A 57,671-nucleotide genomic window follows, 5' to 3' on the forward strand; every position below is an offset into this window, starting at 1 on the left:
CATTATTTGCAATATTTATTCGCTCATAAAGTGGAATAAATACATCAGTTTCTCGGGTGTAAATAACTTTTATATCTTTAATACTATCTTGTAAAGCCTTACCTAAGTTCAAAGCGGTTTTTAAAGCAACGTCTTTTTCCTTTGAATAAACACCATGCGTTGCCCCATCTTTGCCTCCATGTCCGGCATCAATTACAATTGTTTTAATTTTATATTCTTGTGCAAATGCTTGATTATCAATTAAATTGAGTGCTACTAAGCAAATAATAAATGTTAAAAGGTTTTTAAGATACATCAATGGTATATTTTTCACTAATTTTGAACGTTTTTGATTAAACATTTGTGCAAAAATAACATTCAAATACGAATTTGAAACTCCTTAGCAACTCTATTTTACTAATTTCTGTCATTTTATTAACACTAACCGTTAATAAAGCTAACGCATATTCCGCTTTTTCATTGCAGCAGGTGGTTCAACAAGATACTTCAAAGCGTGATACATCTAAAGTAAAAACAAAGAATAATAGCGACCTCGACCAAAAAGTTGAGTATAAAGCGACCGATTCTGTTAGGTTTAGCAAAGACAAGAACATTATTTACATGTATGGAAACGCCAGGGTTATTTATGGTGATTTCGAATTAGATGCAGATTATATTCGCTATGACCAAAAAAATAATTTGATTTTTGCAAGTGGAAGAACAAATCCAAGAACTAAAAGGTATGTAGGTAGGCCGATTTTTAAATCGGGCGCTGAAGGTTCTGCAATCGCCGATTCGCTATATTATAATTCTGCAACAACGAAAGCAAAAGTATTTGGCGTTTTCTCTCAGCAAGATGATGGATTTTTCTCAGGTGGGCAAAGTAAAAAGCAACCTGATAACGAACTGCACATCAAAAATATGATGTATAGCACTTGTAATCTTCCCCATCCACATTTTGGACTAATGATTAGTAAAGGTATTGCTACTGAGAAACAAATTATTACCGGTCCAACCTACATGATAATAGAGGATGTACCTACACCTTTTGCATTACCATTTGCCTTTTTTCCAAAGCAAAATAAACGTACTTCGGGGCTTATGCTGCCAACACCAGGCGAAGATGCTACTCGAGGATTTTTCCTTCAAAATGCAGGTTATTATTTAGGTTTAAGTGATTATTGGGATGCTAAATTGATGGGGTCTATTTACACAAATGGTTCTTACGAAGCCTCTTTAAATACAAATTACATTAAACGTTATAAATATAATGGTAGCATAACTACACATTATGCCAGCACTCGAAATGGTATTCAAGGACAGGAAAATATAGGTAAAGATTTTCGTATTGGTTGGTCTCACAGCCAAAATCCAAATGCTAGTCCGGGTAGTACTTTTAGTGCCAATGTAAATTTAAGTTCAAGTAGCTACTATACATCTACAGCAGCGAATCAAACTTATGATTTAGGCGCAATCGCTACAAATAGTTCGAACAGTAGTATCGCTTATTCGAAAGTTTTGGCTGGTGGTTTATTTAATTTTAGTACGGCTTTAAGTGCTCAGCAAACATTTAGTACTCGTGAAATTGCCTTACAATTGCCATCGTTCAACTTAAATATGTCAACCATTAGTCCTTTCGATTCTAAAAACAGAAGTGGAGAGCAAAAATGGTATCAAAAAATTACGGTTGGTTATAGCTTACAGGGAAATAATAATATCACCACAAAAGATAGTTTATTATTTCAGCCAACCGGATTAAGAGCGTTAAAGAGTGGTTTAAACCATAACATTCCAATCAGCATGAATTTTACAGCCTTAAAGTATTTAAACTTTACGATGGGTGGTACTTATAATGAGGTTTGGAACTTTCAAACAATCAATAGAAGATATACAACTTTTACAGATGGTTCTTATACTTTTAGACAAGATACAATTTCGGGTTTCAAACGTGGTGGAAGTTATAATTTATCGACAAGTATGAGTACCAAAATTTATGGTAAAACTAAAGAGTTTAAAAATCTTGGAAATATAAAGCAATTGCGCCACGTAATGACGCCCACTGTTGGTTTTTCTTATTCTCCTGATTTTACCGATCCATCGAGAGGGATTTACAAGGAAGCTTCTAATCAGAATAATCAAATAATTATAGATCCAAGTACGGGCAGGCCGCTAACTTATTCCATATTCACAAATAGTGCATTTGCTGGTTCTTTCTCTGGAAGGCAAGCGGCAATAAATTTTATTTTGGATAATACAACCGAACTAAAAGTTCGATCTAAAAAAGATACAACTGGTACTGGCGAAAAGAAAATACCTATTATTCAAGGTTTAACCTTTAATGGTTCATATAATTTTCTCAGTCCGAGAAGAAAATTATCTGATATTAGTTTTAGTGGCCGTTCTCAGTTCACAGATAAATTGGGCATAACTTATAATGGTACATTTAATCCATATTTATTACGCGATTCGATTAATACCAGCGGAAATAGAGTGTTTTATGAAGAAGACAGATACTTTTTTAAAGGCGGTAAATATTTTCCAAGATTGGAACGGATAGGATTTTCGTTTGATTATAGTTTAAATCCTGATGCATTTAAGCGTAAAAATGATGCTTACGATGCAACTAAAAATCAAATGGAAAAGCAAGGGATTACGCCTTTACAAACAGAGCAACTAAATGCGCTTAATCGCGACCCGAATGCATTTGTTGATTTTAATATTCCGTGGAATTTTGCATTTCAATATCGATTTGATTATTCCAATGTTCTTGGGCAATCTACAATAACAAATACTTTAAATTTTAATGGTGATTTTAATTTAACGCCTAAATGGAAGTTCACCTTTAATTCTGGTTACGATTTTAAAAACAAGGGATTAGCACCTATGCAACTCGCAATTTACAGAGATTTGCATTGCTGGGATATGAATATTTCTTGGGTTCCTTATGGAGCTTACAAAAGTTATTCGGTAAATATCCGGGTTAAGGCTTCTATTCTTCAAGATTTAAAATTGAGTAAACGATCAGGTTTTTATAATACCTACCAATAAATTATGTTAGCAGAAATTATTACCATTGGCGATGAAATTCTAATCGGTCAGATTGTTGATACCAACTCTGCCTGGATGGCAAAGCAGCTGAATTTAATTGGCGTTTCTGTAAAACAAATTACTTCAGTTTCTGATGATGAACAACATATTTTATCTGCTTTAGCTGATGCTGAAAAACGAGCCGATATTATTTTAATAACAGGTGGTTTGGGGCCAACCAAAGATGATATTACAAAGAAAACTTTGGCCAAATATTTTGGAATGGGTTTTCGTAGAGATGATGGAGCTTTGGAAATGGTTGCTTCAATCTTTAAAAAATATAATCGTCCATTGTTAGATGTTAATATTCAGCAAGCGGATGTTCCAGATGGTTGCGAAGTTATTGTGAACCGAAACGGAACCGCACCTTGCATGTGGTTTGAGCAGAATAATAAAATTTTTGTTTCGATGCCGGGTGTTCCTTACGAGATGATGTATTTAATGGATGATGAGATTTTACCGAGGATTAAATCGAGATTTAGTCTGCCATTCATAGTTCATAAAACTATATTAACCGCAAATATTGGCGAATCGTTTTTGGCTCAGGAAATAGAAACTATTGAAGACAGCTTACCAGCTCACATCAAGTTGGCTTATTTGCCAAAACTTGGCCAAGTTCGCTTGCGCCTATCCGCCAAAGGCGAAAATGAAATTACTTTAAAAAACGAAGTAGAAACATACGCTCAACAGATTATTGCAAAGGTTAAAAAGTTTGTTGTTATTGATGAAGATATTCCTCTTGAGAAAGCTATTCTGAATATAATGAAAAAGCGTGGCTTGACTTTATCTACAGCAGAAAGTTGTACTGGTGGTTACATAGCGCATTTAATTACGCAACATCCGGGTTGTTCTTCTGTTTATTGGGGCGGGGCAGTAGCTTACGCTTACGAACTCAAAGAATCTATTTTGGGTGTAAAAGAAAATACACTAACAAGTTTTGGTGCAGTTAGCGAAGAAACCGTTACTGAAATGTCTGAAGGTGCAATCAAGCATTTTAAAACAGATTATTCCATTGCTGTAAGTGGAATTGCTGGTCCGGATGGCGGTACAGAAGATAAACCAGTTGGAACGGTTTGGATTTCTATTTCATCGAAACACAAAACAGTAGCTAAAGTGTTTAATTTCAGTAATAAACGCGTTCAAAACATAGAACGTTCTGGAGCTTCGGCGTTAGCAATGTTATTAAATCTATTAAGAGAAGACGAGTAGAACAAATAAAAACTGTATTTTTGTCGCAATACCAATATAATATACTGTAATTTAATATGGCTCAATACGAATTATTGTTACCAAAAATGGGTGAGAGTGTTGCGGAAGCAACCGTGATTAAATGGGTAAAACAACCAGGTGATGCTATTGATTTAGATGATACCATTCTTGAAATAGCTACCGATAAGGTAGATTCTGAAGTGCCGTCGCCAGTTGCTGGTAAGTTGGTAAAACAATTATTTAAAGAGGATGAAGTTGCGCAGGTTGGTGATGTGATTGCAATTATCGAAACTGAGGGCGAAAATGAAGCTAAAAAAGACGAAACTCCAATTTCTGCTCCTTTTGTAGAGGAAAAACCGGAAACTATTCCTGGTTTAGAACAGCTACCAGAGGAAAAGGTGGCGGTCCAAGTTAATTCATCTTCATCAGATCGTTTTTATTCTCCATTAGTAAAAAGTATTGCATCGCAAGAAAATATATCGACAACTGAATTAGATTCTATCAAAGGTTCTGGCGCAGATGGCCGCTTAAATAAAGACGATTTATTAAATTATATAGCTAATAAAAAAGGTGATGTGCCAGTTTCTGTAACTAAACCTCAGGCTGAAGCTATAGTAAACAAGCCAGCTGCAACTCATGAAGTTTCATCTGTAACAAATAAACCATCTACAACATCAGTTTCTGGTAGCGATGAAATTATTGAGATGGATAGAATGCGTAAACTTATTGCCGACCATATGGTAATGAGTAAAAGTACCTCTCCACATGTTACCTCATTTGTTGAAGCCGATGTTACTAATTTGGTTTTATGGCGCAACAAAGTGAAAAATAGCTTCGAAAAGCGTGAGAGTGAAAAAATAACATTCACGCCAATTTTTGTTGAAGCTGTTGCAAAAGCAATTAAAGATTTTCCGATGATTAATGTTTCAGTTAATGGAACGCAAATCATCAAGAAAAATAATATTAATATTGGTATGGCGGCTGCTTTACCAAGTGGTAATTTAATTGTTCCGGTAATTAGAAATGCGGACCAATTAAACTTAGTTGGTTTAACCAAAGCTGTTAACGATTTAGCTTTAAGAGCAAGAAACTCAAAATTAAAACCAGATGAAACACAAGGCGGAACTTTTACACTTACAAATGTTGGTTCTTTTGGTAATGTGATGGGTACGCCAATTATTAATCAGCCACAGGTAGCTATCTTGGCAGTTGGTGCAATTAAAAAGAAACCAGCGGTTTTAGAAACCGAACATGGTGATGTAATCGCTATTCGCCACATGATGTTCCTTTCACTTTCCTATGATCATAGAGTTGTTGATGGATCGTTGGGTGGAATGTTTGTTCGAAGAGTTGCCGATTATTTAGAAAACTGGGATTTTAACAGGGAGATTTAAGCCGAAGAGTACTTTATCAAACTCAAAATAAATTATCTTATAAAATTTATTTCTAATTGGTTTTATATTGATACCGAATTATCCCTTGTTCAAACTGAAGGTTATTAATAGGTTAAAGCCAAAAACAATTGGTAGAAGCATAAAATAAAAAAAGGGATAATTTCTATCCCTTTTTAAGTCAAATTGTTGTTGAGAAATTTAAGCTTCATCGAAATTTGTTGCTGTTGCTAACGCTTTCCAATCACTCATATCTTTCTGCACATCTGCAATTTTTGCACCGGCAACTGCATAAGCATCCGGACCTAAGAAAAGGTGTAAAGGCGCATTTTCGCTTTCAGCAGCAGCAATAATCACATCACATCCTTTAGCGGGGTCGCCGGGTTGTTGATTGTTAATATCATTTTGATGTGCTGCCTGCGAATCTCTAACTTCTTTGTAAGCATCAATCGGATTTGATGGTACAGCCAAAGAATTGGCAGTTAAAAATTCAGTCCTAAAATAACCAGGTTCTACAACTGTTGCTTTTATACCTAAAGATTTTACTTCTGCAGCTAAAGATTCTGTAAAACCAGAAACTGCAAATTTAGTAGCACAGTAAATTCCGAAGCCTGGAAAATTACCAGAAAAACCTCCGATTGAAGATATATTAAAAATATGTCCAGATCCTTGTTTTCTCATTTGTGGCAATGCTTTTCTAATTACATTTAACGAACCGAAAACATTTACATCAAAATTTGCTCTGGCCTCTCTATCGCTTAATTCTTCCAAAGCTCCAAGCATTCCATAACCTGCATTATTCACCAAAACATCTAACTGTCCAAATTTTGTAATTGTTTGGCTTATCGCATCTTCAACATTGGTTTCGTTTAGCAAATCCATCGAAATAGGGAGGAAGCTCTCATGATTTCCAACCGCTTTTTCTAGGTCTGAAATAGTTCTGGAAGTTGCGGCAACACGATTTCCATTGTTTAATAATTTTTTAACTAATGTTAGTCCCAGACCTTTTGAAGCGCCTGTTACAAACCATACTTTTTTGTTTTCCATGATTTTTATTTTTTAAATAGAATATTGAGCTCTTTTCGTCATTGCGAGGTACGACGCAATCTCTTTTTTTTATGTTTATCAAAACATCGTACAAATTCTGTCTCGCATTAATACTTTAGTAATCTGTAGATATCGTTATTGCTTTCCAATCTCGAAATTCTTTTTCTAACGATTCTATTTTAGTATTCGCCCTTGTAAAAGCATCGTTTCCTAGCAGTAAATGGATTGGAGGGTTTGGCATAGCCACTAAAGAAATCATAGCAGCTGCAGCTTTTTCCGGGTCGCCAATTTGCTGGCCATCCATTTTTAAATATCTCTGGTGTACAGCTCGAACATCTTCATATTCTGCAATTGGATTTTCTGCTAATATTAAAGATTCTGGCGTAAGAAAACTTGTTCTGAAAGCACCTGGAGAAATAACAGTAACCTTAATACCGAAAGCTTTAACATCTTCAGCTAATACTTCTGACAATGCAATTACTGCTGCTTTTGTTGCGGAATAGACCGCCCAGCCAATTGCACCAGATATACCAGCAATGGATGCGATATTTATGATATGACCAGATTGTTGTTTCCTTAAATGTGGCATTACTTTCCTAATCACATTTAAAGTACCGAAAACATTTACGTCAAAACTGTTTCTTGTTTCTAAATCGGTTAATTCTTCTATGCTGCCACCAATTCCGTAGCCTGCATTATTTATAATCACATCAATTTTTCCAAATTGAGAAATTGTGGCATTGATGGCTTGCTCCACATTAAGTTCATCACTTAAGTTTACCGCTAATGGAAGAAATTTTTCAGAATTTGAATTTACGGCGGCGGCTAATTCATTAACATTTCTGGACGTAGCCGCAACGTACTGTCCAGATTTTAATAGTTGCTTTACTAAACTTAGTCCTAATCCTTTCGAAGCACCAGTTACAAACCAAACTTTTTTAAGTCCCATAATTTTATCCTTTTTGTTAAGACAAAATTACTCTGGAAATTAAAGTTAAGTATTACGCAAATCAAACTGATGATTACGAAATTCAAACAATTCTGTAAGATGTTGGTGTATGGTTGGTTAATTTTTTAAAAAAGTTATTAAAGTGCGTTGGCTCTTCAAAACCCAAGCAATAGCCAATTTCAGCTATATTCCAATCTGTATGTTTTAATAAAGCTTTTGCTTCGCTTAATAAACGTTCAGTAATATAATGCGTGGTGGTTTTTCCTGTAGTTTCTTTAATTGCTCTGTTTAAATGATTTACATGAACCGAAAGTTGCGAAGCATAATCTTTAGCCGAACGCATAGTAAACCTTTGAGATGTAGTTTCTATTGGAAATTGGCGTTCTAGTAATTCAGTGAAAACTGATGTAATTCTGCTGTTCGCGTCGGTATGTTTAAATAAAGTTTCTGATGGTTGAGTTTTTAAAGCAAAGTGCGTTATCTCCGTTATGTAGTTTCTAAGCAAATCGTATTTATAAATATAGTCAGTATTTATTTCTTCAAACATTTTTGTAAATATCGATGAGACGATAGCATCCTGCTTATCATCAAGTATATAAGCAGGCTTTCCTCCAGCAATAAACATTGGCAAATCACCAATGTTACCACGAATTTTTTCTTTGAAAAATGCTTCAGTAAAAATACAGAAGAAACCAGTTACATCGCTTTTATTCCCGCTAGCCAATTCCCATGTATATGGAACCAAAGGATTAAAGAACATCAATGCGGTGCCATTAATTTCTATGCTTTTATCGGCGTAATGATAAATATTATGGCCACGATTTAATGCAATTTTATAGAAATCCCTACGATTATAACTCATCTGCTTGTTATCATCGCGTAAGCAATCTTCTAATTTAAAAACATTAAAATGACCCACGCCATTTTGTAAGTTTTCTGGTAAAAAACTAAACTTGTTTTGATAAAATTCTTCCAATGTTTCCGTTGTACTCATAAATCAAAGTTACAAAATTCAAACTTAATTGAAAGTACATTATTTTTTTCTGGTGATGACTATCTAGCTAAGATTTGCCATTCGTATGGCAATTCTTACAATCAGAATTATCACCTTTGCCCCGATAAGTGGCAATGGTGTTAATTAAACATCCTGCTGCAAAAGAAATTAAACTAATTAAAATGAAACGAGTAGTTATAACGGGTTTAGGTGCAATAACACCATTGGGAAACACAGTAGGAACCTTTTGGAAAAATATTTTAGCTGGTAAAAGTGGCGTTGGGCCAATTACAAAATTCGATACCAGTAAGTTTAAAACACAATTCGCTGCCGAGGTTAAAGATTTTAATGCGGAAGCTTTTATCGAAAAGAAAGAAATTAAAAAATACGATTTATTTACACAATACGCAATCGTTTCAACCGACCAAGCAATTATTGATGCCGGCTTAGATTTTACAAAATTTACAGATGATGAACTTGCTGAAGTTGGAGTAATTTGGGCAACAGGAAATGGCGGTATTTCAACCTTTGAACAACAATTAGCGGAGTTTCACCAAGGCGATAAAACACCAAGGTTTAATCCTTATTTTATTCCGAAAATGATTGTAGACATAGCAGCTGGAGTTGTTTCAATTCGCCATAAATTACGTGGACCAAACTACTGCACGGTTTCGGCTTGTGCATCTTCAAATACTGCAATTATTAGTGCTTTTGATACGATTCGTTTAGGTAAGGCAAATATTATGGTTGCTGGTGGCTCCGAAGCTGCCATTACAGAAGCATCGGTTGGCGGTTTTAATGCGGCTCAGGCATTATCTAAACGAAATGATAGTCCTGAAACAGCTTCGAGACCTTTTGACGAAACACGCGATGGTTTTGTAATGGGCGAGGGCGCAGGTGCTTTGATTTTAGAAGAATTAGAACATGCCTTAAATCGTGGTGCAAATATTTATGCTGAAATTGTTGGCGGTGGCATGGCCGGAGATGCTTATCACTTAACTGGAACACCTCCAGATGGAATTGGCGCTACTTTAGGCATGAAAAAAGCATTAAATGATGCGAATATTTCTGCTGAGAAAATAGATTATATTAATGCACACGCCACTTCTACGGGTTTAGGTGATATTAGCGAACTGGTTGCCGTTAAGAATGTTTTTGGTGATTTACCAGTCGTTGTTGGTGCTTCAAAATCTATGACAGGACATTTGCTTGGTGCCGCTGGTGCTGTAGAAAGTTTAATCAGTATTTTGGCTATTCGCGACGGTATTATTCCACCAACTATCAATACAGAAAAATTGGATGAAAAGATTCCACAAGGTTTAAATATTATTTTAGGAACGCCGATTAAAAAAGAAATCAACTATGTTTTAAATAACACCTTTGGTTTTGGTGGACACGTAGCCAGTACTATTTTCAAGAAATACGAAGTGTAGTTTATTTATCCATTAAAAGATTTACAAGCTCTTTTAAATCTTCCACTTCTTGTTCGAGCTTTAATATGCGATTTTCCAACTCTTCATTGGGTTGGAAAATTGTTGTTTGTGGCATATGTTGTTCAATCTCCTGAACCTCCGCTTGTTCGCCCAATAAATGAATAAATCGAGCTTCTTTTTGCCCAGGTTTTTTAGGTTGTAATTTTACAAATGGCGGTTGTTCCTCGGAGAGTTTTTGTAATTGTTCCAGAATTTCTTCAATGCTATCAAATTCATAAAGTCTGCCAGAGTTGCTATTGATTTCGCCAGGGGTTAATGCGCCACGCAAAAGCAATAAACATAATATCGAAAGTTCTGATGGAACTAAAGGATAAACAATTCCGAGGTTATGTTTATATTTAATTACCCTACTTGAGCCACCTGTAGCAGTTGAGATTAAGCCTTTTACTTTTAGTGAATTAAGCGTCAGCGTAACTATTTCTTCATCATAATTTACCACCGGATTTCTAGAGCTTTTTTGGTTGCAGGCAGCTGTCAAACTATTCAAAGTCATTGGGTAATAATCTGGCGTGGTTCTGCTTTTTTCAATTAAAGAACCTAAAACACGTTGTTCTTCTGCTGATAAATCGGGTAGTGGTTTAATATCTTCCATTTGCTAAAAATAGAAATTGACTTCACATTTTCGAAATTATTTTATTTAATCCTCAAGCCGTCATTTCGATTGGAGCACAGCGGAATACAGACCACGAGAAAGTAAAATCTTTATATCTGCTTTAAAAGATTTCTCCACTACGGTCGAAATGACGGTTAGCGCATTTCTCTTATTCTTTATGCTAAACCAAATCGTCATCCCCCACGCAGGTGGGAATCTTAAAGCAAAAAAATTTAGGATGATTAAGTAAACTCAAACAGGACGGCCTAAATCTTTCTTATTAGAATTATTCTAAATTTCTGAATCAACCTATTTTACGGTTTAGATTTACGAACTTTAAAGAACAACATCACAAAACATATTTTATGCATTCATCTGATAAGGAATCAAATCAGGGCGACACCAGACGAGATTTTCTCAAGAAATCGTCCCTATTTACAGCAATCGCTCTAACACCATCTATCGCTGTAAAAGCAGCAGAAAACCAGGCGGATGAACGTTTCGCAGCGTTATTTGAAAAAATTCCCCTCAACCTAACCGTAAATAATAAGGTCTATAAAGCATCTGTTGAGCCAAGAGTTACGCTCTTAGATTATTTAAGGGAAGAACTTCATTTAACTGGCACAAAAAAAGGTTGCGACCATGGTCAATGTGGAGCTTGCACCGTTCATGTTAATGGCGAACGAGTAAATTCTTGTTTGAGTTTGGCAGTAATGAATGAGGGTAAAAAAATAACTACAATAGAAGGTTTGGCAAATGGTGAAGAATTGCATCCAATGCAAGCTGCATTTATAAAACACGATGGTTTTCAATGTGGCTATTGTACGCCTGGTCAAATTATGTCGGCTGTGGCTTGTGTTAAAGAAGGGCACACAAAATCTAGGGCAGAAATTAGCGAATATATGAGCGGAAATATTTGTAGATGTGGTGCTTATCCTAACATAGTTGATGCCATTGTTGAAGTATCGAAAGGAGGAAGCAAAGCATGATCAACTTCCAATACTTAAGAACTACATCAACAAAATCTGCTTTGGCTTTACTGCTAAAGGATAAGAATTCAAAGTTCCTTGCCGGAGGTACAAACCTTATCGATTTAATGAAAAGAGGCGTTACTGCTCCAGAAAAATTAATCGACATTAACCATGTTCCGCTAAAACAGATTGAGCTTGTTGGCAATAAAATTATAATTGGTGCATTAGCTTCAAATACGGCGGTTGCCGAAAATCAACTCCTTAAGGAAAAACTACCTTTGTTAGCAATGGCACTAAATGCCGGAGCATCGGCACAATTAAGAAATGTAGCTACAGTTGGCGGTAACATGATGCAAAGAACGCGTTGTGGCTATTTTTATGATACCGAAATGCCTTGCAACAAACGTCAACCAGGTTCTGGTTGTGGTGCAGTTGGAGGTTTCAATAGGATGCATGCAATTTTCGGAACCTCAGATAAATGCATTGCTGTTCATCCGAGTGATATGTGTGTAGCATTAGTGGCTTTGGACGCTACTGTAGTAATTGCCAGTGCAAAAAGTGAGCGCAAAATTTTATTTAAAGATTTTCATCGCCTTGCGGGAGATACACCGCAGTTTGACAATAACTTAAAAGCTGATGAAATGATTATCCGTTTGGAAATACCGACTAATAATCTTTCGAAAAATTCAAATTATTTAAAGGTAAGAGATAGAGCATCTTATGCATTTGCATTGGTTTCTGTTGCCGCTGCTATGGAAATTGCCGATGGCAAAATCGTTGATATTAGATTAGCGATGGGTGGAGTTGCACATAAACCTTGGCGTTTAACGGAAGCAGAAGCTTTCTTGAAAGGTAAAAGTGCTACTTTGGAAAACTTTGAACAGGCTGCTAAGTTAGCTATGAAAGGTGCTAAAGGCTTTGGAGAGAATGATTTCAAGCTTCAAATGGCACCAAACACAATTATTGAAGCTTTAACTGTTGCAAAATCTAAAGCATAATGATGGAAAATATATTAATTAACGATGAGAATGACCGCGTAGATGGGGTTTTTAAAGTTACCGGAAAAGCTAAATATTTTGCAGAATATGAACTACCTGGATTAACTTATGGCGTTTTAGTAACTAGTACGATAACAAAAGGAAAGATTACATCATTAGATACAAAAGCTGCTGAAAAAGCACCAGGCGTAATTTCAATTGTTTCACATTTGAATAAACCGTCTGCACCAGCTTACGAGCAAGAAGGTGGTTCGCCGATGAAGATTTTTTACACTGATAAAGTTTTCTTCAATGGACAGCCAATTGCCATCGTTGTTGCAAATACTTTTGAAAGGGCTACATATGCGGCATCATTGGTGAAGGTTACATATACAAAGGAAGAATTTAACACAGACTTTGAAAAAGCGATAAAGGATGCAAAAGCTAAGAAACTACAAGGACAGCCAGATTATAAACGTGGGGTAGAAAATGCTTACAAAACTGCCGAAGTTCAAATCGAGGCTAAATACCATATTCCAATAGAAACCCATAATCCTATGGAACTACATGGAATTATTGCAGATTGGCGACCTAATAATCAAGTTACTGTTTATGCGAAAACTCAAGGCGTTAAAGCAACACAAGGTACTATTTCCAATGTTTTTAAAATTCCAATAGAAAATATTCAGGTTAATTCTGAGTTTGTTGGAGGTGGTTTTGGAATGGCACTTAGAACATGGCCGCTGGAAATTGCTACGGTGATGGCTTCTAAACATATTGCCAAGCCCGTAAAACTGATGATTACCAGGATGCAAATGTTTACCATGGTTGGTAATCGCCCTGCGGCTGTACAAACGATAGGTTTAGGTGCAAATAAAGATGGAAAATTAACTGGCATTACACACAAAGCTTTTGGAGAAACTTCTGCTTATGAAAATTTTACAGAGGGTGTGGTAAATATGTCAAAGTTCATGTATCAATGCGATAATGTAAACACACAATACACAGTTGTTCCGGTTGATTTGGGCGTTCCAATTTGGATGCGTGGACCTGGTGAAGCAACTGGTGCTTTCGCATTAGAAAGTGCAATTGACGAAATGGCGCATGCTTTAAATATGGATCCGTTAGAATTCAGAATAAAAAACGACCCTGAAAGAGACCAGCAAAAAGATAAACCTTTTTCTGATAAAAACATTAAAGAAGCTTATCGAGTTGGCGCACAAAAAATAGGATGGAGCGAACGCAAAAATAAGCCGGGTAGTTTAGTTGATGGTCAATGGAAATCGGGCTTTGGTGTTAGTATTGGTGTTTTTAATGCAAATAGAGGTAGGGCAAGTGTTAAGGGGATTTTAAAGGCTGATGGAACCTTGGTTTTACAAAGTGCAACAAGCGATATCGGACCTGGAACCGGAACCGGAATGACCTTAATTGCCAGTAAATTAATGGGTATTCCTGCTGATAAAATTAAATTTGAATTGGGGGATTCTTCGCTTCCTCCAGCGCCAAGTCAAGGTGGTTCGGCAACGCTTTCTACTGTGGGTTCTGCCGTAAACGATGTTTGTGTTTCACTAAAATCTACTATTGCAGAGTTGGCTGCAAATTCAAATATGGATGCTACATCAAATTTTATTGATGTCCTAAAGAAAAATAATCTTCCATCTATTGAAGTAACCAAGCAAAGTCAGGCCGGAAAGGAGCGTGATGAGTATTCTATGTATTCGTTTTCCATCCACTTTGTAAAAGTTAAAGTGCATAGCTTAACTGGAGTAGTTAAAGTCGATAAAATTGTTTCTGTTGGCGATTCAGGAACTATTGTAAGTCCGAAAACGGCTCGTAGTCAAATGGTTGGTGGTGCAGTTGGTGGCGTTGGAATGGCACTAACCGAAGAGTCAATTATCGATCATCGTTACGGAAGATACATCAACAACAATTTTGCTGATTATCATGTTCCGGTTAATGCCGACATTCCTGAAATTGAGGTTCATTTTATTAATAAACCAGACCCACACATCAACCCAATGGGTGCAAAAGGAATGGGTGAAATTGCTTTAATTGGATTTTCTGCTGCTGTGGCTAATGCGGTTTTTAACGCAACAGGAAAGCGAATTAGAACATTGCCAATAACACCTGATAAGATTTTGGCAACTGCTTAAAAGCTGAAATGAATTCAGCATGACGAACGTTAATGACTAATACTATAGCTTTGAATTCAAATTAATAATATATGATAGCTGCAAAAGGATATGCTGTTCACAGCCAAACCGATAAACTGGCTCCATGGAGTTTCGAAAGAAGAAATGTTGGACCAAAAGATGTTTTAATTGAAATTTTATTCAGTGGAATTTGCCACTCTGATATTCACCAGGTACGTAGTGAATGGGGACCAGCTCGCTATCCTATGGTTCCTGGGCATGAAATCGTTGGTCGCATTACCGAGGTTGGCTCAGAAGTAACCAAGTTCAAAGTTGGTCAACTTGCTGGTATTGGCTGTATGGTTGATAGCTGCAAAGAATGCCCGACTTGTAAAGGCGGGCAAGAGCAGTTTTGTGAAAAAGGTGAAACCGTTTGGACTTATAACAGCCTGGAACGCGATAAAAAAACGCCAACTTACGGTGGCTATTCAAATAAAATTGTTTGTACCGAAGAGTTTGTTGTTAGCGTTTCAGAAAAATTGCCGCTTGAGGGTGTTGCGCCTTTGCTTTGTGCAGGTATAACTACATATTCGCCAATTAAAAGATGGGGCATTACCAAAGGACATAAAGTTGCCGTTTTAGGTTTAGGCGGTTTAGGCCACATGGCAGTTAAATTCGCCGTTGCTTTTGGCGCTGATGTTACGGTTTTGAGTACATCTCCCTCAAAAGAGCAAGACGCTAAGAAACTTGGTGCTCATCACTTTGTGATAACTAAAGACCCTGAAGAATTAAAGAAATATGCCAAACATTTCGATTTTATTATCGATTCAGTTTCTGCTCCGCATGAATATGAAATGTACTTTAAGTTATTAAACGTTAATGGTGTGCATATCTGTGTTGGCTTGCCTCCAGAACCGTTAAAATTCCCAGGTTCTGCATTAATGCATGGCAATAGGGTTTTAACTGCTTCTAGCATTGGTGGTATTGAAGAAACACAAGAAATGTTAGATTTCTGTGCCGAACACGATATCGTTTCAGAAGTTGAAGTAATTAATATTAATTACGTTAACGAAGCATACGAACGCGTTTTAGGCAGCGATGTAAAATATCGTTTTGTAATTGATATGGCAACGGTTTAAATTACATTATTTATGCTTAAGTCATTGCGAGGTACGAAGCAATCTAGCAAAAAAGATTGCTTCGTACCTCGTAATGACGTGCTATTTGTTGAAGGTCTTTTGGTTGTAATCTTGCTATAATTTGAAGCGCAAAGCATGTGCTACTTTGGGAACTTCAGTCCCGCCAATGCTGCAATCTTTTGGCAAAACTTACAAAGTCTGTGCTTGAAAATACTTGATAGAACTTCTAATCATGGTAAGCCAAAAGTATTTCCGCTTATGTCGTGGCTATTTAACAAAAGTCTTCTGCCTTGATTACGGTGCGAATATTAACGCATTAGCCTTTGATATAAATTCATTATAATTTACAACAAAAATGGCTTCCCGATAATCGGGAAGCCATTTCTAGTTAAGCATTTTGAGGTGTTACTTAGTAGCAGTTTTGCCTCCATAAGTAGCAGCCAGTTTTAGTGCATTGTATGTATTTACAATTCCACCGCTAACGCACAACTCAGAAAATGGAACTGAAACCATTTCTCCATCTTCATTCTCTCCTTTTTTGTAAGATACATTATGGTTAACCTTACTTACTGATTTCACAATAATTTCTTTAACCTGCGCAGCTGTTAACTTAGGATAATAAGAACGAATTAACCCCGCTAAGCCTGCCACAACAGGCGAAGCCATACTTGTGCCATTCTGGCTTTTATATTTAGAACCTGGTACAGAAGAATAAATATTTACACCTGGAGCAAAAACATCAACTTGTGTTTTACCAAAGTTAGAGAAACTTGCTTTTAAAGTTTCATCATCTTTTGGTCCGGAAGCACCAACTGTAATCCAAGATGCAATAGTCTTTTCATCTAAATCCTTATGGTTTGGGAAGTTGTTTTCGGTATCAATATCTTTATTTTCGTTACCAGCAGCCTGCACAATTAAAACATCTTTTGATGCTGCATATTTCATCGCATCATTTACAACTGCTTTGTTCCAGCTATATGCTTTACCAAAACTCATATTAATTACTTTTGCACCATTATCAACCGCATAACGAATTCCATTTGCAACATCTTTATCGCGTTCATCGCCGTTTGGCGTTACACGAACACCCATAATGGCTACATTATCTGCAACGCCCATTATGCCTAATTTATTGGTTCTGTCAGCTGCAATAATTCCTGCTACGTGTGTCCCGTGGCCCGCATCAGGACCTGTAACATCATTATTTCCGTAATTTTTTTCGGTATCGTTATTCTGATTATCACCAACAATACTTCTCGGGTCGTAACTTAAATTAAAGTTATACTCTATCTGTTCTGTATAATATTTTAAACCTTCAGTAATTTGAGCATCGTAAAATTCAGCAAATGTACTTTTCTTTAACTCATCTGTTAACACTTCCTGAATACGTGATTCTGGATTTGTAGATGGTTTGAAATTTGCGAAATCCTCTGCTGTAGGGTTTGCTTTACCTATTTTTTTTACAACATTATCTAAAGCATTTTTAAAACCATTTAAACCAGCAAGATTTTGGTTTGCTTCGCCAAGTTTTTGTTCTAAATCAGAGCGCAATACTTTAAATGCTTCATAATCTTTTTTGTCTTTTTCAGAAACATTTGCATCTGTAACATTTGCAAAACGAGCCTGATCACGACGAACCAGTCTTGTCAACTCTAAGGTTTCATGGTCAACAGAACCCTTTGCGCCACCAATAAAATTCCATCCGTGTATATCATCAACATAACCATTGTTATCATCATCTTTACCATTTCCGGCAGTTTCTTTCGGATTAACCCACATTATTCTTTTTAAATCCTCATGTACAGCTTCAACACCTCCATCATTTACGGCAACAATAACTTTTGTTGATTTTTTTCCTTTAAGAAGTTCTTTGTAAGCTTTCTCTGTACTTATTCCAAAAGTGGTATCCGTCTTTAAATCGAGATTTTGCCAGTTTGGCTTCTGTGCAAATGCAGCAAAAGGAAGTACGCTAACCAAGGCGATACTAAATATCGATTTGCAAATTTTATTCGTATTCATTAATGTATTTTTTGTATTAAACGGTAAAATATAAGTTTAATTTTCTGAATTGAGTAAAGTAGATAAAAATTCTATTTTATTCTGACGGAGTTTTAAAATAGAAAATCCTGCACTTTTATAAAGTGGCAGGATTTTTTAGCCTGGTATTGCTTTTATTTTATGTTCAAGGCAATTTCTTTTGCCTTGGCAGTGTGGGCCTCAATTGTACTCAATGTGTTCGTTGCCCAAACTTTCAATTCCGAATCTTTGTTCTGTTTGCCTTGTTCAAAAAGTTTTACAGTTTTTTCATGGTCGGTAACCATCATTTCAACATAATGCTTATCAAAAGCAGCACCTTTCATTTTCTTCATCGCATCTAAATGAATTTGCTCATCTGCTGGTAAACCATCAGGCGTAATAACCTTTTTCTTAACTGCCAATTCCTTTAATTCTTTATTGGCTTTAGTGTGATCTGTAAGCATCTGCTGCGCAAAATTTTTAATATCAGCATTATTTGAATTAGTTAGTGCAATTTTAGCTGCTTCAATTTCCATAATTCCACCCACCGCGGCCTTCCTTAAAAATGTTCCACCTTCTTCATCTAAACCTGTTGCTGTACTTTCAGCACCTGTGATATGTACACCATTAACCATAGTAGTATCACCAGCAACGCTATCTTTTGTTGTAGAAGATTTTTTATCTGCCGATTGGCAAGCCTGGAAAGTAATAGTTGTAGAAATTGCTATCGCAACAAAGAATATTTTTTTCATCTGTTATGTTTTTTTTTTAAATGAAAACAAGAAACATATAAAAAGGTTTTCTAAAGCTACTTGTCGGTTTCAGCTTTATAAGCATTTACAATTACGATCCCCATTTGTCTTTCGGGGTTTTGTAAAGGTTTGAAGCCGAACTGTTCGTATAGACCATGAGCATCTAAAGTAGCTAATTGATAACGACGTAATCCTTGTAAATTGGGATGAAAAATCATAAACGACATTAATTTCTTCGACAATCCAAGTCCCCTGTATTCTGTTGATATGTAAACATCGCAAAGCCAAGCAAAAGTTGCTTTGTCTGTTATCCATCTTGCAAAACCAACTTGTTGGTCATCTTTATAAATTCCAAAGCAAAGAGCGTTCTCTATAGAGGTTTTAACGGTTTGTAATGGAATACCTTTTGCCCAGTAAGATTCCTCACTTAAGTATTGATGAATGGAATTTATATTTAGCAATTCTTTATCATCAGAAAAAACAAAACCATTTTCCTGTATCTGCATGGTAATTATAAATAAGCTTAAAGGATAAATATAAAGTCCTTTAAGCCATTTCACATAATAAATTAGTTACGCATGTTTATATACTGTAGTGGCTGACCAAAATCTTCGTTTCTGCAAAGACTAATTACAGCTTGCAAATCATCTATCTTTTTAGCAGTTACTCTCACCTGGTCGTCCATTATTGCAGGCTGAACCTTTAACCCGCTTGCTTTTATTTTTGCTACAACCTTTTTGGCGGCTTCCTTATCCAGTCCTTCTTTTATACTTATTTCTTTTCTAATCATATTTCCCGAAGCTTGTTGTTCATCGCCAAAATCTAAACTTTTAGGGTCTAAATTTTGCTTCATCATGCGAGAGATAATTGAGCCTTCAATAGCTTTCAATCGCATGTCATCTTCCGTTACAATTGTTACAACATTAGTTTTTTTATCAAGTTCGATTGTGCTTTTAGAATTATTGAAATCGAAACGGTTCAAAATTTCTTTTTTTGCGTTGTTTATTGCGTTATCAAGTGCTTGCGCATCAACTTTACTTACAATATCAAAAGAAGGCATGGTTTTAGCTTTAAAGTAAAAAAATAAGTAGATTTAGTAGAAATTACTATATCTCACAAAAAAACGAAAAATAATATGAAAACCACTAAATCTAAGTCTCAAAAAAAAGTAACAAAGAAAGAGGTTAAGAAGCAACTAGAACAATCGATTACTGATAAGTTTTTGGAAGTAATTAAAAGTTTGGGTCATGATGCTTCGGAAATTAGTACAGAAATTGGTAAGGCAAGTAAACGTGTTGCAAAAAAACTAACTAAAAAGTTTACAGTAATTAAATCTGATGTCGGTCAAAAAATCGATGAGCTTGTTCACTCAGCAAAGACTAAACAGCAAGAAGCTAAAAAACCTGTTGCTAAAGGTGTTGCAAAAGTAGAAAAAACGGCTGCCAAAGTTGTTAAAAAAGCTGTTTCTAAAGCAAAACCTGTTGTTCAAAGTGTAAAAGTGGGTGCTATTGCCACAGAGGAAAAAGCAGAAAAAGTGCTTTCAGATGCCAAAACCAATACCACAGCAACCGTAAAAAAAGCTGTTGCCACAGTGAAAAACGCAAATCCTGCGGTTAAAGATTCCGTAAGTGCTGTTAAGAAAACGATCACGCCTAAACCAGCGGCTGCAAAAGCTCCAGCTAAAACTACTACAGCGCAAGTAAAAACTACGGCAGCTAAAGCGGTTTCTACAGTGAAAAAAGATGCAGCACCAGTTGCAACAGCCGCTAAAAAGGTAACCAAACCTGATACTAAAAAATAGATTTGTTAACATTAATCGCGTTATGAATTAACATCGATTTAACAAATTAATTTGCAGTTTTGAGCATCCCTGTTTAACAGGGATTTTTATTTTTATAAATGAGCAAGAAGAAATTACCCTTTTTTAATAGAGAAATTAGCTGGTTATATTTTAATGAACGGGTTTTACAAGAAGCTGCTGATGAAAGCGTTCCGTTAATAGAAAGAATAAAATTTCTCTCTATTTTTTCTTCAAATTTAGAAGAGTTTTACAGGGTAAGGGTTGCCACCATGACCCGCTTAACAAATCTTAATGAGAAAGCTAAAGCACTGCTAGGCTTTAATCCGAAAAAGATTCTTAACGAGATAAAAAACATTGTTGTAAAGCAAGAGCGTAAGTTCGACCAACTTTTTCAGGCAACTTTGATTAACGAATTGGCTCAGAACCGTATTTTTATTTTAAATGATACCCAGCTTAACGTTAGCAGAGGTGAGTTTGTAAAGAACCATTTCAGAGATAAAATTTTATCAAATCTGGTTCCGATAATGCTCGATTTGGATAAGCCTTTTCCTGAGCTTAAAGATCGCTTTCTATATTTCTTTGTTAAGCTTTCAAAAAAAGATACGAAGCTTAGAGAAAAATATGCTTTAATCGAAATTCCACCAAATTTGCCAAGGTTTTTAGTTTTGCCAGAAACTAATGATTTGAAGTTTATTATTTTGGCAGAAGATATTATCCGTTATTGTCTTGATGATATTTTTTACGTTTTTAACTACGACAACCTTGAGGCTTATTCAATTCAACTTACGCGTGATGCAGAATTAGATATTGATAAAAACATTAATGATAAGTTTATTGATGATTTAAAAAATAGCCTTGAAAAACGCAAAAAAGGTAAACCAATGCGTTTACTTTACGATTCTGCAATGCCACTTAATATGCTTACAGTTTTAGTAAATAAACTAAAATTAGAAGCAGAAAGTTTGATTCCCGGTAACCGATACCATAAATTTGGAGATTTTATTGCTTTCCCTAATGTGGGAAAAAAAGATTTGGAATACACGCCAATTGTGCCCTTAAAGGTGCATGGTTTACATAGAACGGAAAGTGTATTCAATAAAATAGCACATAAAGATTATCTTATTAATCTTCCTTATCAATCATACGATTATATTATTTTATTTCTTCGTGAAGCAGCGATAGACCCAAAAGTAACTGAAATTCAAATAACATTATATCGCCTTGCTGAAAATTCTAAAGTTATAAATGCCTTAATTAATGCGGCAAAAAATGGTAAAGCGGTTTCCGTTGTGCTAGAATTAAAAGCTAGATTTGATGAGCAAGCCAATATTTTTTGGACTGGCCGTTTAATGGAAGAAGGCGTAAAAGTAAATTATGGTTTAACAGACTATAAAGTACATTCGAAAATCTGTTTGGTAAAACGTATAGAGAAGGAAAAGCCTGTTTATTACGCAAACCTGGCAACAGGAAATTTTAACGAAAAAACAGCTAACATATATTGTGATCACAGCCTTTTTACTGCTAAAAAGGAAATTACAAACGATTTAGTAAAACTTTTTGATACTTTAAACAAGAGAACTGTAACTAAAGGATTTAAGCATCTAATTGTATCACCGCTAGAAAGTCGTTCTCGCTTAACCAACTTTATTAACCGTGAAATTAGAAATGCAAAGGCCGGAAAAATTGCTTACATCTTATTAAAAGTAAATAGTCTTGCTGATGAAGGCATTATCAATAAACTTTATGAAGCCAGTAATGCCGGTGTTAAAATTCAGCTAATTGTTAGAGGAATTTGCTGCCTTGTTCCGGGCTTAAAAGGCTTTAGTGAAAATATTTCGGCGGTTAGTATTATCGATAAATTTTTAGAACATGCCAGAGTTTACATTTTTAGCAATAACGGTAAAAATGATATGTATCTATCATCAGCCGATTTGATGAGTAGAAATATTGATCATAGGGTGGAGGTTGGCTTTCCGGTTTTAGACCCAGATGTTAAGCAAGAAATTCAAGACATTATTGATTTGCAATTGCAAGATAATACAAAGGCAAGACAAATTAATGCCTTAAATAATAACAAATACCATAAAAACAGACTAAGTAAAAAAACAAGGGCTCAGGTTGATATCTATAACTACTTAAAAACGAAACATCAATAATATGCTAAGATACGCTGCTATAGATATAGGCTCAAATGCTGTCAGACTTTTAATTGCTGATATCAGCAGGCACGATGGCCAATTCAAATACAAAAAAAATACGTTGATCAGAGTTCCGCTACGACTTGGAGATGATGCGTTTTTAGATCATAAAATTTCTGATAAGAAAGCTGAAGATTTGGTTAAAACAATGCTTGCATTTAAAAATCTGATGGATGTTTATCACGTTACTGAATATTTAGCATGTGCAACATCAGCTATGCGTGAAGCTGATAACGGACAGGATATTGTAAAACTAATTAAAGATAGAACTGAATTAGATTTAGAAATAATTGAAGGACAGAGAGAAGCAAATATTATTTATGCTAATCACATAGAGCAAGATTTAGATCAAAATAAAACGTATTTGTATATTGATGTTGGTGGAGGTAGTACAGAACTCTCTGTTTTCGTAAATGGTGCTCCAGAGGCTTCAAAATCTTTTAATATCGGTACAATTAGAATGCTTGATAATCAAGATAAGGAAGAAACCTGGGATGATATGAAAACTTGGGTTAAACATCATACCAAAAATTATAAAAACCTTGCAGCAATTGGTACCGGTGGCAACATTAATAAACTTTTCCGCATGGCTGATGAAAAAGATGGTGCTCCAATGTCTTTGCAAAAACTAAATGCCCTTTATAACAAGTTGATTAGTTACTCATTAAAAGAAAGAATTAACACTTTAGGTTTAAATCCCGACAGGGCAGATGTTATTATTCCGGCTTGTGAAATTTACTTAACCTTAATGAAATGGACTGCAATTAAGCAAATTTATGTGCCAAAAGTTGGAATGGCAGATGGTATTATAAAATTATTGATTGAGGAAAAGTTAGACTAAATATTTAGCAGAATAAGCTTTTTGCATATAGCTTGAAACTTCCTCGTTAATATCTTCTTTGAAATATAATCGAAGGTGATGGTTGTATTGGATAGTTCCTGGAACTATTGCTATTTTAAAAAAGCATAGATTATCTTCAAACGGTTCGTTGAATGGGAAGACAACATTTATAAAGTTCTTGCCAAGCTGAGTAATATAAGCGATTTTATATTGCCCTGTTCTTATTGCAATCATCGATTTTAAAGCTTGCACTTCTACCGGGCCAATACTTAGAAATTCATCAATAAAAAAACGGAATAACTCAAGAGTGTATTCCGTTTTTTCTTTTAAAAGATCGGCTAATTCTTTATCAGACATATTTTATGCTTCTAATAATTTCACTGCTGCTTCATCTACAAACCAAGTCAACTTTCCATCAATTGGATTTATCAATTGAGCTGGATATTTCTCGAAATTCTTTTCATCATTACCAATTACATGAAGTAAAGCTTCTGCTTTATTCTCTCCAAAAGCAAGAAAAGCAATGTTTTCAGCCTTATTAATTAGTGGCGCAGTTAAACTAATTCTATACGTGTTTAATTTTTCTACAAAAACAGCTGCAACATTTACTTCTTCATTTTTTACCAAATCTGTGTAAGGGAAAATAGAAGCGGTGTGTGCATCATCGCCCATTCCTAGTAAAACTAAATCAAACACGATATCGCTACCATCAAAATGCTTATCGATGCTTTTTTTGTATTCAATAGCTGCCTTTTCTGGAGCTAATGTAGTATCAACATAAAAAATATGATCTTCTGCTATGTTTAAATTATCAAAGAAATTTTTCTTTGCCATTAAACCATTATAGTTTTCATCATTGCTTGAAACATTACGTTCATCTCCAAAAAAGAAATAAACCTTTTCCCAATCAATTCTGTCTTTACAATCAATTGATAAAATTCTATAAAGCTCTTTTGGAGAATTTCCGCCAGTTAAAACAAAATTAAAACAGTCATTTTCTTCGATTGCAACCTCAGCAATTTTTATAATATAATCGGCTAAATCCTGGTTTAATTCTTCTAATGTTTTGTAAATAAGTAGGTTCATGTTTTTCGTTTTTCGTTATTCGTTTTCGGTTACTTGCGATAAACGAAAAACGAACAACGATTATAAATTTTATTCTTTATTCTTCAGCGGTAAATTAAACCAATGAAAGCCATCTCTTGCAATAAGTGCTTCTGCTTCTTCTGGTCCCCAACTATCAGCAGGGTAATTTGGGAAATTGATAGATTTTTTGCTTTCCCATGTATTTAAAATTGGCATAACTAATTCCCAAGCTGCCTCAACCTGGTCGCCACGCATAAATAAAGTTTGGTCGCCCATCATGGCATCAAGTAACAAAGTTTCGTATGCTTCAGGCGTATCACCCTCATAAGTTCCTTTATAGTCAAAAACCATATCAACCGGATTTAAAATCATATCTAACCCTGGTCTTTTAGCTTGAACCTGCATACGAATGCTCATTTCTGGCTGCAAACTGATAATTAACCGGTTTTGTTGCCAGTTTTCAGTTACGCCAGATGAAAAAATTTGATGTGGCACATCTCTAAACTGAATGGTGATTAGTGATGAAGTTTGATTTAAACGTTTTCCGGTTCTCAAATAGAAAGGAATACCTTGCCATCTCCAATTATCGATATGGAATTTTACAGCTGCGAATGTTTCTGTATTTGAGTGGTCATCAACTCCTTTTTCCTGACGATATCCCGGTACTTCTTTACCTTCAACCCATCCTTTACTATATTGCCCACGAACGGTATTAAAACGAATTTCTTCTGCAGTAAATGGGCGCATCGCTCTTAAAACCTCAACCTTACGATTTCTAATTTCGTCAGCATCAAAATTAATTGGTGCTTCCATACCGATTAGGCAAACCAGCTGTAGCAAGTGGTTTTGAATCATATCTCTCAAGGCACCAGCACCTTCGTAATAACCACCTCTATCACCAACGCCTAGCTGTTCAGAAACGGATATTTGAACATGGTCAATATAAGATCTATTCCATAAAGGCTCAAAAAGTGCATTAGCAAAGCGGAATGCCATCATGTTTTGCACGGTTTCCTTACCTAAGTAATGGTCGATTCTGTAAATCTGCTTTTCTGTAAAGATTGTACTTAAAAGTTTGTTTAACTCTTTGGCAGATTCTAAATCGTGACCAAATGGTTTTTCGATAACAATACGACTGTTGTCTTCGTTTTGCGTTAACTTATATTTGTGTAAACACTCTGCAATAATAGGGAAGAAGTTAGGAGCAACAGCTAAGTAAAAAATCACCTGCGTTTCTTGTCCATATTCTTTTTGGTATTTTTCTACTGAAGCTTTTAAGTTTTCGAAGGTTTTAGGTTGAGCAAAATCTGTAGGGCAGTAATGAATGGTATTGCCAAAATCATCCCACTTTTCTTTTTTTACCTTACCCGAACGCGAAAATTGGTTCACAGCATCTTCTAAAGCATCTTTATAGCTTTTATCTGTGAATTCAGTTCTACCTGTACCAATGATTGCGAATTTATCGGGCATGTAACCCTCCATAAATAAATTATACAATGCTGGTGCAAGTTTTCTTTTATTTAAATCGCCTGTGCCACCAAATATTACAAATATTGTTGGACTTAATGCGGTGTTTGATTTCATTTTATTGTTTTATTAAAACTGAGTGGTGTGACTAAGAAAGTTTATTCCAATCGGCATGGAATACACCATCCTTATCAATTCTTTCAAAAGTATGAGCACCAAAGAAATCTCTTTGAGCCTGAATTAAGTTAGAAGGCATTCTAGCTGTTGTTAAGGTATCAAAATAGGTTAGCGTTGATGCAAAAGCTGGAATACCCACACCTGCATTTAAGCAAGCAGAAATTGTTTTACGCGTTCCTTTTAAGGTGCTTTTAATGATTTCCTGAATGCCAGAATCTCCGAATAAGTGTTCTAAAGAGTTGTTTTTATCATACGCCTGATAAATATCTTCTAAAAACTTAGCCCTGATGATACAGCCTCCACGCCAAATTTTAGCAATTTCTTGTAATTGCAAATCGTATTGATATTCTTTAGAAGCTTGAACCAATAAATGCATTCCCTGAGCGTATGCGCTTATCATTGAAAAATAAAATGCATCTTCCAATTCCTCAACTGAAACATCAATTTTGTATTCTTTTTTACCGAAAGCTTCTTCTAATGACACTCTAAGCTTTTTAAATTTAGATAAATCGCGGTTTGATACAGCCTCGTTTATAGTTGGTACAGGTAATTGTAACTCCATTGAAACTTCAGAAGTCCATTTTCCAGTTCCTTTTGAGCGAGCTTCATCTTTAATCTGATCTAATAAATCATTTTGCGTTTCAGTATCTTTAAATAGAAAAATTTCTGCGGTAATTTCTAGTAAGAACGATTGTAATCTACCTTCATTCCACTTTTTAAAAACCTTGTAGATTTCTTCGTTCGAATAACCCAATCCATTTTTAAGGATTCCATAAACTTCAGCAATTAGCTCCATAATTGCATATTCAATGCCGTTATGAACCATTTTAACGAAGTGGCCAGAAGCACCAGGACCAATATATGTTACGCAAGGATCGTTATTAACCTTTGCTGCAATCGCATCGAAAACATCTTTAACAACATTATAAGCTTGTTTATCGCCGCCAGGCATCATACTAGGGCCAAAACGTGCGCCTTCTTCGCCACCAGAAATACCCATCCCAAAAAAGTGCAAACCTTCTTTCTCCAATTCATCTACACGGCGATTGGTATCTGTAAAGTGAGAGTTACCACTATCGATAATAATATCACCTTTACTTAAAAGTGGCTTTAATTCTGCAATTACACTATCAACTATTGGTCCTGCCGGAACAAGTAAAACCAAGGTTCTTGGCGTAGCCAATTGACTGATGAAATTTTCAATGTTATCAAAGCCTTCAAGATTATGTTTTTTGCCTTCTTCTTCAAGCTTTGCAATCATTTTATGGTCTTTGTCGTATCCTGTTACAGAAAAACCTTTATCGGCCATATTTAGCAAAAGGTTACGGCCCATTGTGCCTAAACCAATCATTCCTAATTTATATTGCTTTGAATCGCTGTTTGCCATTTTTTATTTCTTTTATTATACCCAAAATTAGGGTTTACAAATTAATATCTGCGCTTATGTTGTTAAATGATTGTAATAAAAATCAAGTGTTAAATTAGCTATTTCGAAGGATTTACTGTAGTAATATTATTTCCATCATTCAGCTTCCATAATTTAGCTCCGCCTTTAATACCATCACGGTTAGTAACAACTCTAATATTCGTATCTAGCTTAAAATCTATGTGTTTAGAGTTTCCACCACCTATATATAAGGTATCATAATTAAAAACTGTTTTATAAATTTCGATGACCTTCTTTAAACGTTTATTCCATCTTTCTGTACCAATTTTTTCAAAAGCTTTATTGCCGATATAATCGTCGTAATCTTCTTCTTTATTGATGGGGAAATGAGCTAACTCTAAGTGTGGGAGCAAACTTCCATCAAAAAGTAACGCAGTACCAAAGCCTGTACCTACAGTAAAAACGATTTCAAAACCCTTTCCTTCAATAACGCCAAGCCCTTGTTGGTCGGCATCGTTTACAAGCCTAACTGGTTTTTTTAAAGCATCTGCTACTCTTTGCGCTAGATCAATATCTTCCCATTTGTTTTTAGCAAGGTTGGGCGCAGTTTTAACAATTCCATTTTTTACATAGCCTGGAAAGCCAATAGAAACCCTATCGAAAGTATCTGGAATGGGTTTAATCAACTCAATAATTCCCGAAACAATATCTTTGGGTGTAGCGCCATCGGGCGTTTTACTTTTTAAATATTCTGATAACATGTTTCCGCTATCATCTAAAAGCACTGTTTTAATGCTCGTTCCGCCGATATCAATAGATAAAATATTATTATTTACTGCTTGTTTTTTTGTAGCCATAACTTTGCTTTTTGTTGGAATCGAAGTTCTATAAATAATTTAAAACCGCAAAAATAAATTAGGATAAAAGAATTGTTTTACCCTATTTAATCTATGTAATTAGTAGAATATTTTTAAGTTTGTAGCGTTATCTAAAAAATTAATGTTGATTTATGGCGCAAGTAAACTATCTGGCTTTTGCAATACCTGCTTTCTTTCTGTTCGTTTTTATTGAATATAAAATTGCTCAACATAGAAAACTTCAATCGGTTTTTAAATACGAAAGCTCAGTGGCAAATTTTAGCGTAGGCGTAGCAGAGCGTCTTTTAAATCTATTTATTGCGGCCAGTTTTTATCAGGTTTATTATTGGATTTATAACAATTACGCCATTTTTGGTATTACGAACAAGTGGTATGTTTGGTTAATTTTATTGTTGGCTACAGATTTAGTTTGGTATTGGTACCATAGGCTTGGGCACGAAATTAATTTTTTATGGGCTGCTCATATTGTTCATCACCAAAGCGAAGAATTTAACTTGACAGCTGCCGCTCGTATAACCACTATCCAGGCGGTTTTTAGAAACGTTTTCTGGTGTGCCTTACCATTTCTTGGCTTCCACCCAAACATGATTATAACGATTTTGCTTGCTCATGGTGCTTACTCTTTTTTTACACATACACAGCTTATCGGTAAATTAGGTTGGCTGGAACACATTTTTATAACGCCATCGCTTCATGGTGTGCACCATGCATCAGATGAGAAATACTTGGATAAGAATTATGGTGATGTTTTTGTTTTTTGGGATAAACTATTTGGAACATTTCAAACTGAAGAAGAACCTCCTAAGTATGGCTTAACTCATCCTATTAAAAATTATAGTTTTTTATGGCAACACTTTCATTACTATCTAGAAATTATTGAGGCTTATAAAAGGGCAGATGGACTTAAGGCAAAATGGGTGGCAGTTTTTGGTAGTCCGGCTTTAATGGACCAAGATATAAGACCTTACTTAGAGGAAAAATATCTGCAACGTAAGAAATTATCATCAAGCCCTATTAAATTTAAAGCGTACTTAAATATTCAGCTAATTCTAGTTATCGGTTTATTAACGATTACCACATTATTTTATAAACAGATTTCTGCTTTAGATAATGTTGCTATTTTAATTTTTATACTACTAACGTTAATTAATATAGGAGCACTTTTAGAGCAAAGAAAGTGGATTTACTATTTAGAATGCTTGAGGTTAATACTGATTTCAGCTTATGTTTTTTATATTTTAAATATGTTAGAACTACTCGCATTGCCGGTAATACTCCTTATTGTTTTAGAACGTGCATTTTCGCTCCGTAATATTTACTTTAAATATGTATTAGATTACAAAAAATCTAGCAAATAATATTTCTTTCTCTTTCGGTTTTTATGATATATAGTAATGTTACAATCCATAAGCTTTCGTAATATTATTTATATACATTTCTACCGTAATCTATAAATATCGAATTGGTAACAAAATTATTACCAGCATAAATTTATCTCCATAAATAAACCTCGATCTATCTGTAAGCCAAAAAAGGTATATATTTAGTAGATTTTTGCTTGTTAAGATAATGTTAGGTATCAAGCGTTATTAATTCATTACCATATAAATTTTTAACATCAATATAAATTGTTTTTACTTTCGATTTGTTTTTATAATTTTATTATCGAAACATTAAGAAATATAAAACTAACAAATCGCAATATATTTATCTGGAACTTTGTATTGTTAACCGTTAGTTAATATTAAATTAATGTTGATAGGCTTATTTTGCCGGCAATCCGGCTCGAAATAAATCGAAATAACTATACCTACAATCATCACTAACCGGATTAAAACATTTTATGAACAAAACTTTTACTCAACAGAAATCAGGATTTCATTGCATCTTCTTTGCAAGAAAAAGTAGTCCGGATGATTTCAAAAAACAATCATTATCAACTTATTCAAACTTCTGGATAAAAACATTGCTTTTAATGTTATTGGCGTTGCCATTTTTTAATGAAATGCTTTATGCACAGCAACCAGCACAAACCATAACAATTAAAGGTAAAGTACTTGATGAGGATGATAATCAACCACTTATTGGTATTACGATTAGCGATAACAATAAACGAGTACTTGGCACTACCAACAATGACGGAAATTTCTCAATCATTGTTCAAAAAGGAACGGTGGTTTTGTTTAACATGTTAGGTTATACATCAGTCAGCAGAACTTTCAACAACAATGACAACAGTGTTCTCCTAAAACTAAAATCTTCATCGAGTCAATTAAATGAGGTAGTTGTTACCGCTTTAGGCATAAAGCGTGAGGAAAAAGCGCTAGGTTATTCAGTAACAAAGGTTGATAGCAGTGCGTTTACAAATGCAGTTGCCAGTAACTGGACAGATGCCTTATCTGGTAAAGTTGCAGGTTTAAACTTAGTGCGAAATAGTGGGCCGGCTGCCTCAAATAAAATTATTTTGCGTGGTGAAAATAACTTAACAGGAGATAACGAAGCACTAATTGTAATTGATGGGGTAGTGGCAAGTAGTTCTGCCAGAAGAACGGCAGCCTCTTCGGGCGGCGTTTACGGTACTTCAGGAGATATTATGCCTCCAGATTTCGGTTCGGCATTAAACGATTTAAATCCTGATGATATAGAAAGTGTAACCGTTTTAAAAGGACCTGGCGCTTCGGCCTTGTATGGTCAGCGTGGAGCAAATGGTGCAATTATCATTACTACAAAATCTGGAAGCAAAAACAGTAAAAAACTTAATATTACATTTACATCAAACAGTACCTGGGAGCAAGTGAGCAGAGGTCCGGATGTTCAAAATCAGTTCGGCCAAGGACAATTTGGAGTTTCATACTTTTCTTACGGAACGACAGAAGACGGCGGCAGTACAAACGGAACAAGTGCAAGTTGGGGTGCGCCATTTGCTAATGGTGGAATGTTTTACCAATACGACCCGTTAACCAAAACCAGAGGTTTAACAAGAACGCCTTGGGTAGCTTATGAAAATCCGGTTGATGCTTTTTTCAAAACTGGTTTTGAATCTTCTAACTCTGTTAGTTTAGATGGAACGTATAAAAAGGTTGGTATGCGTTTCTCAGCAAGTCACGGAGATAATTCATGGATTGTACCGAATACTGGTTTAGAACGTACATCGGCATCTTTTTCAGCAAATGCTGATGTTACTAAAAAGCTAAGTATCAATTTTAAAATTGCTTATAATAACAGGCATAGTGATAATTTACCAGCTACAGGATATGGAAACCAATCTTTAATGTATTGGTTTATGTTTGCGCAACCGAATGTGAATACAGATTGGTACAGAGATTACTGGGCAGTTGACAAAGTAGGTACGCAGTTTGTAAACATCACAACAACAAACCCTGAAAGTCCATATGCAATTTCGGAGCAATATTTAAATAAACAACGTAGAAATGGTGCTCTAAGTAGTTTACAAGCTAATTATAAATTCACAGATGAATTGAGTTTATTGGTTCGCGGTTCGATAGATTATAACCACGATATAAGAGAAACCCAACGCCCTTATGATGCTGCAGGAAACAAATTTGCACAGGGTTCTTATCGTGTTCAAGATATTAACTCTTATGAGATTAATGCCGATTTCTTATTAAAATACGATAAGAAAATAACTGAATCTTTAAGGATGAATGCGAACGTTGGTGGAAGCCAGATGCGCAACGAATACAAAAAATCAGAACTTAGAGCTGATGGATTGGTTGTGCCGGGCGACTACAGCTTAACTAATAATGCAAGTCCGTTGGTTTCCGTTCCTGATACAGCACGTTACAGAATCAATAGTTTTTATGCTGCTATTTCCTTCAGCTATAAAAATTATTTATATCTGGATTTAACCGGTCGTCAGGATTGGAGCAGTACATTGGCTACGCCTTTCAGAACAGATAATGTTGGCTTCTTCTACCCATCAGCAAGTGTATCATTTGTACCTTCGGATTTGTGGAAAATGCCAAGCCAAATCAACTTCTTCAAACTTAGGGCTTCGATTTCGCAGGTTGGAAGCGGAGGAACAACACCTTATCGCACTGCGTACAACTATAATCTTGCTTCAAATGGTATTTATCCGGATAGTGCAATGGCAAACCCGACGATTTTACCAAATCCAAATTTAAAGCCACTTAAAACGACTACAATAGAGGTTGGTACAGAATTACGATTGTTTAAAAGCCGTTTAAATTTTGATTTTGCCGCTTATATGGGTGATACTAAAAATCAAATACTTAGCCGTATTGTGGATAGGGCAACAGGTTATAATGTTGCTGTATTTAACGTTGGAAAGGTTGAAAATAAAGGAATCGAACTTGCTGTAAACGGAACCCCAATACAAGCCGGTAAATTTAAATGGGAGCTTACCGGAACATTTACCGCTAATCGGAATAAAATTGTTGAGCTTGCAGATAGTTCTGTTGTATTGAGAACTGGTGCTTTGGGCGGCGGACAGATTGTTGCAAATGTTGGTGGCAGTATGGGCGATTTATATGGAAATGGCTATTTACGCTCTCCAGATGGACAAATTGTTTACGATGCGACAACTGGAAATGCTAAAACAGGCGCTGGATTAATTTATCTTGGCAATACAATGCCAAAGTTCAGGTTTAGCTTTGGTTCTACACTTACTTATGGTAGTTTTAGCGTTAACGGTTTATTTGATGCTCAGTTAGGTGCTGTTGCACATTCACTTACTTTTTCAAGGATGGCAGCATTGGGTAAGTTAGGTCTTACTTTACCGGGTAGGTATAATGGCGTTGTTGGAGATGGTGTTATTCAAAATACAAACGGAACTTACCGTCCGAATGATGTTGTTGCCACAAACTTAGAAAGTTTTTATACTTCTCTTTATGGTTCAGACCAAGCTGAGGGCAGCGTATTCAGAACCGATTATCTAAAATTCAGAGAAGCAAATATTACTTACGCTTTCAATCCTAATTTCTTAAAAAGGATAGGCTTTTCAAAAATGACGATTGGAGCTTATGGCCGTAACCTTTTCATTTGGTCGCCGTGGCCAGCATTCGACCCGGAGTTTGGAACGCTTTCAGGAACAGACATTGTTCAAGGTTTTGAAACAGGTCAGTTGCCATCTACAAGAACTTATGGTGTACGTTTAGTTGTTGGCTTATAATTGAAATATCATGAAAACTATAAATAAAATAACCAATTATATATTGCTGGGCGTAATTAGTTTATCTACTTTCTCCTGCAAAAAAGATTTTAATGAAGTAAATACCGATCCAATTGGTAAATCTTCGGTTAAGGCAAGTCAATTATTGGCACCTTCATTAGTTAATATATTAAATGCAAATATGGTTCGCAACCGTAATTTCAACAATGAGTTGATGCAAGTTACGGTTGATATCAACGATGCCGAAGGAAGGGTTTTTAGGTACGATGTTAGGCGTACTTGGGCGGATTACACTTGGAATAACTGGTATCCTGAGTTAACCAATTTGAGAGATATTTACACAATTGCTAATAAACCTGAATCTCTAAACGCTTCTTACAAAGGAATCTCTTTAATTGCACAAGCATGGGTTTTCCAATTGCTAACTGATGTTTATGGTGATGTTCCATATTCTCAGGCGAACCAAGGTAAAGAAGGTAATTATGAACCTGTATTTGATAAGCAAAAAGATATTTACCTCGATTTATTTACGAAACTTGAAGAAGCAAATAAATTATTGTCGGAGGGAACATCTATAGTTGCAAGTAGTGATCCAGTTTACCAAGGCGATGTTAGTAAATGGAGAAGGTTTGGTAATTCTCTTTATTTACGATTATTGCTTCGCATCTCTGGCAAAGCCGATGTAAGTGCACAGGTAATTGCCAAAATCAAAGAAATTGCTGACACGAATAAGACTGTTTATCCAATAATGGAAAATAATACGCATACGGCTAAAATTCTTTGGAATGGAACAAATAGCAGTACAGCAGTTTATTCATCTCCATTTATGATTAATGTTAGAGCTGTAGATTTTAGAACGCCTGCAATTACAGATTTCTTCATCGGTAATTTAGCCATTTGGAATGATCCACGTGTAAACGGCACTTATGGCGTGAATGGTGTGAGTCGTTTTGGAATAGCACCTGGCCCGGCCGGATTAATTGGTGTACCAAGTGGTTACGATTCAGGTACGTCAGTTCTTAAACAATCGTATTTTTATTCTGATGCTCAAAGTGCAGGTGTTACTTTACAAACTGCTGCAAATACTGGTATTATAATGAATTGCGCTGAAGTTGATTTTATATTAGCAGAAGCAGCCGCAAGAGGCTGGATAACCGGAACAGGAGAAAGCTATTATATGAAAGGTATTGCAGATGCCATCAATTATTGGGTACCTAGTTTATTCTCCTCGGCTAGCGACCCAGCATTGACAGCTTATGTAGTTGCTGCAGATATTCAATGGAACAACAGTTTACCATTAAATAATACTGTTAATAATTCGCCAAGCAAGCTGCAATCTATCCATCTTCAAAAATATTACGCATTATTCTTAGTCGATTTTCAACAATGGATTGAGTATCGCCGAAGCGGACACCCATTTATCCCGAAAGGAACAGGTCTTGCAAACGGCGGCAGAATGCCTGCAAGGTTAAATTATCCATTAGTTACACAATCAACAAACCCAACAAGTTATAAAAATGCTGTTGCATCGCAAGGTGCTGATGACATCAATACACTTGTTTGGTGGCAAAAACCTTAATCATATATAAAACAATATGAAGAAGATAATATTATTATTTAGTGCTTTGGTAATTATTTCTGGCACTTGGATGGGATGCAAACGTGATACAGATTATATCAAAGTAACCGTAAGCCCATATATTTCAAATTTCGATTTGCGTAAGCTTTTTAAAGGGTCTGATTTACAGCTTAATGAGGATAACTTGGGCGGCGCAAATTTTATAAAAGGCATAGTCGTTTCAAATCAGGCTAGTGGAAATCTTCCAAGCGGGTTATTACTTGTGCAGAACAGTAGAATAGCTGGTAACGGAATAGATTCTTTAAGAGGAATTGCATTTAACGTTGGCGCTGAAGCCAATAAATATATTCCAGGAGATTCTGTTCATGTAAGGGTTACAGGTTCTACATTAAAAAGAGTAAATGGTAATTTACAGATTGATGGTGTTGCAGCAGCTGGTATAGAGAAAAAAGCCAGCGGTAGAGCAATAATTGTCAGAGCTGTAAATACTGGTATGTTAACCTCAAGACCAAGTTTTTACGAAAGCACTTTAATTACGATTAGTAAAGGTAAAATGAATCCAGAACCTGCACAGGGTGATGTTTATACAGGAAATAAAACAATTGGCGATGGTTTCGGAACGGCAATCATTCATACTGAAGCTACTGCAAGCTATTCAAAACAAGAATCTGTTCCATTTGCAGATTATACAGGAATTGCTTTTTCAAGCGCAACAGGGATACAATTATGGCCAAGAACAACTGATGATATTTTTGCATTACCTGAGATTAAACCATCGGCATTAATTATTACCGGTTATTTAACTGACCCTACAAGTACTGATGCAAATTATGAATACATACAATTTAAGGCCACAAGAGATATCAATTTTGCTTCAACACCATTTTCTGTTGTTGTTTGTAATAATGCAGGTATTTTAGCAGCTCCGGCAACTGGATGGGCTTTGGGCGGTATCAGAACTTATAAGTTCAATATCAATTCCGGAACAATTAAAAAAGGTCAATTCTGCTACGTGGGTGGCAATAAAGTAATATGGGGAGCAGGTTCGACAGATATTAGTTCTGCAGCATGGATTGTAAGTAAACAATACGCAACTGTTGATGGGGATGGTTTTGGAACTGCAACCACCAACTTACTCGCAAATAGTGGTAACGTAGCTGGTATTGCCGTTTTTGATGGGCTTAACGTAACAGGTACATCCATACCGTTAGATGTAATTATGTATGGAGGCAACGGTGCTGTTTATTCAGCCGGACCACCAGAAGTTGGATATAGAATTACAAACACTGATAAATACAGCACCATACAAAACAAAAAGGTTGTTGCATTTTACGGTGGAGGTACCAATACAAATAAATTCGGCTTCCCAAGCACCAGTAACTTCACTATGCTTGGTGGCGTTTACAATGCCACAACTGGTATTTGGAGTACAGGTAGAACGGCAACCAATGTTGTTTTAACTTCTACATCACCACTATCTACCATAGAACAGGCAGTTGGATTTACCACGATAACAAATTAATAAAACACAAGCAAGCCATCCAATAGGGTGGCTTGCTCATTAAAAGAAACATAATGAATAGAAGATCCTTTATTCAAAAATCGGCATTATTAGGTACAACATTATTTGTAAGCCTTAAAGCATTTCCGTTTTCATCAACATCATTAGAAAATAAAATCTCGGGTAAAATAACCAGCAAAGGAAAAGGAATTGGCGGCGTTGTCGTTTCTGATGGTTTTAATGTTGTACAAAGCGATAAATCTGGTAAGTACACAATTGATATTAATCCGCTTGCAAAATTTGTATGGATTAGTACACCATCCGGTTACGAATTTAAAACCGAAAGCCACATAGCTAAATATTACGAAAGTGCAGTTGGTAAAACGGATTTAAACTTCGAATTAATTCCATTAAAGCAAAACGATAACCAGCATAACTTTATCATCTGGGCAGATCCACAGGTTAAAAACAAGAAGGATGTAGCGCAAATGATGGAAACATCTGTGCCTGACACCATAAAAACAATCAAGTCAATGAATCCGAAAATACCGGTTCATGGCATTACGGTTGGTGATATTGTTTGGGATAACCACGAACTTTTTGCCGACTACAATACTGCGGTAGCGAAAATGGGCATTCCGTTTTTTCAAGCTTTAGGTAATCATGACATGGATTACCGAATGGGCGGAGATGAGACATCGGATAAAACCTTCCAAGAGCATTATGGTCCCACATACTATTCGTTTAACAGGGGTAAGGCACACTATGTTGTTTTAGATGATGTTCGTTATTTGGGAACGGAACGTAATTATGATGGTTACATCAATCAACAGCAATTAGAATGGCTGGCTAAAGATTTAAAATATGTTGCAAAAGATGCCTTGCTTATTATCAATCTTCATATTCCGGTACATAACGCAGTAAAAAACAACATCGATTTTTATGCCGTTTTAAATGGTTTTACTAACGTTCACATCATGTCTGGCCATACGCATTACAATAAAAATGTAATTACAAACGGTATTTTTGAGCATAATCATGGTGCAGTTTGTGGTGCCTGGTGGACGGGACCAATTTGTGAAGATGGAACGCCACGAGGTTACGGTGTTTATGAGGTTGATGGAACAAATTTAAAGTGGTACTATCAACCAACAGGTTTAAGCAAAAAAGAGCAGGTTCATATTTATGTTGATGATTTAACCAATCAAAAGCGCTTGATTGCAAACGTTTGGAATTGGGACCCTGAATGGAAAGTAGAATATTTTGTTGATGGAAAGGCAATGGGTATGTTAGAACAGCAAAAAGGTTACGATCCCTTATCAGTAAGTTTATACAAGGGTGATAAATTACCTGCCGGAAGAACATTCCCGGAGCCAAGTAAAACCGAACATTTGTTTGTAGCACATTTCGAACCTTCAGTAAAAAATATCAACGTAGTTGCAACAGATCGTTTTGGAGAAAAATTTGAAGCCGAGTTTAAAGCTTAACTTATTTCAAAAGATGAAAATTTCAAAAAAAATTGTGGTTGCTATATTTGCAATCGCATCAGCAAATGCATCAGCACAAGTTGCTGAGTTTCCAAAGTTTAGTGCAGAAGCACATCGTGGTGGGAGAGGCTTATGGCCAGAAAATACAATTCTAGCCATGCAAAATGCCATGAAAATTGATGGTATAACTACTTTGGAAATGGATACGCACATTACTAAAGACGGAAAAGTTGTAGTAACGCATGATGATTATCTAAGTCCGGGGTTTATGCGTACGCCAGATGGACAAGATATTCCTGTATCAGATTCCAAAAAATATCCGGTGTTTCAAATGAATTATAAGGATTTAAAAGCATTCGATTTAGGTTCAAAAGATTTATCGGGTTTTCCGAATCAGCAGAAAGTGAAATCTTACATCCCCTTATTATCAGATTTAATTGATGCCGTTCAAAAAGATATCAAAGCAAATAAAAAACAACAGTTTTTTTATAATATTGAAACTAAATGTAGCCCTGCAGGAGATGGAGTTACTAACCCTGCACCTGAAGTTTTTGTTAAGCTTTTAATAGAGGTTGTCGAGAAAAAAGGCATAACGCCTTATGTTGTTATTCAATCCTTTGATAAAAGAACAATTCAAATTATCCATGAAAAATACCCAAACGTAAGAACATCATTTTTGGTTGCCAATAAAAAAACTTACGAGGAAAACATTGCAGATTTGGGTTATAAACCGTTTATTTTAAGTCCGGTTTGGCAAATGGTTAATGAGGATTTAATTAAAAAAGCTCACGCAGATAATGTGAAAGTTATCCCTTGGACAGCAAATACGGTGGCAGATATGAAAGGTTTAAGAGCGCTTGGAGTTGATGGCATCATCTCTGATTATCCTGATTTATTAATTCAATCAAAATAAAATATGAAAACGATTTCCTATAAAATCTTAATCTCTTTAATACTTTTTAATGTTTTCATTTTAGGTGATTTATGTGCTCAAACCGTAACTTGGGACAGCACATACCGACCAGGAAAATATGTAGAATTGGTTTCAAAATTCAAAGCTGAACCAAAATCAAAGAAAGATTATATATTTTTAGGAAATAGTATAACTGCAGGAACAGATTGGGCCAAGCTTTTAAATTTACCTCAAGCAAAAAACAGAGGTATTTCAGGTGATATAACTTTTGGGGTTTTAGATAGACTTCAAGATATTATTGATGGTAAGCCAGCTAAAATATTTGTTCTCATTGGAATTAATGATGTTTCGAGAAACGTACCAGATAGTGTGATTTTAAGAAACTACAAAACCATCGTTAAAAGAATTAGAACTGGGTCTAAAAAAACGAAAATATACTTTAATACGCTTCTGCCAGTAAATAGAACATTTGATAAGTTCAAAAATCATTATGGCAAAGACGAACACATTCTTTGGTTAAATGCTGAGATAAAGAAGCTTGCAGCAAAAAATGTAACAGTAATAGACTTATATTCGCAATTTATAGATAAAGATAATCACTTGAGAGCTGAACTTACTAAAGATGGACTTCATCTTATACCAGAAGGTTATAAAGTTTGGGCAGATTTTCTAAACTCAACAGATTATTTAAAATAACTTTTGCTACAAATAAAAAAAAAGCGTTTCGAATATCCGGAACGCTTTTTTTATTAAAATTTATTTTAGCCTTGAGCTGGTGGATTTGAAACAACAGGAGCTTTATCTTTTCTACCTTTTCCTAATCCCTTTCTCATTTTTTCTCCTTTTTCTTTTGCTTCGGCTCTAAAAGCGTCCATTTTGGTTTTCTGGTCTGCTGTTAAAACATTATCCAATCGTGCTTTTGAAGCTTCCATATCTGCTTTTCTTGATTTCATTTTATCCTTCATTGCAGATTTATCTTCTTTTCTAAAAGCATCCATTTTTTTAGCTCTATCTAATTCAATAGCGTAAACCTTAGTTTTTTGGTCTGCTGTTAAATTAAGTTTTTTCTCCATTGCAGTAGTTGCACGCTCAGCTCTTTGCTCAACGGTTAAATTTTGCATTGGTCTTCTTACTCTTTTTGTCGAATCTTGTGCGAAAACTGCAGTAACACTCATTACTGCAATTGCCATAGTTAAAATTATTTTTTTCATGTTTATGTGTTTTCTCTAATAGATACTAAAACATGAAAACGGTTTAATCGCTAACTGTTAAAATTTGTTAATTCTTATTTAGTTGTGAAATAGATTTCTGCATTTGCGCCATCATCTGCGTTAAGGTTTCCATCGTTGGGTCTGGTGCAGGTTCAGGAAGCGATGTAGAAATATATGCTTTTGCGCTCCAGATTTCTAAAATATCATCAGCAGCGATTGTGTAAGTATCATAAACTTTATTATCCGAAACCAATTTCAAATCTTTATTTTCTCTGAAACGATTACCGGCACGTTTATATACAACGCCTTCATTTTTACTAATAATAATATAAGTTTCACCAGTTTTAACTTCGTTCCAGTTATCTAAATATTCTCCAATAATTACACTACCAGGCTGTACAGGCAACATACTATCGCCCATAATTTCAAAAGCACGAAAAGTACCTTGTCTTAATGCAGGAATTGGCAATTGAAATTTAGGTAAATCACTTATATATTGAGGGTCGGAAAAACCATTTAAGTAACCTGCGCTAGCCTTTACAGGAACTAGCTCTATATTTTCTCTATCGTTTGCATCTACAGAAATACTTAAAACCCGAAGATTTGAACCCTGGCTTTTAGGTTTCGGCTTCCAGCTATCAGATATTTTCTCGTTTATGAATTCATCAATAGTCAAATCAAAATATTCTGCTATTTTTTTTAGTAAGTCATATTTTGGTTCAGCACGATCTTCTTCGTAAGCACCAATAAGCGATCTTTTAATTTCCATAATATCAGCAAATTGCTGCTGTGTATGGCCTTTTTTCTTCCTTAGGTACTTTAAGTTATTTGAAATATTCGACATAAAAATAAATTTTAAAATAAATTTGGAATTACTAAAATAGTTAGTAATTTTATGCTCATAAAGTTAGTAATATTATTTTGATTTGCAAGAGGGTATACTAAATAGTTTAGTTTTAATTTTTAAATACGTTATTATGAAAAAGTTTGTTTACATCGTTACCGACAGAAACCGTACTAGTATGCATGTTGGCATGAGTTCTGATTTGATTAAAACATTAGATTTTTACAAGCAGATGCCGAACTTATTTTTCGATAATGGAAAGCAACTAACCCGTTTGGTTTATTTCGAAGAATTTAAAACTGAAGAACAGGCTTTAAGCAGATTTAAGTTAGTAAGTAGATTTACAAGGGTTCAAAAGGAGCGTTTGGTACGTTCTTGTAATCCGGATTGGATTGATTTAACAATCGGCTTAGACTTTGAAAATATCCTGTTACACAGAAATGTAACCAATCAGGTTAAGTTATCTTTCACGAGTTTATCATAAATATTTGAGCATAAAAAAATCGCATCTGTTTCGGATGCGATTTTTTTTAATGTGTTTTTTATAAATCCTACCAACCAGGTGCAAACGTCAAACCGAAAACTCCGGTTTTAACATCTTTACGTTGGAAAGGTATTGCGTAATAAGGTTCTAATACAAAATAGCCGAATACATTTACCCTTAATGATAAACCAACACTCATTACAGGAACACGTTCCGTAGTGGCTTGATAAGTACCTGTTTGTGTACCATCTACACCAATAATTGGCGTTGTAACATAAGTTGGTTCACTTTTAAAGGCAACTTTTGTATCGTTAGTCCAAGCAACACCCGCGTCGAAGAATAAGTTTAAATCAGAGAATAAGAACTTAGATGGAATTGCTGATAATTTTTTAGGTCCTGTAAAAGGCAACCTCACTTCAAAATTGAATACAGCCATTTTACTTCCACTTAACTGATTAATATCGAAAGATTGATCGGCTCTTTGAGTAGTCGCTTTATAAATTGAGTTTGATTCATAACCTCTTATCAAGTACGGATAACCTAAAAATAGTGGATATAATCTGTCTGCATCTTTTCCAATTCTTAGCATGTTATAACTTCTAACGGCTAGAGTAATAGGTTTAAGTCTCCAGTATTTTCTTAAATCTACGGTAGCACCAGCGAAGCTATAAGTACCCAAATATTTTTCAGCACTAACTCTATATCTAAAACCATCTAATGGTGCAGCTAAACCAAAAATCGAATTATCACCAACAAAACCAGCGTTTAATTGATATAGTGTAAACGAATTAAACGGCACACCATAATCTTGTGTTGATTGCTCATTTGAAACCCTGCTTCTGTCAGAACCTACATAAAAGCCAGTATTGTTATAGTAATTACTGTATCTATCAATTCTATAACTGTAATGAGAAAATGCTCCACCAAGCTCAAATCGATGAATTTTACTAAATGGATAAGCACCAAAAATCTGAACCTGATCTTCAAAAGTTCTAATAATATCTGTGCGTTGATTGATTACATCGATTGTTCCGTTACCAGAAGGGAGTCTTTCGTTTGCGTAAGAATTGAAACCTGATACATAAGGAATATGTGATAATGCAACACCCCAATTTATTCTACTTTTTTGGTTGATGTAACCAACTAAACCTCCAAAATCATATATCTCACCATTTACAGATAGGTTTCCTATAATTTGATTGGTACCCAAAATATCGCTGAACATACCAACGATACCACCTTGTACACCGGTTCCAAATCTACTTGTAGAAACGCCAACACCACTATTTGCTAAATAATCTAATCTAAATTTTGGGCGATAAGGAACAGTTCGCATCGAATCTGAGACTATCTTTTCAAATCGATCAAAGTTTATCAAGTTAGAATTGATGATATTTACACCGACATTTTCCATCGGCGGCAAAATAGCCGCATCGAAATTTTCATCCTGATTATTTATCCTTTTAGGTTTAAAGCTATTTAGGTTTGCATTATATAAAGTATAGCGTTGGTAACGGTAATAACTGTACACAATATCATTAGTTTGCGATACGGAAATGGCTGGCGAAAATTCTGTTATACCACTTATTCCGGTAAAATAATCCGTTAATTGATCAACAGTATTATCCGTAAAGCTATATTTATAAAGATTTCTGAAACCATCTCGGTTCGATAGGAAATAAACACTTTTACTATCTGGAGAAAATTGCGCATTTAAATTATTAGCACCTGCGAAAACATTGAGATTGCTAATCGTTTTTGCCGCAATATCGTAAACCGCCAAGTTTATTGGATGCACTGCTGTGATATTATTACTTTGGATTGCTGCTCTATCTGATGAGAAAACTAGTTTGGTTCCATCTGGAGAATAACACGGTGCATAATCTGAATAAACATCATTCGTTAATTGGGTCACTTTCTTCGAATCTAAGTTATAGGAGAAAATATCGCTTTGGCCTTCAACCATTCCCGAAAATGCAATGTCTTTTCCATTTGGTGACCAGGTTAAATTTCCAAATTGACTAACATCTCCCATTTCAGTTTCTAAAACCGTACTGCCGTTGCTTACATCAACAACCAACATCCGGTTTTTGCCGCGACTAAAAATACTGAAAGCAAATTGTTTGCTATCTGGCGACCAAGCTCCAGCTGATTCTATAAAGTTGAAATCATCGATGTGCCCGTTTGAAATTTGGCTGGTCAGTTTTCTGATAATTCTCCCCGTTTTTGCATCTGCTAAAAATAAATCAATGCCAAATAAATCCTTTTCAGACATAAATGCCACAAATTTGCCATCAGGACTAAGGGCAGGTGCAACGTTCATATTTCCTGCATTCTTATTATCTAAAATCTTAGTTCCGGTGATTTTAATCTGTGAACTATCTGCTTTTAACATTGGCTTATAATGCTCATCAATTGCGTTTTTCCATAAACCGGAAAGTGTTTTATCATCATAGCCAAATGTATACCTGATGGCATTTTCGTAGCCGTACTTAGCCGTATTTTTGAACAAAGGAACTATCGTTGTATCTCCATATTGTGAACCAATGTAAGTCCAGAATGCCTGACCATATCGATAAGGGAAATATTTATTCGAGTTTGTTAAATCTTTTAGTGAGGGTATATCGCGGTTCAGCATTGCATCACGCATCCACATAGATGTAAAGGCATCTTTTTTACCAATTGATAAATATTCGGCCATACCCTCAACCATCCACAATGGCGTTTGCCCAACATTTTCTAAGCTAATAGAATCTTTTTCCAATAAAACATGGTACTGAAACGCATGAACCAATTCGTGTCCTAAAACGTGACGGGTTTGGTTATTAAGTTCCATAACAGGCATAATAACCCTGTTTTTGAAAGCCTCGGTAACACCACCTGTACCTATACCAATTTCTCCGTTAAGTGCAGTAGTTTGCTGGAAATCAGGATGATTATTGTAAAGTATTATCGGATTCTTCTTTAAAAAAGTATCCCTGAATACTTCTTGATGCATTTTATACCAAGTCTCCGCATCCTGAGTAAACTTTTTTAGCAAGTTATCATTTTTGATGTAATAATAGATTTCAAAATGCGGTGTTTGTAAAACATTAAAATCTAGTTTTTTATATCTTACTTTGTTTTGCCCAAAGTATTGTGCCTGAGCTGAAAATGCTATAAAAAGTAGGAGTAAAGCCGGTATAAATTGCCTTAATAAAGTAGAGGTTTTTTTCATACGTTTGGTTTATTGTTACAGTTTTGTGCAAACTGCTGGTACATTAAGATTGAAATAAAAATAGTGATTGTTTAAATCACTATTAAAATTTTAACACTTTTTAAAAGAATAGATTAGTTGTTGCCGTTTTTTCTCTTTTCGCGTTCTTCCTGCCGCTGCTTTCTTTTAAGCTCACGTTCCTCTTTTTTACTTAATGGAACTACTGTTGCAGGTTGATTTTGAACTGGCTCTGGCTTTTTCTCTTCCTTTTTAACTTCTGTTTCTGTAGGTGTAGTTACTGGCGTTGTTTCAGGCACAATGGCCTCTTCAACTGCTGTTGAATCAATAGCAACACTATCGGTAGAAGTGGTGTCTTGTACAATTCGTGGACTTGGGCAATTGTATGTTCTTGTAATTTCAACCGTTGCTTTTGGGAACTGGCCATATGTATAACCAGAATTCGGATCTAAATAAACTTTTTCCATAAACTTGGCGAAGATTGGCAAGGCTGTTCTAGAACCTTCCCCTTGTTCTCCGTTTTTAAAGTGGGCTGTTCTTTCATCACAACCAACCCAAACACCAGTTACTAAATCTTTTGTTAAACCCATATACCAGGCATCAACATAATCTGATGACGTACCAGTTTTACCGCCTATTTGATTGTTTTTTCTGAATAAATCTGGCCAATCCCATAATGCTTGCGAAGTTCCTCTTGGCTCTTCCATACCACCACGGAACATATAAGTCATTAACCAAGCAATCTCCTCAGTTAAAACCCTTTTTGTTTTAGGTTTAAATTCATCAATCACATTATCATCTTGGTCAGTAATTTTTTCTACCAGAATAGGGTCTGTTTTAACGCCATTATTCATAAATGTAGCATAGGCCTTAACCATTTCATAAACGGTTACATCATTAGAACCTAAAGCAACTGAAGGAACAGATTCTAAATGGCTATCAATACCGCACTCATGTGCCCATTTTACCACATTATCCCAGCCAACTTTTTCTGTGATTTGAGCGGTAATTGTGTTTACCGAACGAGCCATTGCCCAACGTAAGCTCATTTCCTGATAACTTACACTGTAATCTGCATTTTTTGGTTCCCAATATTTTGTTTCGCCTTTATCCTGATAAGCAATTTTTACAGGTTTATCTGTAAATTTATCGCAAGGACTCATACCTTGCTCTAAAGCCGTTAAGTATGCAAATGGTTTAAATGTGGAACCAGCCTGACGTTTTGCTTGGTTAACATGATCGTATTTGAAAAATTTATGGTCTATACCTCCAACCCAAACTTTAATTTTTCCGCTTGACGGTTCCATCGTCATCATTCCGGTATTTAGTATTTTACCGTAATAACGGATTGAATCTAAGGTCGAAAACATTGTATCTCTATCGCCTTTGTAAGTAAAGATTTGCATCTTTTTCTTTTTACTGAAATAGGCGGTTACAGAATCCGGGCTGTTTGGAAACTTCTTTTGAAGCAAACTATAAATCGGCAAGTTTTTCATCGCCCTGTCTGGATAATCAACCTTGTTTTTTTCAGAATCATACCACGGGTCTTCATTTCCCCATACGCTGTAAAACCTACGTTGTAAGGTTCTCATTTGGTCTTTAACAGCTTCCTCTGCGTATTTCTGAAGTTTAGAATCAATAGTTGTATAAATTTTTAAACCGTCTTCGTACAAATCGTAGCCATTATCCTTACACCATTTCTCCAGATGCTTTGCAACAGCTGCTCTTAAATAAGAATCACCATCACTACCATCTTCCATTTTACCTTCTTTAAGCTTAATTGGCTCCTTAGCAAGGCGTGTTAAACTATCTTTACTTAAAAAATTATACTTGTTCATCTGGCTCAAAACGGTATTTCTCCTGTCTAAAGCTCTTTCAGGATTTTTAATTGGATTGTAGTATGTAGTACCCTTGAGCATCCCCACAAGCATTGCTGCATCAGTGGTTGCTAAATCTTTGGTTTCTTTATCGAAATATATCCTACTTGCAGTTTTAATTCCGTAAGCATTATTCCCGAATGAAACCGTATTTAGATACATAGTAATAATATCTTTTTTAGAGTAGTTTGATTCCAGTTTCACAGCCGTCATCCACTCCTTCAATTTAAAAATCAAGGTTCTAACTAGTGGAATTTTATTTAGTAAACCTTGTGATTTATTGTAACGTGTACGGTAAAGGTTCTTAGCTAATTGTTGTGTAATAGTACTTGCTCCGCCTTCTTTACCAAAACCCACAACAGCCCTGCCGACAGCTTGCGCATCAATTCCCCAATGTTTATAAAACCTTACATCCTCTGTAGCAACAAGTGCATTAATCACACTTGGCGAAATTTCATTAAAATTTACAGGGGTTCTGTTCTCTTTAAAATATCTGCCAATAAGTTTTCCATCGGCCGTGTACAATTCAGAACCAACCCTTAAAGTGGGTATTTTAATATCATGGTAGCTGGGAGAATATCCAAACAGCCACAGAAAATTGAGCTGAAGTGCAGAAAAGAAAATTATTATAAAAAAAACAAAAATTGAGGAATAGCGTAAGTACTTGTTTTTTATCTCTTTAAACATATAGTATAAGATGTTGTATAGGTAAAGGCAATAGGGATAAATATAAAAAAAACTCTAAATACAAATTAACGTATTTAAATTACTTATTTTTTAGTCTATATTTAAATAAATCACATTTAGAAATTAAAGCTTATCACAAGAATGAAGAACGAATTTAAAAGCCTTATTGTACAGGGCGATAAAAAATTTTCACTAAAAGATGTTAAAACCGATTTTACTGGTGGTTATAATAAAGAGAAAGCTAAAGATGCCTTAGTTAAATCGAAAATTGAGGTTAGCCAGTTACAAGAAAAATTATATGCTTCGGCTACGCATTCGCTGCTAATTATTTTTCAGGCGATGGATGCCGCTGGTAAGGATAGCGCAATTGAACATGTAATGAGTGGTTTAAATCCACAAGGTTGCCAGGTATTTAGTTTTAAGGTGCCAACATCAGAAGAATATGAGCATGATTTTTTATGGCGACATTATAAAGCATTACCAGAAAGGGGTAGAATTGGTATCCACAATCGTTCGCATTACGAAAATGTTTTGGTTTGCAAGGTTCATCCTAACTATATTTTAAGCGAAAATATACCTGGCTATTCTGATGTAAAAAAGATTAATAAGGATTTTTGGGCGCAACGTTATAAAAGCATCAGGAATTTTGAAGAACATTTAACAGCGAATGGAACAGTTATTTTAAAATTCTTTTTAAATGTTGGTAAAAATGAACAAAAGCAGCGTTTTTTAGATAGGATAGAAGACCCAACTAAAAATTGGAAATTTTCTTCAGGAGATATAAAAGAGAGGGGTTTATGGAACGATTATATGAAAGCTTATGAGGATGCTATTAACGAAACAGCAACTAAAGATGTGCCATGGCATGTTATTCCGGCTGACAAAAAATGGTTCGCCCGATTAGCAATAAGTGAAATTATTGAAGATAAACTGAAAAGTTTGAATATTAAGTTTCCGGTTTTAGATGAAATTGAGCAAGGTAAACTTATGGAAACAAAGACAGCATTATTAGCTGAAGAAACCAAATAAGAAAAGCCCCGAAAATTTCGGGGCTTTAAATTTTTATTAATTAACAACCGGAAACGCAGAAATTCTTAATCTTGCGCCTCCCATTGGCACTAATGTTAATTCTTTTTCTGTTTCATTACTTTTTAACGGACTTTTTGGTAATATATCAACCAACCCATATTGGTCAATTTTCCATTCCGGAATCCGTTTCCCGGTAGCTTTAATTTCAATTGGTGCATTACTGTTTGTAAATGGATTATTATCTTTTGGCCATTGCTTTTTAATAACTGAAAACGATTTGGCAATGTTATTTTTATCTACAACTAAACCATAATTCCAATCAGTTTTTGGGTGGATTTCAAACGATGGCCATTTTTGTGGATCAGCACCTTTTTGCCATCTAGAATCTCCAATAGCAGTTTCTTTACTATCTTTTTGGATATATTCTTCATCTATCTTTAAAGAATAAGTAAGCGGACCATAATTTATACTTATGCTATTTTTATTTTTCTCCCATTCACGTAATTTTAAATCCATAGGTAATTGTAAGCTTATTTTATCTCCGTTTTTCCACAAATTTTCCAGTTTGATGTATGAACCTGCTTTTGCATCAACACTAACGATTTTCCCATTTACCTTAACTATCGGATTAGCACACCACGCAGGAACACGTAAATACAATGGAAATGAAATCGACTTTGCCGTTGCAATATCCAGGTTAACCATATCTTCGAAAGGATATTTTGTTTTTTGATTTAAGGTAACATTGGCACCATTTCCAACTTTAATGTTAACTGAAGATTCTGCATATAATTGGGCTGCAACGCCATTATCTGGTGTAGCCATCCAAGTATTTTCTGCATGATAAACCCAACCAGCAGCGTGGTTATGTTGGCAGCAGCGACTGCTGAAAGGATTCATCATTAAAAAAGGACCAGTATTGTCGATGCCCGGATGATGGTTTTTTGCATCACTGATAACCATATTTGGAGCAGTAAGATAACGTAAGGCTTTATAATCTGGTGTGAAAGCAGCAGAAAAAGTATTAAAAGCAACATCTTCACAATTTTCTGCCCAATATATATCACCAGTCATGGCAAGCATCATCTGGTCAGAAGTCATTTGTTCTACCAAACCACAAGTCTCAACGGCTTGTCTTGGGTCATCATAGCCTTTTCTGGAGTTTTCATCACCACCAAACATACCACCAGGAACCTGCCCGTAAATTTCTCTTATAAGTTTTTGATTATTGTAACTTGCTTCTAAATCAGATTTATTATGACTTTGTAAATAGTAAGTTGCTGGTTCGCGAAAACATTGTGCAATGTTAACATTATGCCAGTTTGGTAAATTGTTTGCTTGCCTCCAGTTAGATGTATTTTTGTCGATTTTAGTTGCCAAATCAAGCAAAAATTTATCACCTGTTTTATTGTATAACCAATAAATGCTGATGATGTTATCACCGCCACGGCTTTTCTCCCAATAATCTTCCAATAATTTATCATCAGGAATTGATAACTGCCACTTAAAATATTTAGTCATCATGGTAATTACCCTTTTATCTCCGCTATACTCGTAATAAGATTGCAAACACCAAAGCATAGGCATATTTGTCCATAAGTCTCTCTTACCTTCACCTTTTTCTACTAGCGGACCAAAATCTCCATTTTCTCTCTGGTTATCTATTGCTGCATTTAGCCAAAATTTTGCTTCAGAAATCATTTTAGAATCATTTAGCATGTAGCCAATATTTGCATATCCTTTTAACCAATACGGCAATTCTTCCCATCCATATTTACCTTTACCATCTTTATGCAGCCAAGCGTTGTCTTCCTTTGATAACCAAATGCTAATTTCACCCAAGTTTCCGGTTAAGCCATTTTTTTGAAGATTTAAAGCATTTTTAAGCCAACCGCCAGGTTTAATCGTTCCAACTGGTAATTTAATAAAATGATTTTTTAATAATGGTGCTCTATTATTCTGATAAAAACTATTATCTAAATTATTGTTGGTGTTTGTAACAACAGTAGCTTTTAAGCTTTGCGCATTTAGTTTATCGTTATTCAAAACTCCAAAAATTAATACAATAAATAGGAAAGATTTGTGGCTCATAAAATCGATTTAGTTAATGGTTAATTGAAATAAAATTAATTTATTATTTAGTAAAGTCATTAATTATTTATAAAATGTTACAAGATAAATTTTAAACAAATAATTTAAATTATTCGTAATTTTCGTCACCTTTCACACTAACCGAAATTGCTATGTACATTCCTAAAAGAATAATTTTAATTTTAACACTCTTTTTTATAAGTCAAAAATCAATGGGACAAACCGAACAGAAGCAAGCACCTGCAGTACTAAACCATATAGCAATTTATGTAGCTGATTTAAAATCTGCTAGCGACTTTTACGAGAGTCTATTTAATTTACCAATAATTCCCGAACCATTTAAAGATGGTAAGCATACGTGGTTCAGTTTAGGAAACGCCGGTCATTTGCATATTATTCAAGGAGATGATAGCAAAGCCACCTTCAATAAAAATAACCACTTATGTTTTAGTGTATCATCGATTGATGATTTCATTCAAAAACTTAATAAAAAAGGTATAAAATTTGAAGATTGGGCAGGCAAGGTTGGGGCAATAAACTTTCGTGTTGATGGTGTTAAGCAAATTTATTTTAAGGATTTAGATAATCATTGGTTAGAAGTGAACGATGCAAAGGATTAAAGCCTGATAAATACCTGTTTATTCAAATAAACTGCTTGTAAAGCAAGATTTAATTCTAATTATTAATTTGGACAGTAACTACAATTGTCTACAAAACTCTAAAATGCATAACGATATATTTTGCCAAATTGGCGATACCTCAAGAGATATTTATTTTATTTTCAACTATCAAACAAAGGAATTTGATTATGTAGGGCAGGCTTTTGAACCTATTTTCGGAATAGAGACAAATCTGGTAAAAGTTGCTCCACTTAAATTATTGGATTTTATTCATCCCGAAGACAAAAACCTTGTTTTAGAGTTTTACAGAGAGTGTTCAGAAGAAGCAGTAAATCGAAAATATGAATTTAGAATTATTGATGCGGAAGAGACAATTAAATATTTGCGTGTTAGTACTTATCCAATTAAACACGATGGAAAACTTTCATTAATAGCCGGTATTGCTGAAGATGTTAGTGTAGCTAAACACAATAACTTTCACATAGAGAAAATTAATGCTCGAAAAAATACGACACTTGAAATTGTCTCCCACGATTTAAAAGAGCCTATGGCTATGATAAGTCTTGCAGTATCTGATTTGCTAAAGGATAAGCTTTTTGAAGGACAGGAAAGAATTTTGGCATCGCTTACATTTATAAAAGATATGTGCGAGCGAAATATTTTGCTTATACGGAATTTAATTAACCATGAATTTTTGAGTTCTTCGGAAATAGAAATTAGAAAGGAGCGAACGGATATTGTGCATGAAATAAAGGAGGTTATAGGATTCTATAAAATGTCAGAAGCGAATTTATTTAGGAATTTTCATTTTACTAGTTACGAAGAAAAAATATATGCATTTACAGATAGTATGAAGTTAATGCAGGTCATTAATAATTTGATATCTAATTCGATTAAGTTTACCAAGGTTAATGGTTCAATCAGTATTAATATTGAAGATAGAGGTGAACGTATAATTATAAGTGTGAGTGATGACGGAATAGGTATACCAAAACATTTACAGCCTTATATTTTCGATAGATTTAGCATCGCCATGCGAGATGGTTTAAAAGGGGAGGATTCTTGGGGGCTAGGAATGGCAATTGCAAAGGTAATTGTAAATCTTCATAATGGTAGAATTTGGCTAGAAAGTGTTGAAAATGTTGGCTCGAAATTTTTTATCGAAATCCCAAAATAATTAATTATTTATTCATTATCGTTTGTGTTTTATTCATTAGAAATAGCCGGAGTTTATTCACTTTATTCATACAGATTAAAGTTTTAACATTTTATCTAATTTGGGGTTAATCATATAAAGCTTATCAGGATTGGAAGCAATGATTAATTTAGAGGATTGCAGGTTATGTTAAAGTAGCCTGCAATTTTTTATCGTTAAAAATACTTCTAATTAGTCATTTGCAAAGTTTCTGATATTTAAAATCTAAAATATCATGATAGAAGTTAATCAAAACACATCTTCGCAACAATTGGATACTATCCAAGAAGGAGATCAGATTTGCTATAAGCATGGCAAATTTGGATTAGTAGAAAAAATACAAATCATACTTTCAAAAGGAAGGAAGAAATATTTTTATAAGTTGAAAAACGATAGAACAATTTTTGTGATGAGATAGCATGGTTTTAGCAAAGAAAAAGCCTCGAAAATTTTCGAGGCTTTTTCTTTTTAGTGGTTCTATTTGTTTTATTGTTATGAGGTGCCTGCCCTACACGGATATCCCGCTCACAGGACTTATTTTCTGCTTATTTGTTGATAACAAGTTAGCGAATGAAAGGTTTCGTTTTACAAAATAATTATAAACAAAAGCTGAAAAATGTTAATAACTCCGCAGACAGAAAATACTAAAATTGTTTAAATCAAGTTATCAAAATATGGGTCCTTATAATCCTTAACAACTTTCAAAACATTTGGGTATTTATCAAAATCCTCAGCATTATGTGCAGTACTTAAAACAATGCATTTCATGCCTGCATTTAGTGCAGCTTCAACGCCTTTAGGTGCATCCTCAAAAACGAGGCAATCTGCAGCATTTATATGCAGTAATTCAGCACATTTTAAAAATGTTTCAGGGTGTGGCTTACTTTCCGCAACGTCGTTAGCACTAACAATTGCCTTAATATAATTTCTAATATTCAAACCATCTAATACAAAATCAATATTAAAAGGAATAGCGGCAGAGCCAATGGCCATTGGTAAACCAGCAGATTTTGCCTTATTTAATAATTCAGTTAAGCCATTAATAAGTTTTAGTTCATTTAAATAATCTTTTTGATAAATTGTCTCCTTTTTAATTGAGATATCATCCATTTGCTGGTGCGTAAAATAGCCTTGGCCAAAAACACGTTGTAAAAGTTCATCGTTTTTACCATACATCTGGAGTTTAACATCGGCATAAGATATATTTGCATTTAAATCATCATTTAAAACTGTGTGCCATGCTTTGTTATGATATTCCATATCATCTATCATGGTGCCGTTTAAATCGAAAAGCAAAGCTTTGGGGCTAAAAATCATTTTTAAGGAATTAAGTGCTAAAGATAAAAAAATACATAAATGCTCAGAATGTAAATTTAAACTATTAGATTAGTTATAAAATAAATTATCTACTCATGAGGTACTTAAGTTTAATTGTTCCGCTGTTTATTGTAATTTTTATTGTTTTATGGCGCTACAATAAAACAGAAAGTAAGGTGAATAGGGTTGATGAAGAGGGGAACTTTAAAAATTTTGGTATCCAGTGGGCGGATAGTTTAATGCAACGTTTACCTGCAAATTTGGATACCTCAATTATTGTAAGTGATGCAAACGAAAAACCTCTACAGTTTTACCAATATATTAAACCTGTGTTTAATGGCGAGGCGACAATTTATTTAGAAAACGGGAGATGGAGATTGCAACGATTTACAAAAATTGCTCTAGATTCATTAGAAAGAGATGATTTTGCAATTGCTCGTGCCGATAGATATTCAGCTTACAGAAATCCAGATTCATCAACTACTTATCAGCAAAAATTTATAAACATTGCCAATAGATTAAATATGGCAGATTATATTTTAGTAATTAAGCATCAACGCAAAATGTATGTTAAAAGGAAAGGTATTAATATATTGGAATTTGATATTAACTTAGGTGGGAAACCTGTAGGCAATAAACAATATGAAGGTGATCGCAAAACGCCGGAGGGCATATACCATCTTGACGTTAAGTTTAATAGAACAGATAAATTTTATAAGAGTTTTATGATCTCATATCCCAATTCGGTAGATAAAGAAAGAGCAGCGAGAAAAGGAGTTAAGCCAGGCTCAGGAATTTTGATACATGGCACAAGCCTAAACCGAAGAAATGCAAAAGATTGGACAAATGGTTGTATTGCATTAAAAAACAAAGAAATGGATTCGCTTTTTAACCATGTTTTGGATGGAACAAAAATAGAAATTAGAAAATAGCGGTTTATGCTCCCGCTATTTCCTTGGTATATGTTTTAAGGTATTTTTTTAACATCTCTCTTGCTACAAATATCCTGGTTTTTACTGTCCCTAATGGAATCTGAAGCATATCCGCAATTTCGTGGTATTTATAACCTTCAAAATATTTTATAAATGGAGTATGATAAGCTTCCGGAAGAGAAGCCAGAGCTTTATTTATATCGCCAACAACAAATTTTCCAACAGCATCATTCTTGGTTGAGCTATGCATTAAACTCGATGATGAAATTTCATCGGTCTGTGTTATCAATGTTCTGGTTTTAGAAATTCTTCTGTAATTATTGATGAATGTATTGCGCATAATTACAAATAACCATCCTTTAATATTAGTACCCTCCTGGAAATTGTTATAAAATCTAATTGCCTTTAGTAACGTATCTTGAACAAGGTCATTAGCATCTTCAACATCATTGGTAAATTTTAATGCATGTAATCTTAAAGAAACTGCATGAGCATTAATAATGTGGTTAAACTCAAGTGTTGTCATAATATTCGGTTTTAGGTATTTAGCTTAATGTTGACAAAACGTATACCACATAAAGTATTTAAATTTGACCTAAAAACCAGTAAAGTCTAAATATTGGCTCTAATATGTTAAATAGCTATCTAAAAAAAATTACTTCAAATTTATTAGGTATTTATACTTAGTTTTTTGGGTATTTAAACATGTATTAGCTTTTTTTAGATAAAGTGCTAATTAATGATAATTGGATATTTTTGCAGTCAGGATAGTTACTAATTACTAGAACTGAACGATTTTACTAATCTTTCTAATCAGTTTTTTGAATCATAATAATATTAATGAATCCAGAAAAAATAAGTACAGAAAACAAATGGTTGCAATTTGGCGGTTTTTCGCCTTTGATAACAATTTTTAAGGCTTTTCATCCATTAAATGAAGAGATTGAGAAAATTATTAATGATGAAACTTTTCCCGTAGTTTTTAAGAAGAATAAATTCATATCATCACCACTACATAAAAACAAATATATTTTTTTAATACTCGAAGGTACTGTACGTGGGTTTATGAAACACGGAAATAAGGAAATTACCACATGGATTTCAAAAGAAAATGAATTGGTAGGTACGATTAGAAATCTTTGGGAAGATGAAGCCACAGAGGAATACATCCAAGCAATAGAACCAATTTTAGCAATTGCAATACCGCATACAATGTCTAAAGAACTTTATGAGAAATTTCCGATAGCAAATTACGTGGGTAGAAAAATGACTGAAATGTACTATGCACAGGCATTTGAACGTGGTTATTTAATTAGATTACAATCTGCTGAACGCAGGTATAAACGTTTTTTGAAATCTTATCCTGCTTTGATAGATCGTGTTCCATTAAAGTTTATCGCATCATTTTTAGGCATGAGATTAGAAACTTTATCAAGAATTAGAGCGAAAATTAATGCTTAATTAACTTTGGTAGGGCTTTTTTTAAAGTAAAAATAACACAATGGGAATAAACAGATTAAACCCAATAGAATACCTCCAATTGTATCAGTAAACCAATGTGCGCCAAGATAAATTCTCGAAGGAGCAATCATCAGAATTAAAAAAATCGATATACAGGTCAAGAAATTTCGAAGGCTATTTGGAATGGTTTTAAGTCTTTGCATGAGTACAATCAAAAATCCAAAGAAAAGTACATAAGATAAAACATGGCCGCTTGGATAGCTTTGAAAGCGGTTAACTTCTACTAAGCGCACATAAAAGCTGGTTGGTCTTGGTCTGTTAATAATGTTTTTTATGCCGAGAATTACCAAGCCTGAAAACAAAGTAAGCGCAATAAAATAACTCTCTCTTTTATATTTTTTTAAAAAAAATATGGCTGCAACTACTAAAACAGAAAGCAGAGACCAAGGTAATTCTCCAAAAACACTTATTGCCAACATCACTCTATCTAGCCAAACCGATTGATATTTCTGTACAGCCAACGAAACATTAATATCAAATGGTAAAATTGGATGTTTGGCGATGAAGAAACTTAAAAAAGCAAAGCTTAAGATTAAAATAAATAGTATTGTAATTAGAAGTTTCTGTTTTTTAATCATGGTAAATATTTATACAAGCTTCAAAACTATAAAAATTATTTACAAAGCATTTCCATGTATCAAGAATCTTATTTTATTAATGTTTATAATGTAAAAAACACTTTCTATCAAGGATTTTAAACTGTTGGTATATGCTACTTTGTTTTGTCATATTGTTTAATAATCTTCGAATAGATTATAGGAAATCTACGGCTTAAACAGTCGGCACTGCTACCTCTTTGTCGACTGTAAAAGCAGCCAAAAAACCCGCCTCTAAAATTCACATTCTCAATACTTTATTAGGCACGAGCATAAATTTTTTATTTATTGCTCTGTTTAAAATTTTTACATAAATCGAAAATGAAATATTAAAAACAATTAATGTAAACTGTTGTATCTAAATTAGATATACTATTTTTATAATAAAAAGCGCTTATTTACGCATACCTAAACATTAATGTATTATGATTTATCAAAGCAAAGTAAGGCTCGAAATGAACGATTCTCTTACAAAAAAAGTTATCGAATTACATGACAAAGGATACGATTGCGATTTCCTTTTGATTGGTGATGCATTTATATTATGTATGCAAACCAATAGAAAATATCCTGTTAATGATGTAACCGTAAATGTTGTTAAAAGAGCTTACGATGATTTTTCTCATTCATATAAACATATCCACACGATAGAAACAAGTAGTGGCGAGAAAGGTGTTTTATTAGCAGATTCTGTTTTTAATTAGTAACTATTTTACAACAATCTGCTTTGGTTCTGTTACAACGATTTGAAATTTACCTTTAAATTCAGTAATAATTCCTGTAACACAAATATTGTTACCTAAGTACATGCTAGCGGGTTCTGAAGAAAATTTAGAAATATCTTCTTTATTTATGGCA

At 34.7% G+C, this 57,671-nt stretch carries 49 protein-coding genes (2 of these 49 only partly in view); 26 read left to right on the forward strand and 23 right to left on the reverse strand.

Annotation, left to right across the window (positions count from 1 at the left end; genetic code table 11):
- Positions 1 to 295, reverse strand: the beginning of a protein-coding gene (locus QWY86_RS16755; RefSeq protein WP_290243789.1) for an N-acetylmuramoyl-L-alanine amidase family protein. It extends 569 nt beyond the left edge of the window; only the first 295 of its 864 coding nucleotides appear in the window; the start codon lies at positions 293 to 295; its stop codon lies beyond the left edge, outside the window.
- Positions 296 to 369: 74 nt separating this feature from the next.
- On the opposite strand from QWY86_RS16755, the gene QWY86_RS16760 reads away from it, so the two are divergent.
- The 3 genes from QWY86_RS16760 to QWY86_RS16770 are packed head-to-tail and all read left to right on the forward strand — an operon-like array spanning position 370 to position 5,669.
- Positions 370 to 3,027, forward strand: a complete 2,658-nt coding sequence (locus QWY86_RS16760; RefSeq protein ID WP_290243691.1) for a putative LPS assembly protein LptD — start codon at positions 370 to 372, stop codon at positions 3,025 to 3,027.
- A gap of 3 nt (positions 3,028 to 3,030) precedes the next feature.
- Entirely contained in the window at positions 3,031 to 4,275 is a 1,245-nt protein-coding gene (locus QWY86_RS16765; RefSeq protein ID WP_290243693.1) for a competence/damage-inducible protein A, read from the forward strand.
- Positions 4,276 to 4,331: 56 nt separating this feature from the next.
- Positions 4,332 to 5,669, forward strand: a complete 1,338-nt coding sequence (locus QWY86_RS16770; RefSeq protein WP_290243695.1) for a dihydrolipoamide acetyltransferase family protein — start codon at positions 4,332 to 4,334, stop codon at positions 5,667 to 5,669.
- A gap of 198 nt (positions 5,670 to 5,867) precedes the next feature.
- On the opposite strand, the gene QWY86_RS16775 is transcribed toward QWY86_RS16770, so the two are convergent.
- From QWY86_RS16775 to QWY86_RS16785, 3 genes are all read right to left on the reverse strand, one after another.
- Positions 5,868 to 6,713 (reverse strand): SDR family oxidoreductase, encoded by an 846-nt coding sequence (locus QWY86_RS16775; protein ID WP_290243697.1) that lies wholly within the window; start codon positions 6,711 to 6,713, stop codon positions 5,868 to 5,870.
- Positions 6,714 to 6,828: 115 nt separating this feature from the next.
- Complete coding sequence (locus tag QWY86_RS16780) at positions 6,829 to 7,662, reverse strand: SDR family NAD(P)-dependent oxidoreductase (RefSeq protein WP_290243699.1); 834 nt, start codon at positions 7,660 to 7,662, stop codon at positions 6,829 to 6,831.
- 82 nt (positions 7,663 to 7,744) lie between these two features.
- Positions 7,745 to 8,656, reverse strand: a complete 912-nt coding sequence (locus QWY86_RS16785) for a helix-turn-helix domain-containing protein (RefSeq protein ID WP_290243701.1) — start codon at positions 8,654 to 8,656, stop codon at positions 7,745 to 7,747.
- 182 nt (positions 8,657 to 8,838) lie between these two features.
- Here QWY86_RS16785 and fabF point away from each other — a divergent pair, with 182 nt between their 5' ends.
- Positions 8,839 to 10,089 (forward strand): beta-ketoacyl-ACP synthase II, encoded by a 1,251-nt coding sequence (gene fabF, locus QWY86_RS16790; RefSeq protein WP_290243702.1) that lies wholly within the window; start codon positions 8,839 to 8,841, stop codon positions 10,087 to 10,089.
- Position 10,090: 1 nt separating this feature from the next.
- Here the strand turns inward: fabF and QWY86_RS16795 are convergent, their stop codons facing one another.
- Positions 10,091 to 10,741, reverse strand: coding sequence for a YceH family protein (locus QWY86_RS16795; protein WP_290243704.1), 651 nt, complete (start codon positions 10,739 to 10,741; stop codon positions 10,091 to 10,093).
- A gap of 365 nt (positions 10,742 to 11,106) precedes the next feature.
- Between QWY86_RS16795 and QWY86_RS16800 the strand changes: the two genes are divergently transcribed.
- The 4 genes from QWY86_RS16800 (at position 11,107) to QWY86_RS16815 (ending at position 15,960) form a co-directional block, all read left to right on the forward strand.
- Positions 11,107 to 11,730, forward strand: a complete 624-nt coding sequence (locus QWY86_RS16800; protein WP_290243705.1) for a (2Fe-2S)-binding protein — start codon at positions 11,107 to 11,109, stop codon at positions 11,728 to 11,730.
- Positions 11,727 to 12,710, forward strand: coding sequence for an FAD binding domain-containing protein (locus QWY86_RS16805; protein ID WP_290243706.1), 984 nt, complete (start codon positions 11,727 to 11,729; stop codon positions 12,708 to 12,710). The genes QWY86_RS16800 and QWY86_RS16805 overlap by 4 nt, the downstream gene beginning before the upstream one ends.
- Positions 12,710 to 14,842 (forward strand): xanthine dehydrogenase family protein molybdopterin-binding subunit, encoded by a 2,133-nt coding sequence (locus QWY86_RS16810; protein ID WP_290243708.1) that lies wholly within the window; start codon positions 12,710 to 12,712, stop codon positions 14,840 to 14,842. Before QWY86_RS16805 ends, QWY86_RS16810 begins: the two co-directional genes overlap by 1 nt.
- A gap of 71 nt (positions 14,843 to 14,913) precedes the next feature.
- Entirely contained in the window at positions 14,914 to 15,960 is a 1,047-nt protein-coding gene (locus QWY86_RS16815; protein WP_290243710.1) for an NAD(P)-dependent alcohol dehydrogenase, read from the forward strand.
- Between the two features lie 405 nt (positions 15,961 to 16,365).
- Here the strand turns inward: QWY86_RS16815 and QWY86_RS16820 are convergent, their stop codons facing one another.
- From QWY86_RS16820 to QWY86_RS16835, 4 genes are all read right to left on the reverse strand, one after another.
- Positions 16,366 to 17,979 (reverse strand): S8 family peptidase, encoded by a 1,614-nt coding sequence (locus QWY86_RS16820; protein WP_290243712.1) that lies wholly within the window; start codon positions 17,977 to 17,979, stop codon positions 16,366 to 16,368.
- Positions 17,980 to 18,131: 152 nt separating this feature from the next.
- Entirely contained in the window at positions 18,132 to 18,728 is a 597-nt protein-coding gene (locus QWY86_RS16825; RefSeq protein ID WP_290243714.1) for a DUF4142 domain-containing protein, read from the reverse strand.
- 56 nt (positions 18,729 to 18,784) lie between these two features.
- A complete protein-coding gene (locus tag QWY86_RS16830; RefSeq protein ID WP_290243717.1) occupies positions 18,785 to 19,234 on the reverse strand; it encodes a GNAT family N-acetyltransferase in 450 nt (149 codons plus the stop codon).
- A gap of 62 nt (positions 19,235 to 19,296) precedes the next feature.
- A complete protein-coding gene (locus QWY86_RS16835; RefSeq protein ID WP_290243720.1) occupies positions 19,297 to 19,788 on the reverse strand; it encodes a YajQ family cyclic di-GMP-binding protein in 492 nt (163 codons plus the stop codon).
- A 75-nt stretch (positions 19,789 to 19,863) separates the two neighbouring features.
- On the opposite strand from QWY86_RS16835, the gene QWY86_RS16840 reads away from it, so the two are divergent.
- The 3 genes from QWY86_RS16840 to QWY86_RS16850 all read left to right on the forward strand — a co-directional run bounded on the left by QWY86_RS16840 (position 19,864) and on the right by QWY86_RS16850 (position 23,568).
- Positions 19,864 to 20,529, forward strand: a complete 666-nt coding sequence (locus QWY86_RS16840) for a hypothetical protein (RefSeq protein WP_290243722.1) — start codon at positions 19,864 to 19,866, stop codon at positions 20,527 to 20,529.
- Positions 20,530 to 20,627: 98 nt separating this feature from the next.
- Positions 20,628 to 22,685, forward strand: a complete 2,058-nt coding sequence (gene ppk1 / locus QWY86_RS16845; protein WP_290243725.1) for a polyphosphate kinase 1 — start codon at positions 20,628 to 20,630, stop codon at positions 22,683 to 22,685.
- A 1-nt stretch (position 22,686) separates the two neighbouring features.
- On the forward strand, positions 22,687 to 23,568 hold the full coding sequence (locus tag QWY86_RS16850) for a Ppx/GppA phosphatase family protein (protein ID WP_290243727.1): 882 nt from the start codon (positions 22,687 to 22,689) through the stop codon (positions 23,566 to 23,568).
- On the opposite strand, the gene QWY86_RS16855 is transcribed toward QWY86_RS16850, so the two are convergent.
- The 5 genes from QWY86_RS16855 to QWY86_RS16875 form a co-directional block, all read right to left on the reverse strand.
- Positions 23,560 to 23,925, reverse strand: coding sequence for a DUF5655 domain-containing protein (locus QWY86_RS16855; protein ID WP_290243729.1), 366 nt, complete (start codon positions 23,923 to 23,925; stop codon positions 23,560 to 23,562). The genes QWY86_RS16850 and QWY86_RS16855 overlap by 9 nt on opposite strands.
- 3 nt (positions 23,926 to 23,928) lie before the next feature.
- Positions 23,929 to 24,654: a 6-phosphogluconolactonase gene (gene pgl / locus QWY86_RS16860; protein ID WP_290243731.1), complete on the reverse strand. Its 726-nt coding sequence runs from the start codon at positions 24,652 to 24,654 to the stop codon at positions 23,929 to 23,931.
- Between the two features lie 69 nt (positions 24,655 to 24,723).
- On the reverse strand, positions 24,724 to 26,238 hold the full coding sequence (gene zwf / locus QWY86_RS16865; RefSeq protein ID WP_290243732.1) for a glucose-6-phosphate dehydrogenase: 1,515 nt from the start codon (positions 26,236 to 26,238) through the stop codon (positions 24,724 to 24,726).
- Between the two features lie 31 nt (positions 26,239 to 26,269).
- Entirely contained in the window at positions 26,270 to 27,685 is a 1,416-nt protein-coding gene (gene gnd, locus QWY86_RS16870; protein WP_290243735.1) for an NADP-dependent phosphogluconate dehydrogenase, read from the reverse strand.
- Between the two features lie 98 nt (positions 27,686 to 27,783).
- Positions 27,784 to 28,542 (reverse strand): ROK family protein, encoded by a 759-nt coding sequence (locus QWY86_RS16875; protein ID WP_290243737.1) that lies wholly within the window; start codon positions 28,540 to 28,542, stop codon positions 27,784 to 27,786.
- A 152-nt stretch (positions 28,543 to 28,694) separates the two neighbouring features.
- Here QWY86_RS16875 and QWY86_RS16880 point away from each other — a divergent pair, with 152 nt between their 5' ends.
- The 7 genes from QWY86_RS16880 (at position 28,695) to QWY86_RS16910 (ending at position 39,891) form a co-directional block, all read left to right on the forward strand.
- Entirely contained in the window at positions 28,695 to 29,921 is a 1,227-nt protein-coding gene (locus tag QWY86_RS16880) for a sterol desaturase family protein (protein ID WP_290243740.1), read from the forward strand.
- A gap of 485 nt (positions 29,922 to 30,406) precedes the next feature.
- Positions 30,407 to 33,715, forward strand: a complete 3,309-nt coding sequence (locus tag QWY86_RS16885; protein ID WP_290243742.1) for a SusC/RagA family TonB-linked outer membrane protein — start codon at positions 30,407 to 30,409, stop codon at positions 33,713 to 33,715.
- A 10-nt stretch (positions 33,716 to 33,725) separates the two neighbouring features.
- A complete protein-coding gene (locus QWY86_RS16890) occupies positions 33,726 to 35,294 on the forward strand; it encodes a SusD/RagB family nutrient-binding outer membrane lipoprotein (RefSeq protein WP_290243744.1) in 1,569 nt (522 codons plus the stop codon).
- Between the two features lie 16 nt (positions 35,295 to 35,310).
- Complete coding sequence (locus QWY86_RS16895; protein ID WP_290243747.1) at positions 35,311 to 36,816, forward strand: DUF5689 domain-containing protein; 1,506 nt, start codon at positions 35,311 to 35,313, stop codon at positions 36,814 to 36,816.
- Between the two features lie 53 nt (positions 36,817 to 36,869).
- Complete coding sequence (locus QWY86_RS16900) at positions 36,870 to 38,282, forward strand: calcineurin-like phosphoesterase C-terminal domain-containing protein (protein ID WP_290243748.1); 1,413 nt, start codon at positions 36,870 to 36,872, stop codon at positions 38,280 to 38,282.
- A 13-nt stretch (positions 38,283 to 38,295) separates the two neighbouring features.
- Positions 38,296 to 39,195 carry a glycerophosphodiester phosphodiesterase family protein gene (locus QWY86_RS16905; protein ID WP_290243750.1) on the forward strand — a complete coding sequence of 300 codons (900 nt, stop codon included), beginning with the start codon at positions 38,296 to 38,298 and terminating at the stop codon, positions 39,193 to 39,195.
- 3 nt (positions 39,196 to 39,198) lie between these two features.
- Entirely contained in the window at positions 39,199 to 39,891 is a 693-nt protein-coding gene (locus tag QWY86_RS16910) for a GDSL-type esterase/lipase family protein (RefSeq protein WP_290243752.1), read from the forward strand.
- A gap of 65 nt (positions 39,892 to 39,956) precedes the next feature.
- On the opposite strand, the gene QWY86_RS16915 is transcribed toward QWY86_RS16910, so the two are convergent.
- Together QWY86_RS16915 and QWY86_RS16920 are read right to left on the reverse strand one after the other, a co-directional pair.
- Positions 39,957 to 40,406: a DUF4890 domain-containing protein gene (locus QWY86_RS16915; RefSeq protein WP_290243753.1), complete on the reverse strand. Its 450-nt coding sequence runs from the start codon at positions 40,404 to 40,406 to the stop codon at positions 39,957 to 39,959.
- A 67-nt stretch (positions 40,407 to 40,473) separates the two neighbouring features.
- Positions 40,474 to 41,250 (reverse strand): XRE family transcriptional regulator, encoded by a 777-nt coding sequence (locus QWY86_RS16920; protein ID WP_290243755.1) that lies wholly within the window; start codon positions 41,248 to 41,250, stop codon positions 40,474 to 40,476.
- 133 nt (positions 41,251 to 41,383) lie between these two features.
- On the opposite strand from QWY86_RS16920, the gene QWY86_RS16925 reads away from it, so the two are divergent.
- Positions 41,384 to 41,734: a GIY-YIG nuclease family protein gene (locus QWY86_RS16925; RefSeq protein ID WP_290243757.1), complete on the forward strand. Its 351-nt coding sequence runs from the start codon at positions 41,384 to 41,386 to the stop codon at positions 41,732 to 41,734.
- Positions 41,735 to 41,801: 67 nt separating this feature from the next.
- Here the strand turns inward: QWY86_RS16925 and QWY86_RS16930 are convergent, their stop codons facing one another.
- Both QWY86_RS16930 and QWY86_RS16935 read right to left on the reverse strand, forming a co-directional pair.
- On the reverse strand, positions 41,802 to 44,951 hold the full coding sequence (locus QWY86_RS16930; protein ID WP_290243760.1) for a peptidase MA family metallohydrolase: 3,150 nt from the start codon (positions 44,949 to 44,951) through the stop codon (positions 41,802 to 41,804).
- A gap of 113 nt (positions 44,952 to 45,064) precedes the next feature.
- Positions 45,065 to 47,512 carry a transglycosylase domain-containing protein gene (locus tag QWY86_RS16935; protein ID WP_290243763.1) on the reverse strand — a complete coding sequence of 816 codons (2,448 nt, stop codon included), beginning with the start codon at positions 47,510 to 47,512 and terminating at the stop codon, positions 45,065 to 45,067.
- 141 nt (positions 47,513 to 47,653) lie between these two features.
- On the opposite strand from QWY86_RS16935, the gene QWY86_RS16940 reads away from it, so the two are divergent.
- On the forward strand, positions 47,654 to 48,541 hold the full coding sequence (locus QWY86_RS16940) for a polyphosphate kinase 2 family protein (protein ID WP_290243764.1): 888 nt from the start codon (positions 47,654 to 47,656) through the stop codon (positions 48,539 to 48,541).
- Between the two features lie 36 nt (positions 48,542 to 48,577).
- Here QWY86_RS16940 and QWY86_RS16945 read toward each other — a convergent pair whose 3' ends face one another.
- Complete coding sequence (locus QWY86_RS16945) at positions 48,578 to 50,632, reverse strand: beta-L-arabinofuranosidase domain-containing protein (protein WP_290243766.1); 2,055 nt, start codon at positions 50,630 to 50,632, stop codon at positions 48,578 to 48,580.
- A 212-nt stretch (positions 50,633 to 50,844) separates the two neighbouring features.
- Here QWY86_RS16945 and QWY86_RS16950 point away from each other — a divergent pair, with 212 nt between their 5' ends.
- The 3 genes from QWY86_RS16950 (at position 50,845) to QWY86_RS16960 (ending at position 52,865) form a co-directional block, all read left to right on the forward strand.
- Entirely contained in the window at positions 50,845 to 51,252 is a 408-nt protein-coding gene (locus QWY86_RS16950) for a VOC family protein (protein WP_290243767.1), read from the forward strand.
- Positions 51,253 to 51,355: 103 nt separating this feature from the next.
- Positions 51,356 to 52,429 carry a PAS domain-containing sensor histidine kinase gene (locus QWY86_RS16955; protein WP_290243769.1) on the forward strand — a complete coding sequence of 358 codons (1,074 nt, stop codon included), beginning with the start codon at positions 51,356 to 51,358 and terminating at the stop codon, positions 52,427 to 52,429.
- A gap of 253 nt (positions 52,430 to 52,682) precedes the next feature.
- Entirely contained in the window at positions 52,683 to 52,865 is a 183-nt protein-coding gene (locus tag QWY86_RS16960) for a hypothetical protein (protein ID WP_290243771.1), read from the forward strand.
- A gap of 236 nt (positions 52,866 to 53,101) precedes the next feature.
- Here the strand turns inward: QWY86_RS16960 and QWY86_RS16965 are convergent, their stop codons facing one another.
- A complete protein-coding gene (locus tag QWY86_RS16965) occupies positions 53,102 to 53,764 on the reverse strand; it encodes an HAD family hydrolase (RefSeq protein WP_290243773.1) in 663 nt (220 codons plus the stop codon).
- 95 nt (positions 53,765 to 53,859) lie between these two features.
- Between QWY86_RS16965 and QWY86_RS16970 the strand changes: the two genes are divergently transcribed.
- Entirely contained in the window at positions 53,860 to 54,696 is an 837-nt protein-coding gene (locus tag QWY86_RS16970; protein ID WP_290243775.1) for a L,D-transpeptidase family protein, read from the forward strand.
- A gap of 4 nt (positions 54,697 to 54,700) precedes the next feature.
- On the opposite strand, the gene QWY86_RS16975 is transcribed toward QWY86_RS16970, so the two are convergent.
- Positions 54,701 to 55,222 (reverse strand): RNA polymerase sigma factor, encoded by a 522-nt coding sequence (locus tag QWY86_RS16975; RefSeq protein ID WP_290243777.1) that lies wholly within the window; start codon positions 55,220 to 55,222, stop codon positions 54,701 to 54,703.
- Between the two features lie 314 nt (positions 55,223 to 55,536).
- Here QWY86_RS16975 and QWY86_RS16980 point away from each other — a divergent pair, with 314 nt between their 5' ends.
- Complete coding sequence (locus tag QWY86_RS16980) at positions 55,537 to 56,157, forward strand: Crp/Fnr family transcriptional regulator (RefSeq protein WP_290243779.1); 621 nt, start codon at positions 55,537 to 55,539, stop codon at positions 56,155 to 56,157.
- On the opposite strand, the gene QWY86_RS16985 is transcribed toward QWY86_RS16980, so the two are convergent.
- Positions 56,154 to 56,795 (reverse strand): phosphatase PAP2 family protein, encoded by a 642-nt coding sequence (locus tag QWY86_RS16985; RefSeq protein ID WP_290243781.1) that lies wholly within the window; start codon positions 56,793 to 56,795, stop codon positions 56,154 to 56,156. The genes QWY86_RS16980 and QWY86_RS16985 overlap by 4 nt on opposite strands.
- 443 nt (positions 56,796 to 57,238) lie before the next feature.
- On the opposite strand from QWY86_RS16985, the gene QWY86_RS16990 reads away from it, so the two are divergent.
- The gene (locus QWY86_RS16990) at positions 57,239 to 57,517 is read left to right on the forward strand and encodes a hypothetical protein (protein ID WP_290243783.1); all 279 of its coding nucleotides are present in this window, start codon (positions 57,239 to 57,241) and stop codon (positions 57,515 to 57,517) included.
- 3 nt (positions 57,518 to 57,520) lie between these two features.
- On the opposite strand, the gene QWY86_RS16995 is transcribed toward QWY86_RS16990, so the two are convergent.
- A protein-coding gene (locus tag QWY86_RS16995) for a hypothetical protein (protein ID WP_290243785.1) crosses the window boundary here: on the reverse strand, positions 57,521 to 57,671 show its 3' end. The gene runs 200 nt beyond the window's last position; the window shows 151 of its 351 coding nt (coding positions 201–351); its start codon lies beyond the right edge, outside the window — the gene reads right to left on this strand; its stop codon occupies positions 57,521 to 57,523.

Origin of the sequence: Pedobacter aquatilis, assembly GCF_030409415.1 — a bacterium.
Taxonomy (GTDB): Bacteria; Bacteroidota; Bacteroidia; order Sphingobacteriales; family Sphingobacteriaceae; genus Pedobacter; species Pedobacter aquatilis.

Excerpts from the sequence above, each read along its gene's own strand:
- QWY86_RS16815 (WP_290243710.1), top strand. The coding sequence starts at position 14,914 with ATGATAGCTGCAAAAGGATATGCTGTTCACAGCCAAACCGATAAACTG.
- fabF (WP_290243702.1), top strand. The coding sequence starts at position 8,839 with ATGAAACGAGTAGTTATAACGGGTTTAGGTGCAATAACACCATTGGGA.
- QWY86_RS16955 (WP_290243769.1), top strand. The coding sequence starts at position 51,356 with ATGCATAACGATATATTTTGCCAAATTGGCGATACCTCAAGAGATATT.
- QWY86_RS16820 (WP_290243712.1), bottom strand. The coding sequence starts at position 17,979 with ATGAATACGAATAAAATTTGCAAATCGATATTTAGTATCGCCTTGGTT.
- QWY86_RS16925 (WP_290243757.1), top strand. The coding sequence starts at position 41,384 with ATGAAAAAGTTTGTTTACATCGTTACCGACAGAAACCGTACTAGTATG.
- QWY86_RS16935 (WP_290243763.1), bottom strand. The coding sequence starts at position 47,512 with ATGTTTAAAGAGATAAAAAACAAGTACTTACGCTATTCCTCAATTTTT.
- QWY86_RS16835 (WP_290243720.1), bottom strand. The coding sequence starts at position 19,788 with ATGCCTTCTTTTGATATTGTAAGTAAAGTTGATGCGCAAGCACTTGAT.
- QWY86_RS16965 (WP_290243773.1), bottom strand. The coding sequence starts at position 53,764 with ATGATTTTTAGCCCCAAAGCTTTGCTTTTCGATTTAAACGGCACCATG.
- QWY86_RS16765 (WP_290243693.1), top strand. The coding sequence starts at position 3,031 with ATGTTAGCAGAAATTATTACCATTGGCGATGAAATTCTAATCGGTCAG.
- QWY86_RS16980 (WP_290243779.1), top strand. The coding sequence starts at position 55,537 with ATGAATCCAGAAAAAATAAGTACAGAAAACAAATGGTTGCAATTTGGC.
- QWY86_RS16840 (WP_290243722.1), top strand. The coding sequence starts at position 19,864 with ATGAAAACCACTAAATCTAAGTCTCAAAAAAAAGTAACAAAGAAAGAG.
- QWY86_RS16855 (WP_290243729.1), bottom strand. The coding sequence starts at position 23,925 with ATGTCTGATAAAGAATTAGCCGATCTTTTAAAAGAAAAAACGGAATAC.
- QWY86_RS16880 (WP_290243740.1), top strand. The coding sequence starts at position 28,695 with ATGGCGCAAGTAAACTATCTGGCTTTTGCAATACCTGCTTTCTTTCTG.
- QWY86_RS16895 (WP_290243747.1), top strand. The coding sequence starts at position 35,311 with ATGAAGAAGATAATATTATTATTTAGTGCTTTGGTAATTATTTCTGGC.
- QWY86_RS16785 (WP_290243701.1), bottom strand. The coding sequence starts at position 8,656 with ATGAGTACAACGGAAACATTGGAAGAATTTTATCAAAACAAGTTTAGT.
- gnd (WP_290243735.1), bottom strand. The coding sequence starts at position 27,685 with ATGGCAAACAGCGATTCAAAGCAATATAAATTAGGAATGATTGGTTTA.
- QWY86_RS16830 (WP_290243717.1), bottom strand. The coding sequence starts at position 19,234 with ATGCAGATACAGGAAAATGGTTTTGTTTTTTCTGATGATAAAGAATTG.
- QWY86_RS16800 (WP_290243705.1), top strand. The coding sequence starts at position 11,107 with ATGCATTCATCTGATAAGGAATCAAATCAGGGCGACACCAGACGAGAT.
- QWY86_RS16890 (WP_290243744.1), top strand. The coding sequence starts at position 33,726 with ATGAAAACTATAAATAAAATAACCAATTATATATTGCTGGGCGTAATT.
- QWY86_RS16930 (WP_290243760.1), bottom strand. The coding sequence starts at position 44,951 with ATGAAAAAAACCTCTACTTTATTAAGGCAATTTATACCGGCTTTACTC.
- QWY86_RS16970 (WP_290243775.1), top strand. The coding sequence starts at position 53,860 with ATGAGGTACTTAAGTTTAATTGTTCCGCTGTTTATTGTAATTTTTATT.
- QWY86_RS16915 (WP_290243753.1), bottom strand. The coding sequence starts at position 40,406 with ATGAAAAAAATAATTTTAACTATGGCAATTGCAGTAATGAGTGTTACT.
- QWY86_RS16850 (WP_290243727.1), top strand. The coding sequence starts at position 22,687 with ATGCTAAGATACGCTGCTATAGATATAGGCTCAAATGCTGTCAGACTT.
- QWY86_RS16960 (WP_290243771.1), top strand. The coding sequence starts at position 52,683 with ATGATAGAAGTTAATCAAAACACATCTTCGCAACAATTGGATACTATC.
- QWY86_RS16985 (WP_290243781.1), bottom strand. The coding sequence starts at position 56,795 with ATGATTAAAAAACAGAAACTTCTAATTACAATACTATTTATTTTAATC.
- QWY86_RS16810 (WP_290243708.1), top strand. The coding sequence starts at position 12,710 with ATGATGGAAAATATATTAATTAACGATGAGAATGACCGCGTAGATGGG.
- QWY86_RS16950 (WP_290243767.1), top strand. The coding sequence starts at position 50,845 with ATGGGACAAACCGAACAGAAGCAAGCACCTGCAGTACTAAACCATATA.
- QWY86_RS16990 (WP_290243783.1), top strand. The coding sequence starts at position 57,239 with ATGATTTATCAAAGCAAAGTAAGGCTCGAAATGAACGATTCTCTTACA.
- QWY86_RS16940 (WP_290243764.1), top strand. The coding sequence starts at position 47,654 with ATGAAGAACGAATTTAAAAGCCTTATTGTACAGGGCGATAAAAAATTT.
- QWY86_RS16825 (WP_290243714.1), bottom strand. The coding sequence starts at position 18,728 with ATGAAAAAAATATTCTTTGTTGCGATAGCAATTTCTACAACTATTACT.
- QWY86_RS16780 (WP_290243699.1), bottom strand. The coding sequence starts at position 7,662 with ATGGGACTTAAAAAAGTTTGGTTTGTAACTGGTGCTTCGAAAGGATTA.
- QWY86_RS16875 (WP_290243737.1), bottom strand. The coding sequence starts at position 28,542 with ATGGCTACAAAAAAACAAGCAGTAAATAATAATATTTTATCTATTGAT.
- QWY86_RS16900 (WP_290243748.1), top strand. The coding sequence starts at position 36,870 with ATGAATAGAAGATCCTTTATTCAAAAATCGGCATTATTAGGTACAACA.
- QWY86_RS16920 (WP_290243755.1), bottom strand. The coding sequence starts at position 41,250 with ATGTCGAATATTTCAAATAACTTAAAGTACCTAAGGAAGAAAAAAGGC.
- pgl (WP_290243731.1), bottom strand. The coding sequence starts at position 24,654 with ATGAACCTACTTATTTACAAAACATTAGAAGAATTAAACCAGGATTTA.
- QWY86_RS16975 (WP_290243777.1), bottom strand. The coding sequence starts at position 55,222 with ATGACAACACTTGAGTTTAACCACATTATTAATGCTCATGCAGTTTCT.
- ppk1 (WP_290243725.1), top strand. The coding sequence starts at position 20,628 with ATGAGCAAGAAGAAATTACCCTTTTTTAATAGAGAAATTAGCTGGTTA.
- QWY86_RS16775 (WP_290243697.1), bottom strand. The coding sequence starts at position 6,713 with ATGGAAAACAAAAAAGTATGGTTTGTAACAGGCGCTTCAAAAGGTCTG.
- QWY86_RS16910 (WP_290243752.1), top strand. The coding sequence starts at position 39,199 with ATGAAAACGATTTCCTATAAAATCTTAATCTCTTTAATACTTTTTAAT.
- QWY86_RS16945 (WP_290243766.1), bottom strand. The coding sequence starts at position 50,632 with ATGAGCCACAAATCTTTCCTATTTATTGTATTAATTTTTGGAGTTTTG.
- zwf (WP_290243732.1), bottom strand. The coding sequence starts at position 26,238 with ATGAAATCAAACACCGCATTAAGTCCAACAATATTTGTAATATTTGGT.
- QWY86_RS16885 (WP_290243742.1), top strand. The coding sequence starts at position 30,407 with ATGAACAAAACTTTTACTCAACAGAAATCAGGATTTCATTGCATCTTC.
- QWY86_RS16795 (WP_290243704.1), bottom strand. The coding sequence starts at position 10,741 with ATGGAAGATATTAAACCACTACCCGATTTATCAGCAGAAGAACAACGT.
- QWY86_RS16805 (WP_290243706.1), top strand. The coding sequence starts at position 11,727 with ATGATCAACTTCCAATACTTAAGAACTACATCAACAAAATCTGCTTTG.
- QWY86_RS16770 (WP_290243695.1), top strand. The coding sequence starts at position 4,332 with ATGGCTCAATACGAATTATTGTTACCAAAAATGGGTGAGAGTGTTGCG.
- QWY86_RS16905 (WP_290243750.1), top strand. The coding sequence starts at position 38,296 with ATGAAAATTTCAAAAAAAATTGTGGTTGCTATATTTGCAATCGCATCA.